Annotated in this window: 57 protein-coding genes (2 of these 57 cut by a window edge); 54 read left to right on the top strand and 3 right to left on the bottom strand. The window is 35.1% G+C overall.

From position 1 onward, the window contains the following. The 39 genes from flgK to prfB form a co-directional block, all read left to right on the top strand. Nucleotides 1-1099, top strand: the 3' portion of a protein-coding gene (gene flgK / locus BFM98_RS01315) for a flagellar hook-associated protein FlgK (protein ID WP_066036320.1). The gene continues 548 nt to the left of window position 1, outside the view; the window shows 1099 of its 1647 coding nt (coding positions 549-1647); the start codon falls outside the window, past its left edge; it ends in the stop codon at nucleotides 1097-1099. Between the two features lie 30 nt (nucleotides 1100-1129). Continuing rightward, nucleotides 1130-2047, top strand: coding sequence for a flagellar hook-associated protein FlgL (gene flgL / locus BFM98_RS01310; protein WP_066036319.1), 918 nt, complete (start codon nucleotides 1130-1132; stop codon nucleotides 2045-2047). 79 nt (nucleotides 2048-2126) lie between these two features. Continuing rightward, nucleotides 2127-2690, top strand: coding sequence for a DUF6470 family protein (locus tag BFM98_RS01305; RefSeq protein WP_066036318.1), 564 nt, complete (start codon nucleotides 2127-2129; stop codon nucleotides 2688-2690). 16 nt (nucleotides 2691-2706) lie between these two features. Continuing rightward, nucleotides 2707-3150, top strand: coding sequence for a flagellar assembly protein FliW (gene fliW / locus BFM98_RS01300; RefSeq protein ID WP_066036317.1), 444 nt, complete (start codon nucleotides 2707-2709; stop codon nucleotides 3148-3150). Continuing rightward, complete coding sequence (gene csrA / locus BFM98_RS01295) at nucleotides 3150-3368, top strand: carbon storage regulator CsrA (RefSeq protein ID WP_066036316.1); 219 nt, start codon at nucleotides 3150-3152, stop codon at nucleotides 3366-3368. The genes fliW and csrA overlap by 1 nt, the downstream gene beginning before the upstream one ends. Before the next feature lie 187 nt (nucleotides 3369-3555). Then, nucleotides 3556-4473, top strand: coding sequence for a flagellin Hag (hag, locus tag BFM98_RS01290; protein WP_066036315.1), 918 nt, complete (start codon nucleotides 3556-3558; stop codon nucleotides 4471-4473). Between the two features lie 86 nt (nucleotides 4474-4559). Further along, on the top strand, nucleotides 4560-6266 hold the full coding sequence (locus tag BFM98_RS01285; RefSeq protein ID WP_066036314.1) for a motility associated factor glycosyltransferase family protein: 1707 nt from the start codon (nucleotides 4560-4562) through the stop codon (nucleotides 6264-6266). After that, nucleotides 6259-6606, top strand: coding sequence for a hypothetical protein (locus BFM98_RS01280; RefSeq protein WP_066036313.1), 348 nt, complete (start codon nucleotides 6259-6261; stop codon nucleotides 6604-6606). Before BFM98_RS01285 ends, BFM98_RS01280 begins: the two co-directional genes overlap by 8 nt. Continuing rightward, on the top strand, nucleotides 6606-7769 hold the full coding sequence (locus BFM98_RS01275; RefSeq protein ID WP_066036312.1) for a motility associated factor glycosyltransferase family protein: 1164 nt from the start codon (nucleotides 6606-6608) through the stop codon (nucleotides 7767-7769). Before BFM98_RS01280 ends, BFM98_RS01275 begins: the two co-directional genes overlap by 1 nt. 90 nt (nucleotides 7770-7859) lie before the next feature. Beyond that, nucleotides 7860-8831, top strand: coding sequence for a UDP-N-acetylglucosamine 4,6-dehydratase (inverting) (gene pseB / locus BFM98_RS01270; protein ID WP_175400692.1), 972 nt, complete (start codon nucleotides 7860-7862; stop codon nucleotides 8829-8831). 128 nt (nucleotides 8832-8959) lie between these two features. Further along, on the top strand, nucleotides 8960-9940 hold the full coding sequence (locus BFM98_RS01265) for a class I SAM-dependent methyltransferase (protein ID WP_066036311.1): 981 nt from the start codon (nucleotides 8960-8962) through the stop codon (nucleotides 9938-9940). 15 nt (nucleotides 9941-9955) lie between these two features. Further along, nucleotides 9956-10510, top strand: a complete 555-nt coding sequence (locus BFM98_RS24495) for an acyltransferase (protein ID WP_066036310.1) — start codon at nucleotides 9956-9958, stop codon at nucleotides 10508-10510. 8 nt (nucleotides 10511-10518) lie between these two features. After that, on the top strand, nucleotides 10519-11382 hold the full coding sequence (locus tag BFM98_RS01255; RefSeq protein WP_066036309.1) for an N-acetylneuraminate synthase family protein: 864 nt from the start codon (nucleotides 10519-10521) through the stop codon (nucleotides 11380-11382). Further along, nucleotides 11382-12536, top strand: coding sequence for an acylneuraminate cytidylyltransferase (locus tag BFM98_RS01250; RefSeq protein WP_217492432.1), 1155 nt, complete (start codon nucleotides 11382-11384; stop codon nucleotides 12534-12536). The genes BFM98_RS01255 and BFM98_RS01250 overlap by 1 nt, the downstream gene beginning before the upstream one ends. A 7-nt stretch (nucleotides 12537-12543) precedes the next feature. Further along, nucleotides 12544-13290 carry a CBS domain-containing protein gene (locus BFM98_RS23230; RefSeq protein ID WP_083225191.1) on the top strand — a complete coding sequence of 249 codons (747 nt, stop codon included), beginning with the start codon at nucleotides 12544-12546 and terminating at the stop codon, nucleotides 13288-13290. A gap of 41 nt (nucleotides 13291-13331) precedes the next feature. Further along, a complete protein-coding gene (locus BFM98_RS01240; RefSeq protein WP_066036307.1) occupies nucleotides 13332-14198 on the top strand; it encodes a class I SAM-dependent methyltransferase in 867 nt (288 codons plus the stop codon). Nucleotides 14199-14280: 82 nt separating this feature from the next. After that, complete coding sequence (locus BFM98_RS01235; RefSeq protein ID WP_066036306.1) at nucleotides 14281-15702, top strand: polysialyltransferase family glycosyltransferase; 1422 nt, start codon at nucleotides 14281-14283, stop codon at nucleotides 15700-15702. Nucleotides 15703-15762: 60 nt separating this feature from the next. Then, nucleotides 15763-16632, top strand: a complete 870-nt coding sequence (locus BFM98_RS01230) for a LicD family protein (protein ID WP_066036305.1) — start codon at nucleotides 15763-15765, stop codon at nucleotides 16630-16632. A 116-nt stretch (nucleotides 16633-16748) separates the two neighbouring features. Further along, on the top strand, nucleotides 16749-18044 hold the full coding sequence (locus BFM98_RS01225) for an SDR family NAD(P)-dependent oxidoreductase (RefSeq protein ID WP_066036304.1): 1296 nt from the start codon (nucleotides 16749-16751) through the stop codon (nucleotides 18042-18044). Between the two features lie 2 nt (nucleotides 18045-18046). Continuing rightward, a complete protein-coding gene (locus BFM98_RS01220; protein WP_083225189.1) occupies nucleotides 18047-18748 on the top strand; it encodes an HAD-IIB family hydrolase in 702 nt (233 codons plus the stop codon). Nucleotides 18749-18777: 29 nt separating this feature from the next. Further along, nucleotides 18778-19509 carry an SDR family NAD(P)-dependent oxidoreductase gene (locus tag BFM98_RS01215; RefSeq protein WP_066036302.1) on the top strand — a complete coding sequence of 244 codons (732 nt, stop codon included), beginning with the start codon at nucleotides 18778-18780 and terminating at the stop codon, nucleotides 19507-19509. 87 nt (nucleotides 19510-19596) lie between these two features. After that, nucleotides 19597-19836, top strand: a complete 240-nt coding sequence (locus BFM98_RS01210) for an acyl carrier protein (protein WP_066036301.1) — start codon at nucleotides 19597-19599, stop codon at nucleotides 19834-19836. Nucleotides 19837-20354: 518 nt separating this feature from the next. Continuing rightward, nucleotides 20355-21689 (top strand): AMP-binding protein, encoded by a 1335-nt coding sequence (locus BFM98_RS01205; protein ID WP_066036300.1) that lies wholly within the window; start codon nucleotides 20355-20357, stop codon nucleotides 21687-21689. Then, nucleotides 21686-22747 carry a LuxE/PaaK family acyltransferase gene (locus tag BFM98_RS01200; RefSeq protein ID WP_066036299.1) on the top strand — a complete coding sequence of 354 codons (1062 nt, stop codon included), beginning with the start codon at nucleotides 21686-21688 and terminating at the stop codon, nucleotides 22745-22747. Before BFM98_RS01205 ends, BFM98_RS01200 begins: the two co-directional genes overlap by 4 nt. Beyond that, nucleotides 22744-23940, top strand: a complete 1197-nt coding sequence (locus tag BFM98_RS01195) for an acyl-CoA reductase (protein WP_066036298.1) — start codon at nucleotides 22744-22746, stop codon at nucleotides 23938-23940. Before BFM98_RS01200 ends, BFM98_RS01195 begins: the two co-directional genes overlap by 4 nt. Beyond that, nucleotides 23937-24473, top strand: coding sequence for a UDP-4-amino-4,6-dideoxy-N-acetyl-beta-L-altrosamine N-acetyltransferase (gene pseH / locus BFM98_RS01190; RefSeq protein WP_066036297.1), 537 nt, complete (start codon nucleotides 23937-23939; stop codon nucleotides 24471-24473). Before BFM98_RS01195 ends, pseH begins: the two co-directional genes overlap by 4 nt. Beyond that, nucleotides 24470-25192, top strand: coding sequence for a cytidylyltransferase domain-containing protein (locus BFM98_RS01185; protein WP_066036296.1), 723 nt, complete (start codon nucleotides 24470-24472; stop codon nucleotides 25190-25192). Before pseH ends, BFM98_RS01185 begins: the two co-directional genes overlap by 4 nt. Continuing rightward, on the top strand, nucleotides 25193-26149 hold the full coding sequence (gene pseG / locus BFM98_RS01180; RefSeq protein WP_066036295.1) for a UDP-2,4-diacetamido-2,4,6-trideoxy-beta-L-altropyranose hydrolase: 957 nt from the start codon (nucleotides 25193-25195) through the stop codon (nucleotides 26147-26149). It begins immediately after the preceding gene. Further along, nucleotides 26146-27192 carry a pseudaminic acid synthase gene (gene pseI / locus BFM98_RS01175; RefSeq protein ID WP_066036294.1) on the top strand — a complete coding sequence of 349 codons (1047 nt, stop codon included), beginning with the start codon at nucleotides 26146-26148 and terminating at the stop codon, nucleotides 27190-27192. Before pseG ends, pseI begins: the two co-directional genes overlap by 4 nt. After that, entirely contained in the window at nucleotides 27189-28328 is a 1140-nt protein-coding gene (gene pseC, locus BFM98_RS01170; protein ID WP_066036293.1) for a UDP-4-amino-4,6-dideoxy-N-acetyl-beta-L-altrosamine transaminase, read from the top strand. Before pseI ends, pseC begins: the two co-directional genes overlap by 4 nt. A 372-nt stretch (nucleotides 28329-28700) precedes the next feature. Next, entirely contained in the window at nucleotides 28701-29087 is a 387-nt protein-coding gene (locus BFM98_RS01165) for a flagellar protein FlaG (RefSeq protein ID WP_066036292.1), read from the top strand. Nucleotides 29088-29108: 21 nt separating this feature from the next. After that, nucleotides 29109-31436, top strand: coding sequence for a flagellar filament capping protein FliD (fliD, locus tag BFM98_RS01160; protein WP_066036291.1), 2328 nt, complete (start codon nucleotides 29109-29111; stop codon nucleotides 31434-31436). A gap of 18 nt (nucleotides 31437-31454) precedes the next feature. Continuing rightward, nucleotides 31455-31814: a flagellar protein FliT gene (gene fliT, locus BFM98_RS01155; protein WP_066036290.1), complete on the top strand. Its 360-nt coding sequence runs from the start codon at nucleotides 31455-31457 to the stop codon at nucleotides 31812-31814. Nucleotides 31815-32014: 200 nt separating this feature from the next. Continuing rightward, the gene (gene fliS / locus BFM98_RS01150; RefSeq protein ID WP_048392059.1) at nucleotides 32015-32425 is read left to right on the top strand and encodes a flagellar export chaperone FliS; all 411 of its coding nucleotides are present in this window, start codon (nucleotides 32015-32017) and stop codon (nucleotides 32423-32425) included. Nucleotides 32426-32606: 181 nt separating this feature from the next. Beyond that, nucleotides 32607-32990, top strand: coding sequence for a PilZ domain-containing protein (locus BFM98_RS01145; RefSeq protein WP_066036289.1), 384 nt, complete (start codon nucleotides 32607-32609; stop codon nucleotides 32988-32990). Between the two features lie 90 nt (nucleotides 32991-33080). Then, nucleotides 33081-33632, top strand: coding sequence for a ribosome hibernation-promoting factor, HPF/YfiA family (gene hpf, locus BFM98_RS01140; protein ID WP_004227537.1), 552 nt, complete (start codon nucleotides 33081-33083; stop codon nucleotides 33630-33632). Between the two features lie 144 nt (nucleotides 33633-33776). Next, the gene (gene secA, locus BFM98_RS01135; RefSeq protein ID WP_066036288.1) at nucleotides 33777-36287 is read left to right on the top strand and encodes a preprotein translocase subunit SecA; all 2511 of its coding nucleotides are present in this window, start codon (nucleotides 33777-33779) and stop codon (nucleotides 36285-36287) included. A gap of 327 nt (nucleotides 36288-36614) precedes the next feature. Beyond that, a complete protein-coding gene (locus BFM98_RS01130; protein WP_048392056.1) occupies nucleotides 36615-37157 on the top strand; it encodes a competence protein ComK in 543 nt (180 codons plus the stop codon). 122 nt (nucleotides 37158-37279) lie between these two features. After that, nucleotides 37280-38384, top strand: a protein-coding gene (gene prfB / locus BFM98_RS01125) for a peptide chain release factor 2 (RefSeq protein ID WP_237497242.1) whose coding sequence is annotated in 2 segments (ribosomal slippage) — nucleotides 37280-37354 and nucleotides 37356-38384 — 1104 coding nt in all. Because the reading frame shifts where the segments join, the coding sequence is not laid out codon by codon here. 43 nt (nucleotides 38385-38427) lie between these two features. Here prfB and BFM98_RS01120 read toward each other — a convergent pair. Then, on the bottom strand, nucleotides 38428-38937 hold the full coding sequence (locus BFM98_RS01120) for a competence protein ComK (protein WP_066036287.1): 510 nt from the start codon (nucleotides 38935-38937) through the stop codon (nucleotides 38428-38430). Between the two features lie 227 nt (nucleotides 38938-39164). On the opposite strand from BFM98_RS01120, the gene BFM98_RS01115 reads away from it, so the two are divergent. From BFM98_RS01115 to BFM98_RS01055, 12 genes are all read left to right on the top strand, one after another. Beyond that, on the top strand, nucleotides 39165-39413 hold the full coding sequence (locus BFM98_RS01115; RefSeq protein ID WP_054549770.1) for an IDEAL domain-containing protein: 249 nt from the start codon (nucleotides 39165-39167) through the stop codon (nucleotides 39411-39413). A gap of 471 nt (nucleotides 39414-39884) precedes the next feature. After that, entirely contained in the window at nucleotides 39885-41864 is a 1980-nt protein-coding gene (gene uvrB / locus BFM98_RS01110) for an excinuclease ABC subunit UvrB (RefSeq protein WP_066036286.1), read from the top strand. Between the two features lie 7 nt (nucleotides 41865-41871). Continuing rightward, nucleotides 41872-44739, top strand: a complete 2868-nt coding sequence (uvrA, locus tag BFM98_RS01105; protein WP_066036285.1) for an excinuclease ABC subunit UvrA — start codon at nucleotides 41872-41874, stop codon at nucleotides 44737-44739. A 283-nt stretch (nucleotides 44740-45022) separates the two neighbouring features. Further along, nucleotides 45023-46210 carry a DUF4097 family beta strand repeat-containing protein gene (locus BFM98_RS01100; RefSeq protein ID WP_066036284.1) on the top strand — a complete coding sequence of 396 codons (1188 nt, stop codon included), beginning with the start codon at nucleotides 45023-45025 and terminating at the stop codon, nucleotides 46208-46210. Between the two features lie 241 nt (nucleotides 46211-46451). Then, a complete protein-coding gene (ftsE, locus tag BFM98_RS01095; RefSeq protein WP_016991524.1) occupies nucleotides 46452-47138 on the top strand; it encodes a cell division ATP-binding protein FtsE in 687 nt (228 codons plus the stop codon). After that, the gene (gene ftsX / locus BFM98_RS01090; RefSeq protein WP_004227513.1) at nucleotides 47128-48012 is read left to right on the top strand and encodes a permease-like cell division protein FtsX; all 885 of its coding nucleotides are present in this window, start codon (nucleotides 47128-47130) and stop codon (nucleotides 48010-48012) included. The genes ftsE and ftsX overlap by 11 nt, the downstream gene beginning before the upstream one ends. A gap of 53 nt (nucleotides 48013-48065) precedes the next feature. Then, nucleotides 48066-49373, top strand: a complete 1308-nt coding sequence (locus BFM98_RS01085; RefSeq protein ID WP_048392050.1) for a murein hydrolase activator EnvC family protein — start codon at nucleotides 48066-48068, stop codon at nucleotides 49371-49373. 653 nt (nucleotides 49374-50026) lie between these two features. Next, the gene (locus BFM98_RS01075; protein WP_066036283.1) at nucleotides 50027-50659 is read left to right on the top strand and encodes a hypothetical protein; all 633 of its coding nucleotides are present in this window, start codon (nucleotides 50027-50029) and stop codon (nucleotides 50657-50659) included. Further along, entirely contained in the window at nucleotides 50656-51243 is a 588-nt protein-coding gene (locus tag BFM98_RS01070) for a redoxin domain-containing protein (RefSeq protein WP_048392048.1), read from the top strand. Before BFM98_RS01075 ends, BFM98_RS01070 begins: the two co-directional genes overlap by 4 nt. 221 nt (nucleotides 51244-51464) lie before the next feature. Further along, nucleotides 51465-52907 (top strand): S41 family peptidase, encoded by a 1443-nt coding sequence (locus BFM98_RS01065; RefSeq protein ID WP_048392047.1) that lies wholly within the window; start codon nucleotides 51465-51467, stop codon nucleotides 52905-52907. A gap of 122 nt (nucleotides 52908-53029) precedes the next feature. Continuing rightward, nucleotides 53030-54211, top strand: coding sequence for a PDZ domain-containing protein (locus BFM98_RS01060; protein WP_066036282.1), 1182 nt, complete (start codon nucleotides 53030-53032; stop codon nucleotides 54209-54211). Then, the gene (locus BFM98_RS01055; protein ID WP_004227503.1) at nucleotides 54211-54432 is read left to right on the top strand and encodes a DUF2198 family protein; all 222 of its coding nucleotides are present in this window, start codon (nucleotides 54211-54213) and stop codon (nucleotides 54430-54432) included. Before BFM98_RS01060 ends, BFM98_RS01055 begins: the two co-directional genes overlap by 1 nt. A 34-nt stretch (nucleotides 54433-54466) precedes the next feature. Here BFM98_RS01055 and BFM98_RS01050 read toward each other — a convergent pair whose 3' ends face one another. Next, nucleotides 54467-54793, bottom strand: a complete 327-nt coding sequence (locus BFM98_RS01050; protein WP_048392045.1) for an AzlD domain-containing protein — start codon at nucleotides 54791-54793, stop codon at nucleotides 54467-54469. Continuing rightward, nucleotides 54790-55524, bottom strand: a complete 735-nt coding sequence (locus BFM98_RS01045) for an AzlC family ABC transporter permease (protein WP_066036281.1) — start codon at nucleotides 55522-55524, stop codon at nucleotides 54790-54792. Before BFM98_RS01045 ends, BFM98_RS01050 begins: the two co-directional genes overlap by 4 nt. 124 nt (nucleotides 55525-55648) lie before the next feature. Between BFM98_RS01045 and BFM98_RS01040 the strand changes: the two genes are divergently transcribed. The 3 genes from BFM98_RS01040 to addB form a co-directional block, all read left to right on the top strand. Next, the gene (locus tag BFM98_RS01040) at nucleotides 55649-56200 is read left to right on the top strand and encodes a helix-turn-helix domain-containing protein (RefSeq protein ID WP_048392043.1); all 552 of its coding nucleotides are present in this window, start codon (nucleotides 55649-55651) and stop codon (nucleotides 56198-56200) included. Between the two features lie 11 nt (nucleotides 56201-56211). Continuing rightward, complete coding sequence (locus tag BFM98_RS01035; RefSeq protein WP_004227497.1) at nucleotides 56212-56850, top strand: TVP38/TMEM64 family protein; 639 nt, start codon at nucleotides 56212-56214, stop codon at nucleotides 56848-56850. Between the two features lie 326 nt (nucleotides 56851-57176). Beyond that, nucleotides 57177-57671, top strand: partial view of a helicase-exonuclease AddAB subunit AddB gene (addB, locus tag BFM98_RS01030; protein WP_066036280.1) — the start only. Its footprint extends 3015 nt past the window's final position; the window shows 495 of its 3510 coding nt (coding positions 1-495); it begins with the start codon at nucleotides 57177-57179; the stop codon falls past the right edge of the window.

Raw genomic sequence — 57671 nt, 5'->3', positions numbered from 1 at the left:
ATTAAAGCAGATTGCAGCTATTAATAAACAAGTACAGGAAGTTGAACCAAATGGACTAGTACCAAATGATTTATATGATGCACGTGATGTGTTAATTGATGAGTTAAATAGTTATATGCCTGTATCAGTTGAACGTGTACCTTCTGGTGGAAATGCAAGTCAAGTAGCTGAGGGAAGTATAACAATTACCTTTAAACCGTATCCATCGGGTACACCAATTGAACTTGTGAATGGTAAAGACTATGTTGCAATGAATACAACAGGTACAAATGCAAGCAGTATCGATGGAAATGACTTGACAAATGTATTTAAACAAATCGATATTTCTGACTTAGGAGATCCACCAACAAAACCAGTCGCGGGTGGAGGGGTTAATAAAATTGAACATAATGAACTTGAACCAGGAAAAGGAAAGTTATTATCTTTAATTAATACGTACGGATATGAGTATAATGATGGCGGTACTATGCTCGTAAAAGGATATTACCCAGAAACTCTTGCAGATCTAAATAAATTAGCAAGTATTTTTGCTAATACATTTAATGCTGTACATAAAGGTGGCTATGATTTAACAGGTGTTCAAAATGGTTTAGACTTTTTTGAATCAGCTGATGGAACTGGCACAATCACTGCTAGTAATATTAAAGTGAACCAAGCCTTTACTGATGATTCTTCAAAGTTAGCTGCTTCTTCCGCAGCAAATGAAGAGGGAAATGGTAAGTGGGCTATTGAGTTAGCAAATTTACAATCAAAGGCGATTGGTGCAAGCGGATTGACGATTACAGTTGGTTCAAATACTGTAGTAGTTCCAGCAACAACCGAACATCTTGATGGAGCAACTTTCAACTCTTATTATCAAGGGATGATTGGGAAGTTAGGTACTGATGGTGAAGAGGCTTATCGATTAAATAAAACGTCTGAAACTTTATTATTATCCATCTCTAACAATCGAGATTCAATTAGTTCAGTATCTTTGGATGAAGAAATGACAAATATGATAACGTTCCAACAAGCTTATAATGCAAATGCTCGTATGATTACAGTTGTTGATGAAACTTTAGATAAAATCATTAATGGTATGGGCCGAGTAGGATTATAAAAAATTTAAAAGAAAGGGGACTTTACTGACATGCGCGTAACACAATCTATGTTATCCAATAACATGCTTCTAAACTTAAACCGTAGCTTTGGAAAAATGTCCAAGTTACAAGACCAAATTAACTCTGGTTCAAAAATTACTAGACCTTCAGATGACCCTGTAATTGCAGTTAAAGGAATGGGCTATCGTCGAGATTTAGGTAGAGTTGAACAATATACACGTAATATGAATGAAGTGAACAATTGGTTAGATACAACAGATGAATCTCTGAATCAAGTAGGAGAACAGATGAAGCGAGTTCGAGAACTAGTTATTCAGGCAGCGAACGATACAAATACTCCAGAGGAACGCGAAAAAATTAAAATGGAGATTGATCAAATCCGCAATCAAATTCAGGATGTGGGCAATACAAAAATTGCAGACCGTTATATTTTCAGTGGTACAAATACGCAACAGCCTTTATTTGAAAATGGTGTTATTGATCCGTCTAAAGTAAATTCAGAATCAGTTGGTATTGAGGTCTATGACGGAATTCAAATGAAAGTAAATACTCCAGGTGTAGATCTCTTCCAAAATGTTGATAAGATGATGGAGAAAATTTCGAATCTATTAGATCCCAATCGTGCTGGTGGCCCAGCTACAGGTGAAGAAATAGGTAATGCCCTCGGAGGAGTAGCCGAACATAGTACAGGGGACGACATTACAGCAATGCATAATAAAATATTAGAGGCTCAAGCAGATGTTGGTGCACGCCAAAATCGCGTAGAGTTAATGGAAAATCGTCTATCTATTCGCGAAATTAGTGTTACGAAGCAACTATCCAATAATGAGGATGTTGATTATGCGAAAGCAATTACAGAAATGGTGACAAGTGAATCGATTCACCAAGCTGCATTATCAGTCGGTGCTAAGATCATTCAACAAACACTAGTAGATTTTATAAGATAGTAATGTATGTAAAAATATCTAATTTTCAAAAGCGTTTGGACACTTTGTTCAGACGCTTTTCTTGAAAGGAGAGATACCAATGAGATTCCCACAAATTCAAATTAGGACAACAGATGCAAAATTAGACCTTAATATAGCAAAACCACAGCAAAATATTAAACAGCCAAAAGCTACGCAGCATATAGAACAACCAGCAGCCATTTTAGAAATCCATACTACAAGAGGTGTTTTGAAAATTGATTCATCACAGGCGAGGCGAGATATAGGAATGATAGGACCTCTTGAAGCCACAAAAAATGCTGCCGCAGAAGGGAAGCAAGCTGCCTTTAAAGGAACTGCGAGACGTGCGAGTGAGGGGCGCCAAATGATGATGTCTGCAGGAAAAGGGCAGGGACGTGCAACCATCCAAAACATTGCAAAGCAAAATCATGGTCCGCATCGTACTCCCTTTAACATTAAATTTGTTCCATCGATAGGTTCTGTAAAAATTGACTATACACCTGGCACGACAGACGTCAATATTCAGCGTAGGGCACCAATAATTGACGCTAAAGTGAACAAACCTATTCACGAATACACACCAGGAAAAGTAACTGGTACAATGGTACAAAGACCGAATGTTGATATTGATGTCATCATATAAAGGAGTGCAAGAGAGAATGAAAATAGATACAAAGTTTTTAGGGGAAATAGAAATAGAACAAACTGAAATTCTAACTTTTGAACAAGGATTATTAGGATTGGAAGAGGAAAGAAAATTTGTATTATTACCAATTGATGCTGATCTCCCTTTAGCAATACTTCAATCCATTGAGAAAAAGGATATAGGATTTGTTGTGGCTTTTCCCTTTGCCTTCAAAAAAGATTATAGTTTTGATATAAGTGAAGATGATCTTGAGAAACTAGAATTTGAAAAAGCAGAAGACGTACTAACATACGCTATTGTAACTATGAAGGAAACGCTCCAAGAATCGACAATGAATTTACTCGCACCATTAATTATTAATATGGATAAAAAAATCGGTAAGCAAATCGTTCTTCAAGATAATAAATCTCACCCACTCCGTTTCCCAATGAAGTCATTTGAAGGAAGTGCGAAATAATGCTAGTACTATCACGTAAAAAAGATGAGTCCATTATGATTGGTGATCAAATAGAAATAAAAATATTAGCTGTTGAGGGCGAACAAATAAAAATTGGAATAGTTGCACCAAAATCAGTAAAAGTCCACCGTTCAGAGGTATTTGAAGCTATTCAAGCACAGAACCGAGAGGCCCTTTCAACTACATCCAATTTTTTAAAGCAGATAAAGAAAAAATAAAATATTACTTAGATTTTCAAACTACAAAATAAGTACATAAAAAATAAAAAACTTTCTAAAAAACTATTAAACATTTCAAACAAGAAACGATATATAGATTGTAAGGGGCAGGAAGTATACATACTACCTAATCCGAAATTCCACAAGGATGTGGAATACAAAACAAACATTCAAGGAGGAATTCCAAATGAGAATTCAACACAACATTTCAGCTTTAAACACACACCGTAACCTTACTTTCAACAACACTCAAGCTTCTAAAAACCTTGAGAAATTATCTTCAGGTTACAAAATCAACCGCGCTGGTGACGATGCTGCTGGTTTAGCAATCTCTGAAAAAATGCGCGGACAAATCCGTGGTCTTGATATGGCTACTAAAAACGCTCAAGATTCAGTATCTTTAATCCAAACAGCTGAGGGCGCACTAAACGAAACGCACTCAATCCTTCAACGTATGCGTGAATTAGCAGTACAATCTGCTAATGACACTAACGTATCATCAGACCGTGAAGCATTACAATTAGAAATAAACTCTTTAGCTGAAGAAATTACACGTATTTCTACTGACACTGAGTTCAATACTCAAAAATTATTAACTGGTTCATTTGGTGGATTTGGAACTGGCCAAGATTTCAACGCTAAGTCTGCAACAACAAAAGTAGGCGGTAAAATCTTCCATATCGGTGCTAACTCTGGTCAATCAATTAAGTTATCTATCGGTAATATGTCTGCTACTGCTTTAGGTGTAAATGCAATTACAACTAAACCAGGTGAAGTTGCTAAAACTGCTAGCTATGGTACTGGTATTAACATCTCAACACAATCAGGTGCAGATAACTCTATTTCAATCATTGACAAAGCGCTTAGCCGTGTATCATTAACTCGTGCATCTTTAGGTGCTGTTCAAAACCGTTTAGAGCATACTATTAACAACTTAGGTGCAACTTCTGAAAACTTAACAGCTGCTGAATCTCGTATTCGTGATACAGATATGGCTAAAGAAATGATGGGCTTCACTAAGAACAATATCTTAATGCAAGCTGCTCAATCTATGTTAGCTCAAGCTAACCAACAGCCACAAGGTGTTCTTCAATTACTAGGCTAATTTAGCTTTAAACCTCTAGCGGAAGCTAGAGGTTTTTTTATTAATAAAAAATATTAAATACCGATATAAAAAAAGAGGTGAGAAAAGTGCACTATGATTTAGAAATATTAGAAACTAAAACTAGGGAAAGTACTTTAAAAATTAATAATTATTTTATACATAGTAAATATGACCCTATTAAAGAGGCAAATCAGCTAGCGGATAGATTATACAAACCACATCAAGCACATATATTGTTTGGGTATGGTTGTGGACACCTTTTACGAGCTATAGCTAAAGTCAGAAAATTTGATGAGATTATAATTTTAATAGAACCACTTTTGGAACATGAAAAAATAAAAATTGAAAATATACCATCAAATACTTTGATTTTTGGGAAAGATGTATTGGAAAATTTCGAGTTCTTTTTAGGCGAATTTACAGCAGATTATCGCGTTTCGTATAATGTTATTTGCTTGGCTAATTACGATAAATTGTTTGTATCAGAATATAAATTATTATTATCGAAGGTTAAAGATGTACAAATGAAAAATCAAGTGAATGATTATACTTCTATTTATTTTTCGAAAATGTGGCAGAAAAACTTTATAGAAAATATTTTTCATCTTTCTAAAGATCATAGTCTTAATGTTCTAGAGAATGCTTATAATCATCCAGTAGTAATTGCATCGGGTGGACCTTCTTTAAATAAACAACTAACAATACTTAAAGAAAATCGTGAGAAAATGATTTTAATAGCTGCAGGATCTACAATTAACTCCTTATTAAAGGAAGGAATTGAACCAGATTATGTTGTGTCAATTGATGGTGGAGTTCCTAATTATAATCATTTTAAGAACTTGAATTTGGAATCTGCAAAAATTATCTATACAATGCAAAGTCATCCAGGAGTTAGAAAAGCTTTTAGGAATAAAGGTTACGTAGTTGATTTAAAAGGGCACCCATTGTTATCAAAATATATGAAGGAACAACTAAATGTAAACCTCCCTCTATTTGAAGGTGGTGGTACCGTTGCCCACATTGCATTTTCTATTGCACAATATATATCAAGCGGTCCTATTGCTTTAATTGGCCAAGATTTAGCTTATACAAATAATGTTACACATGCTACTGCTAATTTACATACAAAAGAAATAAATGATCAGTATTTAAAACAAAAGAATGCATTTAAAACATTAGGCTTTGATGATAAAGAAGTTTGGACTTCTCCTGTTTTTTATTCAATGAAACTAGAATTCGAAGATTTAATTAAAATAAACTATCCTAAAAACAAGTTTTTCAATTGTACAGAAGGTGGATTAGTATTGAATGGATATGAGCAACTTGGATTTAAAGAATTCTGTGTTACATATTTACATGAACAAATTACTATCATACCTCCTACATCTAAGAAAGAACATTCTTTTAAAGCGATAAACTTTTTAAAAAAGGAAATAAAGTTATATGATGAATTGCAGTCTATTTTATTAACTGCCATAGGAACAGTAAAAAGTAATCCTTCTAACACAATATTTACACAAGGTGTTTTGAAAAAGTTAGATAAGCTTGATGCGAATATACATGACATAATTTATAAGTTACCAATTGAGAGTTTATTATCACCTATTACATTAAAAGTTATGAAAAATTACCTTCCGAAACTTAATGAAACAAAGGACGAAGAATTTCTACGTGTGAAAAATCAATCAATGGATTTTTATAAACATTTGATAGAGGCTACAAAATTAGCAAAACAATATACAACAGAAATAATAGATAAATATGTAGATAATGAGGAGACTTCAGATGAATAATATAGTAATTGAGGCAGTTGAAAGTTATAATGAATATCTTTCTAAAGTAGCAAATGGTTGCAATATTATCGCAGAATATTTGCGAGAAGATAATTTACAAATAGCATTAAAGTCCATTTTACAATTTTCGGAAGGTATGACATGGTTAACGGAAATTAGTGAGTTATTGAAGAAGAATGATATTCAAGTAGAATTGAATATCGAACAAATTCATGGATTTTTACATGAAATTAATAATGGATTAGAGATGCAGGACTATATTTTAGTAGCTGATATGTTTGAATATGAAATTGCTCCATTTTTTGACCATTTATCTCCTATTCAAGGAATAAATAATTAATGCAATGGGAAATTGAAGTGGCTAAAAATGGGGAGCAGACACTGAAACTGAACAATACATACATTTATAGTCGTTACAAGCCACGTGAGGATGCTTACCGTTGGATCGATGCAGAGTTTGATTTTACCAAAAAAAAATACTTACTGATCGGATTAGGATTAGGATACCATGTTGAACGTTTGAAAATGTTGGCAGGGGATAAAGAAATATACGTATTTTATTTTGAGGAAATAGAGAAATCATTTTTCAAATTTGAATCATTGGTTACTGATATTTCTGACTTGAAAATTGATGAAGAATGGCAAGTATTAATACCAAAGTGCTGGATAACAGCTTTGAATGGGCATCCATTAGAGCCATTTTTGGATGATATCAAAATGAAGCAACTAAGTTATAGAAATATGTCATTTTTATTAAGAGAAAACTTTGAAAAGAATATCGAACTTGGGGATTTAAAGAGATATAGTCCTGAAAAGAAAAAAAATGCAGCTATTGTTTCATCTGGTCCATCTTTAAATGAAACTATTTATTGGTTAAAACAAATAAAACAGGAAGTAGATATTTATTGTGTAGGATCAGCACTTAAAATACTAATGAAGCATGATATAGTACCGAAAGCTGTCGTTATATCGGATCCTAAAAAATCTATTTATGGTCAAATAGCTGGGAGTAAGTACAATGGTGTTTTGTTATATTTAAGTACTGCAAGTCATAATGCTGTTTTAGCTCATACAGGAGAACGTTTTTTGTTGTGTCAAAATGGATATATACCAGCAGAAAAAATTGCTAGAGAAAATAACCTTCAAATGTTTGATACTGGGGGATCTGTTGCTACGCTTGCTTTTAGCTTAGTAGAGAGCCTTCACTATGAATGTCTGGTATTTTTTGGACAAGATTTAGGGTTTAAAGGTAATAGAACACATGCTAATGAATCTACATCTGGAAGAAATGTTATAGAAAAATCATATTTCAAAACTGTAGTTTCAAATTCAAACCTTGATATATTTTCTACACCAAATTTGTTATCATATTTACGTTGGTTTCAAAAAAAAATCAAATACTCTGATTTGAAGGTTTACAATACTGCTTTAAATGGCGCAAAAATTGACGGTGCAACTTTAATAACAGAAAAAGAACTATATAATTTAGTAGGGAACCTATGATTTTCATAGGTTTTTCTTAATTTATCGTGTGAAATGTCGATACATTCAATATAATACATATAAGAAAGCCTAGATAGGAGTTATAGTAGTATGAGCATACTAAAAGATAAAACAGTGTTAGTTACAGGTGGAACGGGTTCATTTGGTAAAAAATTTACTAAAAAAGCACTAGAGCTTGGAGTTAAAAAAATTATTGTTTTTAGCCGGGATGAGCTTAAACAGTATGAAATGAAACAGGAGTTTCATGATAAACGTCTTCGCTTTTTTATAGGAGATGTGCGTGATAAAGAACGTCTGCATCGTGCATTTGATGGTGTTAATATAGTAATTCATGCCGCAGCAATGAAACATGTCGATGCATGTGAATACAATCCTTTCGAAGCAGTAAAAACGAATATTCACGGTGCTCAAAATATTATTGAAGCTGCAATAGATTGTGGAGTAGAAAAAGTAATTGCATTATCCACTGATAAAGCGTGTGCTCCAGTCAATTTATATGGTGCAACAAAGCTAGCATCTGACAAATTATTTGTAGCTGCAAACTCATATGTAGGAGATAAACCTACTAGATTTGCTGTTGTACGCTATGGCAATGTTGCTGGTAGTCGTGGAAGTGTCGTACCTTTCTTTAAAAAAGTTAAGGATACAGGTGTACTACCAATTACTGATGAGAGAATGACTCGCTTTTGGATTACATTGGAGCAAGGTGTGCAGTTCGTATTAGATAATTTAGAGCGTATGCATGGCGGAGAAATTTTTGTTCCGAAAATTCCAAGTATGAAAGTAACTGATCTAGCGAAAGCAATAGCACCTGAGTGTAAAATAGAAATTATCGGAATTCGCCCGGGTGAGAAACTTCACGAGGCGATGATTATGGAAGATGATGCAAGACATACAGTTGAGTATGATACATACTATGTTATTCAACCGGAATTTCCTTTCTGGTCATCGGAATTCTCAGAGAATAGTGAGGAACTACATGAGGGGTTTGAATATACAAGTGATAAGAATGAGGAATGGTTGTCAGTAGAGGAATTAAAGGTATTATCTGAAGAAATATAATGACTATTCTATATTTCCCTAGGTTTTAAAATTACTCTAAGGTAGTAAATTAGATTTTCAAATTCGTAAAAGTTGAATCTTTATTTCGATTTGGCGAAATTTAGAATTAATAATGGAGGAAATATTAAATGGGATACAAAAAAGCGACGGAAGACTTTATTACTATGGATTTAAGTGAAATGAGACCGAAAGGTTTTTTAAAGGTAGTTTTGGAAAGACAAATTAACAATATTAAGGCAGTTAATGAAAAAAGTGGTTGGAAAGAAAGGGTTAATTGCCCCATTTGTGGAAAAGACGATAGCAGTTTTCAATTTATGAAAAATGATTTTTCATTGCTGCAATGTAATAATTGTAAAACAGCCTTTTTTGATAAAATCCCTGTTAATACAGATGATTTGTACTCAGCCGAACACGCATTGAGTGATGCACAAAAAGCATATTTAGTAAACAAAGATTATCGTAAAGTACGATTTGCAAGTGAAAGAATTACTTTAATTGAATCGCTTTTACAAAAAAGTGTCTTGAATAAAAATATATTAGACGTTGGCTGTGGAACAGGTTGGTTTTTAGAATATGCAAAAGAGCAGGGAGCAAATTGTTTTGGTTTAGAGTTGGGCAAAGAGCTATCGAAATTTACTGAAGAGAGATTAAATATCCCTATTTGGAATTGCGAGTTGCCAGATTTAGAAACGGATGTTCGCTTTGATGTGATTACAATGTTTGATTTGATAGAACATGTAGTAGAGCCATTAAAATTAATTGAAAGTGCTAAAAAATTGCTAAATGACTCTGGTATTATCCTGATTTTCACACCACATTTTGATTCAGTTGCCATTCAGACAATGAAGGATAAATCAAATTTAATCATGCCAGCGGAACATTTATCGTATTTTACTAAAAATACACTTAATTTTATTGCAGAAAAAACAAACATGAAGGTAGAATATTTCGCAACTAAAGGTATAGATATAGGAGATTTAAAAAGTTTCTATGAATATGAAGGGCAACATCAAATAGCAGAAACAATGGAAAAGATGTATGATGTTTTACAACCTACAATTGATCATGCTGAGAATGGAAACCATTTAAGAGCAGTATTATCTAAATAGGCATGGTGAAATATAATGTTAGGTAATATTATTTCTTTGATTAAACGTTGGAATTGGACTAAAAAGGCAAATCGATTGGGACCTGATGTATTAGCCACTTACGTGCTGATGTATATACCAAGATTGCATAAAAAAATATGTAAAGAAAAATTTTCTTATTACGGAGAAGGAGCAGACTTTAGAATAGGTGCATATGCAATTAATTGTTCAAATATTAAACTAGGAAAAAATGTAGTAATTCGACCAAACTGTATGCTAATTGCTGGATCTTCAGGTCGTATAGTAATTGAGAATGATGTATTAATAGCTCCTGGGGTAAATATATTTGTTTCTAATCATTTATATGGGGATATAAATTTGCCTATTAATCAACAAGGATTCACAAAAGAGAAAGATGTTATTGTTAAAGAAGGAAGTTGGATAGGTGCAAACGCAATTATATTACCAGGTATTACTATCGGAAAGAATGCTGTAGTAGCAGCTGGTAGTGTAGTAAATAAAGATGTACCTGATTATACTGTTGTTGCTGGTGTACCAGCAAAAAAAATTAAAAAATATAATGAAGATTGAGGTGTATTATGTCTGTTAAAGTTATAGCTGAGATTGGTTGTAATCATAAAGGTGATATTAAAGTTGCAAAACAATTAATTAAAGAGGCAAAAAGATGTGGTGCAAATGTGGCGAAGTTTCAAAAAAGAAATAATAAAGAATTACTTTCTAAAGAACAATACAATGCGCCTCACCCAAATCCTTCCAATTCATATGGTATAACTTATGGTGAACATCGTGAATTTTTGGAGTTTACATTAGAACAACATATGGAATTGAAAGAATATTGCCATAAAATAGGAATTATATATAGTACATCTGTTTGGGATATAACATCTGCCAAAGAAATAAGTTCTTTAAATCCAGAATTTATTAAGATTCCATCAGCAATGAATAATCATTATGAATTATTAGCATGGCTTTGTGACAATTATAAAGGTGAGATTCATGTTTCTACTGGAATGACGAATTATCAAGAAATAGAATCTCTAATTAACTTTTTTATAGAAAAGAAACGAAATAAAAGTCTAGTTGTGTACAATTGTACATCGGGGTATCCAGTGCCGTTCGAAGATATTCGATTAAAGGAAATTTCCCGATTAAGAGAGAAATATTGTGAAGTTGTAAAAGCAATCGGCTTTTCAGGACATCATTTAGGTATTGCAGTAGATATAGCTGCTGTTACAATGGGGGCAGAATGGATTGAACGACATTTTACTCTTGATCGAACATGGAAAGGCACTGATCACGGTGCATCTTTAGAACCTAGAGATTTTAAGCAACTTGTTCAAGATATAAAAAATGTAGAACTTGCATTACAATACAAAAAAGAAGAAATTCTTGAAATAGAGCATGTCCAAAGAACTAAATTGAAATATAGAGGAGAGAAATAGTGAAAACTGTTGCTATTATTCCAGTTCGTGGTGGTAGTAAGTCGATACCTTTAAAAAATATTAAATTAATTAATGGACGACCTTTAGTTTACTGGACTATTGATGTAGCTGTAAATTGTAAATGGATTGATGAAGTGTATATTTCAACTGATAATGAAGAAATTCGAAACATAGTTTTAAATTATAATCAAGATAATTATGAGAAATTGAATATAATTGATCGCTCAGTAGAAACAGCTTCAGACACTGCTTCAACTGAATCAGTCATGATAGAATTTGCAAAGAATGTATCTAGTGATACAGTTGTTCTTTTACAAGCAACGAGTCCGTTGACAAAAACGCAACATTTAGATGAGGCATTTCAGAAATATTTTGATGAGAAACTAGATAGTTTATTGACAGTAGTAAACCAAAAGCGCTTTATATGGACGAAAGATGGGCAACCAATTAATTATAGTCCGACTTCTCGTCCAAGACGTCAAGACTTTGAAGGATATTTGGTTGAAAATGGTGCGTTTTATATTACAAAAACAGACCTGTTACTTGAATCACAAAGTAGATTATCAGGTAATATAGGTGTTTATGAAATGCCTGAAGAAACTTATTTTGAACTAGATGAGCCTTCAGATTGGCTAATTGTTGAAAAATTACTACAAGTGAGTAAGAAAAAAACAAGTAAGTCTAATAAAATTAAACTATTTGCAACAGATTGTGATGGTGTGCTAACGGATGCTGGTATGTATTATACAGATGCTGGCGATGTTATGAAAAAATTTAATACAAAAGATGGTATGGGTTTTTTTTTATTAAAAGAACAAGGAATTATTACAGTTATTTTAACAGGAGAAAACTCAAAAATCGTTGCAAAAAGAGCAGAAAAATTACAAATAGATGAAGTTTATTTAGGATGTAAAGATAAATTGACTGCAATGGAAGAGCTACTAAAAAAATATCATTTGAAAATGGATGAAGTTGCCTATATTGGGGATGATTTAAATGATTTAGCACTCTTAAAACAAGTAGGTTATAGTTTTTCTGTTGCGGATGCTATAGAACGAGTAAAAAAAGAAGTACATTATGTGACTGAACGAAGAGGTGGACAAGGGGCTGTTAGAGAAGCTATCGAGCATCTACTAAATCGGGAGAAAGAGTAAATTAACTATGGATAGATATATAATACAAGTTAATCAAAGTTTATTAGAGGCAATGAAGAAAATTGAAGAAAATAAACAGGGATTTATTATCATATTAGAAGAACAAGTAGTAGTTGGGACAATTACTGATGGAGATATACGTAGAGCACTAATAGAAGGGAAAGACTTGACATCTAAAATTAAAGAAATTGTCAAGCCAACTTTTGAATACTTATCTATCACATCAACCTTTAATGAAGTTATAGAAAAATTTAAATCAGAAAGAATTGATTTTTTACCGATTGTTTGTGAGGGGTTTACTTTAAAAAATATTTTAACGAAAAATCAATTGCATGAATTATTGCTAGAAGGTAAAAAGTTAAATATTGCAGATGATTTCTTACGTTATGAGGGATTAGGGATGCATTCTTTTGAAATATTTAACCGTCCATGGGGATTTTATAAAACAGTTTTTTTAAGTGAATTTGTACAAGCAAAAATAATACAAGTATTCCCAAAACAACAACTGAGTTTACAATACCATAAAAAGCGTGAAGAACACTGGGTTATAATAAAAGGTCAAGGTATGATGACTATAGGCGAAAGTACAAGAGAAGTAATGGAAGGAGGATATATTTTTATTCCAAAAGGATGTAAACATAGGATAAAAAATACATCTGAAAAGAACCCGTTAATTATTTCAGAAGTACAACTGGGAACTTATTTTGGAGAGGATGATATTATAAGAATTGAAGATGATTATAATAGGGTGTAATAAATAGGGGATATAAGGAAAAATATTATGAGGTGGCTTTTATGCGAAATCATCAAATAAATGGTGAGTGTTATTTATGTAAAAATAAAAATCTTAAATTACGACATCCTAGAGTACGTGATAATAAAGATTTATCAGTCCTTGAATGTATGGATTGTGGGTTAGTTTTTCTAGAGTCATTTAGTCACATTTCTGATGAATTTTATGAGGAGTCAGGTATGCTAGACGGCAAAGTAAATTTAAGCATCTATCGAAAAAAGTCATATAAGGATGATTTACGAAGATGTGAGGATTTACGTGATAAAATGATAGGGAAAACTATTTTAGATTTTGGATGTGGGGCTGGAGGTTTTTTAAACCTCATGAAGCAATATGCTGATAAATGCGTTGGGATTGAATTAGATAATACTATAAGAAATTCTTTGAATGAAGAGGGAATAATTTGTTTTAAAAGTACCAAAGAAATCAAGGATAAATTTGATTTTATTACATTGTTCCATGTAGTTGAGCATTTAACGGATCCTATTGAAACACTAAAGGAACTAAGAGAATATTTAAATCCGAATGGAGTAATTATTATTGAGGTGCCAAATGCAGATGATGCTTTATTGACATTGTATAATTGTGAAGAATTCAAAGATTTTACATATTGGAGTTGCCATACTATTTTGTATAATAGTGCTACATTAAAGCTATTGTTAAATAAAAGTGGCTACAGTAATATTACTGTTAAACAATTTCAAAGATATCCCCTTTCAAATCATTTATATTGGTTAAGTCAGGGAATGCCTGGTGGTCACAACATTTACAGTTTATTGAATAATCAACTGTTAGAGAAAAATTATGAAGGTGTTTTAGCATCATTAGGAAAATGCGATACCATAATAGCAGAAATTATGATTAATTAAAGCAAATGAATAATTAACATTATTTAAATGGATTTAGAGAAAACTATATTTATCTTTGTGTAAATATTTTAAGGGGAAATAGATGAAGAAAAGACTATTTTTGTGTAATGGACCAACACAGGTACTAAATGTGTTAACAATAATAGAGGAAAGTAAATATCAAGATAAATATATTGACATCTTATGTATACATAGTACTTTTGTTAAGAGTGATTTACAACATCCCATTTCTAAAGCTATTTTAAACTTAGCCTCGTTACATTCATGGGAGAAGGTTATATATTTAGATAGTAATTATAATTTTAGTTACACAGAAGAATTTTGGTATAATTTATTTGGTGTAGATGAACTTCACGAAATATTTGTAGTAAGAAATCATGGTTTTATAAATAGCATCACAATTAACTTATATTCTAATGCAAAAATAATTGTTTACGGAGACTCGCTAGGAATATTCGATTCAATAATAATTGATGAATCTTTTTCTAATGTAAGGATAGATGAAGTCAGATTAATAATCCCGATGTTTTCTACTACACGATTACCTGTTATCCTAAACAAACTATCTATACATATAATACCAATTGAATATTTAAAAGAGGTTATTAAAAAAGTTGCTAATAATTTAAAGGAATTAGAATCTTTAGATTATTCATTGGAGTATAATTTTTATCTAACCTCATATTTTTCACAACTGGGCTGGTCTTCTTTTGAAGAAGAGATAGCTATATATAGTTCACACATAGAACAAATGTATTCTAAAAGCGATGTTATTTATCTAAAGCCTCATCCCAGAGATCATACTAAAATCGCTGACACGTTATATTTAGATTTAAAAGATAAAAATTATAATGTATTTTTCTTAAAGAGCGAATTACAAGGTTACCCTTTAGAGATATTTCCGGAAATATTAAAAGTAAATACAATTTCTATGGCGGCAAGTACTGCAAATATTGGAATTAAAGTATTATATCCTGATATAGCATTAAATTCTATAAATACAGAGGAAGTAAAAATTAATAGTGAATTAAAATATGTTTTAGATAATAATCTGCTGTATGCTATAACTGAATTACCTAAAGACAATTACCTTGTGAATACTACAAATACTTTTCAAGAAAGATATGAAAGACATAGTATGAAAGTAGATAAGATATTAAAAGAATTTTATCAAAAATATAATTTAAATAAGAGAGATGTTTATTTTTATGGTTCAGGTAGCTATTTATATGAACATCAGTTTGTGGAAAAAATAAACAAACTTGGAGTTAAACTTTTAAAAGGCATACTAGATAGTTCAAAAGAAAAAGAAGGAACTCCATTTTTTGAATATAAAGTATACCATAGATCAATCATAGAGAAATTTATAATAGAAAATAAAAAACCATATATATTAATTACCTCAAGCTATTATGAAGAAATAGCTAATTATCTAACGTCTATAGGTTTAGTTGAAAATGAAGATTATTTTAATTTATATTTTTCTATACATCGTATAAATTAACACTTTTCTATTCAAAAGCATGGGGTTTTTAAGATATCACGGTGAAAGAAGAGAGAAAATATGAAAATCATATTATTCGGTGCAAGTCTTGGCGGTCAAAACTTCATAAAAAATTATGGGAATCAGTATCAAATTTTAGCTATTGCAGACAATAACGAGGCGATACAAGGGGAATTTCTAGAGGATATTCTTATTATTAGCCCAAGTCAAATTATTGAATATGATTTTGAAAAAGTTATTGTAGCAAGTATGTACGTAAATTCAATTTCAAAACAGCTTTTAAATTTAGGGATTTCAAAAGACAAAATAGAATATGCTTCAAAAATTTCAATGAAGCATGTAGGAGCCCCTTTTGAAAATCAGGATATTTTAAAGAAAGCTAACCAATTTATCGTTTCATTGACAGAAATATTAGATGGGATTCCTCATTATTTTACTTTCGGAACTTTGCTTGGGATTGCTCGTGATGGGCGTTTGATTCCTTGGGACGATGATATAGATCTTGCAATTTTTGAAGAAGACATCGAAAAAATAAAAGAACGATTATTAGAAAATGTTGAGAAGCTTGAGGATATTTTAACAATCGAAATGTATTCAAGAGAACATCATAATGGAGATGTAATCGCCATCATGATAGATTGCTATAATAATGATGAAAAACTATTTAATATTAGTTTAGATACGATATTTATAGAAGGCGATAACGCAAGACAAGATTTAAACGACACGCCGCTACATTATTTTATTGGAAAAGATGAAATCTTGTTTGAAAATATTAAAATTAATGTACCTAAAAATTATTTGGACTATTTAACTTACACATATGGAGATTGGCGTACAGTAAGGAAAGATACAAGCTTTGCAGATAATACACTCTCTTTTAAAGAGCCTGAATTAAGAAGCTCAAATGTGTATTTTTATAAAAAATAGTTCTTGAAAGAGCATTGAATTTAGTGTCCATGCTCTTTTTATTATACTAAAAATTATGCTCCTAGTAGTCGATAATAATTACATTAGTATTCATTCATCTTTAAGTGGAGGAAAATATGAGAAATATAGGAATATTATTAGCTGGTGGAATTGGTAGTCGTTTTAAAAGTAATATACCGAAACAGTATATGAAGTTGAATGGGCAAGAAATAATTTCATATTCTATTAATGCTTTTAAGCAGTCTCAGAAATTAAATAAATTTATAGTGGTTGTTGGTGAAAGAGAGTATGAAGAAGGACTAATTGAAAATAAATATGACGTTGAGTGTATTACTGGTGGGGATACAAGAAATGCCTCGTTAAATAAGGCGTTAGCGCATATTCAAAAACATTATCCAAAATGTGAAAAAGTTTTTATTCATGAGGCAGCAAGACCTTTTATTACTTCAGAAAATATTGATACATATATAGATTTATTAGATGATGGGGATGCAGTTATTACTGCTTCTCCGATTACAGATAGCCTTGGGTTTGGAAACAATTCTTATGTAAATAGAGAAGACTATTGTTTAATACAGGCTCCTGAATGCTTTTGGTTTAAAACTTTAAAGGAGCATTTTGATCCTAAAAGTATTATTACAGGTACAGTGCATCAATTACCAGAAACAGCTAGAGTGATTAAATTTGAAGGACTAAGATATAATTTGAAAATAACTTATCCGGAAGATTTATTTATGGCGGAACAATTCATTAAAATTAAGTATTATCAAGATGTGAAAAATTTGAATATTGGTAATGGAGATGGAAAAAAATATTTTATTTTTGGTGGCAATGGAGGAATAGGTAGAGCATTTATTCAACATTTAAAAGAAAAAAATATTCCGTATAAAGCACCATCAAGTCAAGAATTAAATTTAGTCGATATTACTATTGAAAAGTTAGATAGTTATTTAGGGGACTATGTACCAGATGTAATTATTAATACTGCTGGGGCATATGCAAACGACAGTGAAGGAATTTTAGAAAACTATGATTTAATTATGGATGTCAACTTAAAATCAAATTTAGTGTTATTAGAATATGCAAAACGAATCCAAAAAAGAGTGAACATTGTTTTAATTTCATCATCTTCTTCTACAAAGGGTAGAAAAAATTTAACGGTTTATTCCGCATCAAAAGTTGCTTTAAATTCTATTGTAGAAAGTTTAGCTGAAGAATTGAAAAAGCAAGGAATAATAGTAAATGTTTTAATTCCAGAAAAGGTAAATACACCACTAATTGGTCGTTTACATAACGGAAATATAAATAAAGAGGAATTACTAAATGCTGAAGATGTAGCCAAAGCTATTTTACACTATTCAACTTGTGAGGAATATGGTCAATTAGTACATTTAAGAAAAGGAATGTGTTGAATATGTATGAATTAATTGCTTTTGACTTAGATGGTACGTTAACAGAGCACAGAACACAAATAAGCGAAATAAATTACGAACTACTTGAAAGGATTAAAGAAAAATATAAAATAGTCATAGTTGGGGCAGGTACATGCGATAGAATTATCAAACAATTAAGAGAGTTCCCGATTGATGTAATAGGTAATTACGGAATGCAAACATCTATTATAGTTAATAAAGAGCGTATCAATAAAAAGGCTTGTATTGAAATTGATAAAGCTGATATTAAAGAAAGAATAAAAATAATTAGAAGTAGTACGGGATATGTAGATATTGTAGGGGAATCTATTGAATTTCATGAATCAGGAGTCATTACATTTCCTTTATTAGGGACGAAAGCAAATATTAAAGATAAGGTTGCTTTCGATCCCCAAAGAAAGAAAAGAAAAAAAATATATGCCTTTGTTAAAGACTATTTCCCAGAGTATACAGTTGTAATTGGAGGAAGCTCATCTTTTGATATAATGCCAAAAGAATATGATAAATATAAAGCATTGGTTAAGTATGCTAGTGATCTTAATATTAGCACTGATAAAATACTGTATGTAGGCGATGATTTTTCAGAGGGCGGAAATGATGAACCAATTTATAAGTCTGAAATAGAATGTATTGAGATTGAGAGTTATCAAATATTAAAAGAGAAACTGCATTTTTTATTATAAAATAAGATAAGATAAGTGAAGTGAAGTGAATGAATAAAGTTATTTTTATCACAGGTGCCACTCGTGGCATAGGCTATGCAACAGCTAAACAAGCAGCAATGCAACAATGGACAATATTATTAAACGGACGTGATGAATCTCTTCTAGCAAAATTGAAAGAAGAGTTTGAGGTTTATGGATCAACTGTTCATACACTAAACTATGATGTAAGTGATGTAGATGCAATAAAAAAAGCATTTATATGGATTAAAAAAAACATAGGGAAGCTAGATGCAGTTGTAAATAATGCTGGAATTATGGAAGATTCATTACTAGGTATGATGTTACCAGAACAACTTCAAAAAACATTAGATGTTAACACTAGCGCTGCAATATATCATATGCAATATGCGTCAAGATTAATGGCTAAACAAAAAAGTGGCTCTATTATAAATGTTAGCTCTATAATGGGGCGCTTTGGTAATGCTGGGCAAGTAGCTTATAGTGCGAGTAAGGCAGCACTAAATGGTGCTACATATGCCGCAGCAAAAGAGTTAGCACCATTAAATATTCGTGTCAATGCAGTTGCTCCTGGATTTATTGAAACTGACTTAATAAGTAATTATTCTAAACAAGTAAAAGAAGAAACCATTTCTCAAATTAAAATGGGGCGTCCTGGAAAAGCTGAAGAGGTGGCAAATGTCATACTTTTTTTAGCTTCATCTGCTTCTTCTTATGTAACAGGACAAGTAATTGGAGTTGATGGAGGCATGGTGATTTAGCCATGTCTTTTTCTTTTACGAGGAATCAATTAAAAAAAAGCGGAAATTGACGATATAATCTATATAAAAAATTAGGTAGGGATAAACATGGATAATGAACAAAGATTACGTGCAATTTTCTCAGAATGTTTAGGTATTAACGAAGCTCAAATAAATGATGAGCTAACATATAGCTCTATTCCAGAGTGGGACTCTATTGCCCATATGGCGTTAGTTTCAGAAATTGATGATCAATTTGATACAATGCTTGATACCGATGATGTACTTGATATGAGTACATTTGCAAAGGCAAAGGAAATTTTAATGAAATATGATGTGAAATTTTAGTTTAAAAGAGATTGCCTTTCCAAGCTAGATACAGCGGGTTTATAATATTTTGTTGAAAAAATATTACTAACACACATGAGAAATAGTTCTAAATTAGAGGTCTACAATTCTATGAGGATTGTGGGCTTCTTTATTATATTAACTGCTTTCTATCGTATAATTAATATGAATTATGTTTCCTAACCTTCGAATAATAAAAAAATATTAAAGGTTTACGGTACAATTACTATAAGAAAGGGTTCTGACGAACAAATGAAAATGTTTCCTTAGTCTAAGCTTATTCTTTAAAACTTTTTAAATTTTTTATTAGCTTCTATGGATATGATGATTTGCATTATCCATTTAGATGTTTAGAGTAGCGGCTAAAAAAATCAAGAGTTACATAAATGTGAGAGTACATTTCTATTACTTTGAGAATTTTTTATTAGTAAGGATGCTATACAAACGCCGCTGTGAGATTCAAAAAATGGAATAGGATTATATAAAAAAACTATAAATATTGTTTAGGAGTGAGTGAAATGTCTTTCTTTCATTTAGAAAGAAATCAACTAGCTGTTATAACAGAAAAAAAGCAATACAATTACAATGAAATACCATTGATTGAATTTACTCATTCAAAAAAGCAACTAATTTTAATTTTATGTCGCAACACTATTGATATATTAGCTGCCTACATTTCGGGTCTTAATAGTGGACATACTGTCATGTTATTAGCTGCAGATATTCATGAGAAATTATTTGAGGATATTATAAATAAATATAAACCTTATTGGATTGTAGGCTTAGAAGAGTATGAAGGGTATACATTTAATTCAAATAAATTAGTTAGAGAAGGTGATTTTGATGTAACAATTAATACAGAATTAGCCATATTATTAAGTACATCTGGTACAACAGGAAGCCAAAAATTTGTTAGATTGTCCTATGATAATATTCGTTCGAATGCACATGCCATTATTGATTATTTAGAGATTAGTAATCATGATTGTGCAGTAATGAACTTACCTTTATCATACTCTTATGGTATGTCGATTGTGAATAGTCATTTGTTAGCAGGATCCTCTATTCTATTAACTGATACCAGTGTGATGGAAAAGTCATTTTGGGAGCTTGTAAAGGAGCATAAAGTGACCTCACTAGCTGGCGTCCCGTTTACCTATCAAATGTTACATCGTATTGGTTTTATGAAAATGGACCTGCCATATTTAAAGGTGTTAACACAGGCTGGTGGTCGATTGAGTGAAAAATTGGTTAAAGCATTTGGTGAGTATGCACGGCAGCATGATAAACGCTTTTACATTATGTATGGGCAAACAGAAGCAGCACCAAGAATTAGCTACATTCCCTATGATAAAGTGCTCGATAAGACAGGCACTATTGGTATTGCAATCCCTGGTGGTCAACTTTCAATTGAAGGAGAATTAAATGAATTAGTGTATCGTGGGGCCAATGTAATGATGGGTTATGCAGAAAGTTTAGAGGATTTGGCAAAGGGTGATGAGATGCATGGGGTGCTTCATACAGGTGATACAGTCACAAAAGATGAGGAGGGTTTTTTTACGATTACAGGGCGTATTAAACGCTTTATAAAACTATTTGGACTACGCATCAATTTAGATGAGGTGGAGAAAAAATTAGAATCCGTAATCCATATACCTTTAGCTTGTACAGGTTCTGACGATAAATTAATTGTAGCCATTGAGCAACCGGATAAGGTGGAGAAGGTGAGGTCGGCGATTGAACTTCTTTTTAAGTTGCATAAATCAGCCTTTACAGTCATCATCATGGAAGAAATTCCTCGGCTTGCTAATGGCAAGATAGACTATACAACATTGAAGGAGCGCTGTTTATGACGGTCCCTTATCATTTAGCACAGGCTATTAAAGAGCAGCAATTATTAGGGAAATTAAATGAGTTAACGGCATGGCATGTGGAAAATTGTGAACCATATAAAGAGATGCTAAGAAAAGGTAGCATGCCTTTGGAAGTAAGGCAAATAGATGAAGTTCCATACTTACCTGTACAATTATTCAAGCTCATGGATTTAAAATCGATCCCACAAGAGGATATTATAAAAATATTAAAATCAAGTGGTACTACAGGACAACAGGTGTCAAAAATTTATTTAGATAAGGACACATCTATTGCTCAAACTAAAGCATTAGTGGAAGTAATGAAGCCAATATTAGGTAATAAGCGTTTGCCGATGATTATTTTAGACACTAAATCTGTGTTAAAGGATAGAAAATCATTTAGTGCACGTGGTGCTGGAATATTAGGGTTTTCAAATTTTGGACGTAAGCATTTTTATGCATTAAATGATGATATGTCTTTAGATGTAGAAGGATTACAAGCGTATTTGAAAGAATATGAAGGACAGTGTATTTTGTTGTTTGGTTTTACATTTATGATTTGGCAGTATATATATAAAGAAACACGTGATAAAGGAATAAAGCTTGATTTTGGTGATAGTATTTTGATACATGGCGGTGGCTGGAAAAAGCTCAAAGATGAGATGGTTGATGCAAAAACTTTTAATCGTTTATTAAAGGAACAGCTCAGTATTCAAAATGTACATAATTATTACGGAATGGTGGAACAGGTTGGTTCGATTTTTTTAGAATGTAGTGAAGGGCATTTACATGCACCTAGCTATGCCGATGTAATTATTCGGAATCCAATTACCTTTGAAACTTTAAAGAACGGTCAACAAGGATTAATCCAAGTTGTGAGTGAACTGCCTAAAAGCTATCCAGGACATTCTCTCTTGACAGAGGATTTAGGGACAATTCATGGGATTGATGATTGCAGTTGTGGATGGAAAGGAAAATACTTTTCAGTAGCAGGAAGGATACCAAAGGCTGAATTAAGGGGCTGTAGCGATACATATCAAGGAGGTGTGCAAAAATGAAAATGTTTTGGCCTCCTCATAAACAATTTACGAGAGCATTGTCAGAATTAGTTGAAGTACCGACAAATGTTCCATTTTGCGAGCAGGTATTTTTATTCACTCAAGTGTTATCAAAACGCTTTGTGCGTATACGAAAGCAACCAGAAATAGTTGCATTAGGCTATTGGTTACGCAAAGCGAATATTAAACAAATGAAAGTTGATTTTGATACAAAACGTGGAGATTCAATTGTACTTGCAAGAGGTACAGTCTTTCATATTGCCCCTTCAAATGTAGATACAATATTTGTCTATTCATGGATGCTTTCAATGCTTGCAGGAAATCGTAACATTATACGTATTTCTAGTAAAGACCAAAATGGATTAAATACATTGTTGCAAATTATTTTAGATGAGTTAACCAAACCAGAGTTTGAAGCAATCGCAAATCAAACAATTATTTGCACTTATGGGCATGAAGAAAAGGCAACTGAGCAAATTAGTTCTGTTTGTCATACGCGTGTTATTTGGGGTGGCGATTTGACAGTAAAGGAAATTCGTCAAGTACCGTTAGCTCCTCTAGCAAATGAATTAACATTCCCAGATCGTTTTTCATTATCCGCAATGAATAGTGAGGCAATTGTTTCTTTAAATGAAAGTGCATTAGTAGCATTGGCAAATCAGTTTTATAATGATGTATTTTGGTTTGACCAAATGGCTTGTTCTTCGCCCCGCCTTATTATTTGGACAGGAAATCAACAGGATGAGGCTAAAGCTTGTTTTTGGTCAGCGTTTGAAACAGTTATTCAAAGTAAACAATATGAGCTACTTGCTGCAACACAAGTTTTGAAATATACAACTGCGTTGCAACTGGCAGCTGAAGAGCAGGTTAAGTATATAAAAAATGATATATATTATTCACGTGTACAGTTACAGCAAATTGAAGCAAATGTACGTGAAGTGCATTGTGGCGGAGGCTTATTTTATGAGTATGATGTTACTAAGTTAATTGAGGCTAGTCCGATTATTCATGATAAAGACCAAACACTTGCATATTTCGGAATAGAACAACAAGAATTACAAACTTTTATTAAAGCAATTTCATCCCGTGGATTGGATCGAATTGTCCCAATAGGACAAGCACTTGATTTTGATGGTACTTGGGATGGTCAAAGCTTTTTAACTTCATTCACGAGGAAAGTGGTGATGAAATGAAGTGGATTAATATTGAAGAAAAACATTTACAGAAAATTTTGGAGTGGCGTACGACTGAGGAAATTACTCGCTTTATGTATACTGATATTGAATATAATCTAGATAATCAAAAGAAATGGTTCAAAAGAATTCAAGCGGATGAAAACGGTCGATACTGGTTAATAGAATATAAAAGCGAAATAATAGGTTTTGTTTCAATTACCGATATTCAATGGGTACATAAGCGAGGTACGTGGAATTTTTATATTGGTAATATGAAATATGCAATGCTTGCAGGCTTCTTAGGGGCGTATGTATATAATTATGCTTTTTTAGAGTTAGGTTTAGAAAAATTATCTGGAGAGGTCATGGATATAAATGAGGGTGTAAAAAAGATACATATTAAGCAAGGAGCAAGAGAGGTAGGGGTACTGGAGCATCATATTTATAAAAATGGAACTTGGCATGATGTGTTTTTGTTTGAAATGACGAAAAGAAATTGGGAAGTAGTAGGAGCTAAATATCATAAATATATAGCTGAGGTGCAAAAATGAAAATAATTGCAATTATCCAAGCAAGAATGGGCTCATCCCGTCTACCAGGAAAAGTTTTGAAACCATTAGGGAATGTTGATGTTTTAACATATAACATTGAGCGTTGTAGAGCTATAAAAGGTATTGATGAAGTAATTGTGGCTACATCAACATTATCTCAAGATGATTCCATTGTAACTTGGTGTGAAGAGCATCAAGTTGCATATTTCCGAGGATCAGAGGGTGATGTGTTAGATCGTTATGTTCAGTGTGCTAAATTCTATAAACCAGATTATGTGATGCGGGTTACATCAGATTGCCCTTTTGTTGATTATGAAATGGCTTCTGAAATGGTAGAATTAATGATTAAAGAGAGAAAAGACATTGTATTTATTAAGGGGCAATTACCACGTGGATTAGCTGTTGAAATTATCTCTTATGAAGCATTATTACACATTAACGAGGTAGGACAAGAACCTCGTCATCGTGAACATGTGACCTATTATGCATATGAGTTTATAGAAGAATTTACTTATGCTACATATGATGTACCTGAAAATCGAAATGTACCAAACCTTCGTATTACATTGGATACAAAGGAGGATCTGATTATGATCACTGAGGTTGTTAAATATTTTAATGATCCACTTGTTTCAAGTGTAGATGTCATTAAATTTTTGAAAGAACATCCGGAAATTTCTGAAATCAATGCTCATATTGAGCAAAAGCCGGTGATTTAGATGAATATTATTATCCGAACAGATGCTTCAATATCCATTGGCAGTGGTCATGTAATGCGGTGTTTGACAATTGCTAAAAATCTTCAAAGAATAGGTTGTCAGATTTCATTTTGGATGGAGCCTTTAGAGGGAAATTTAATTTCATTTGTACAAAAGCAAGGCTTCAATAATATTGCAGGACCTAAAATGGCTGATATATATATTATAGATCATTATGAGTTAGGGTTAGAATGGGAACAATCTATTAGACAATTTACGAAGAAAATAGTGGTTATTGATGATTTAGCCCGACAACATGATTGTGATTTATTATTAGATCAAAATATTATCCCTAATTTTCCCATTCGGTATAATGGGAAAGTGCCCGAGCAATGCAAAAAATTACTTGGACCCCAGTACTTAATTATTCGAGATGAATTTATAAAGCAACGCCAACAATTAAGACAGCGAAATAATGAGATTAATCGTTTGTTAATTTTTATGGGTGGTAGCGATCCCACAAATGAAATGATGAAGATTTTTAGTGCACTAGATGCCTTTAATTTTAAACATATTGATGTAGTTGTAGGGAATAGCAATCCATTAAAAAAACAAATTGAGCAAATATGTGTTGAGCGAAAGTATTATTTCCATTGTCAAATTGAATATATGGCATTGTTAATGCAATTGGCAGATTTTGCGATTGGAGCAGGAGGTAGTACTCTTTGGGAGCGCTGTTATGTTGGACTTCCTTCAAGTTCAACAATTGTTGCAGGCAATCAAAGAGAGACGACTTCATACGCTGAACAATTAGGTGTTACGATTAATTTAGGCTGGCACGAGACAGTAACTGCTGAAACATATCGACAATTATTAGCGAATGTCCAAGTAGAAAATATGAGTCGAAAAGGGTTAGAGCTTACAGCCAACAAGCAACCAAATGAATGGTTACAAGAAATATTGGAGTTGATATCATGATAAAAATAGGACATAAAGAAATCAGCAGAAATGCAAAACCATTTATTATCGCAGAAATGTCTGGCAATCATAATCAATCATTAGAACGAGCATTGCATTTAGTAGATTTAGCGGCAGAGGCAGGTGTAGATGCATTAAAGCTTCAAACGTATACACCAGATACAATTACATTGGATGTACATACTGGAGAGTTTTATATTCAAGATGATGAAAACCTTTGGAAGGGAAATTCTCTCTATAATTTATACAAAGAAGCTTACACTCCATGGGAATGGCATGATGCTATTTTTAATCGTGCCAAAGAACATGGCCTACTAGCTTTTAGTTCACCTTTTGATGAAACAGCTGTTGATTTTTTAGAAACTTTAAACGTACCTGCTTATAAAATTGCTTCCTTTGAAAATGTGGATATACCTTTGATACGAAAAGTTGCTCGCACTGGAAAACCTATGATTATTTCAACTGGCATGGCCACAGCAGGAGAGCTTGACGAAGCAGTTCGTGCTGCGAGAAATGAAGGAAATCAACAAATTGTACTTTTAAAATGTACAAGTACTTACCCTGCTACTCCAGTAAACTCAAATATAGCTACCATTCCTCATATGCGAGAATTGTTTGGAACTGAGATCGGTTTATCAGATCATACGATGGGAGTTGGGGTATCTGTAGCAGCTGTAACACTTGGTGCAACTGTAATTGAAAAGCACTTTACAACTTCTCGTGCAGACGGCGGTGTCGATTCTGCTTTTTCAATGGAGCCCCATGAGCTAAAAATGCTAGTTAAAGAAACAGAGCGTGCTTGGCAAAGCATAGGACAAGTACAATATGGGCCAACTGATGCTGAAAAAGATTCTACAAAATTTAGACGCTCTTTGTATATAGGGGAAGACTTAAAAGCAGGGGACCGATTAACCAATGAAAATGTGAGGAATGTACGACCTGGCTTAGGATTGCCGCCAAAATACTATGATTTAATCATTGGCAAGCGCATTAAGCACGATGTAAAAAAAGGAACGCCTTTAAGTTGGGAGTTATTACTATGATTAAGCGCAATGAATTCCTGTCCTACGGTCGCCAATCTATAGATGAAGAAGATATCCGAACGGTAATTGAAACATTGCGTTCACCATTTTTAACACAAGGACCTAAAATAAAAGAGTTTGAACAAGCGATCGCTGATTATGTTGGTGCTCAATATGCAGTTGCTTTTTGTAATGGAACTGCAGCACTCCATGCAGCCTGTTATACAGCTGGAATAGGAGAAGGAGATGAAGTCATTACATCGCCTATTACCTTTGCGGCTAGTGCGAATTGTGTACGTTATATGGGAGGAACTGTTGTTTTTGCTGATATTGATGCCAAAACATACAATATTGACCCAGCCGAGATAAGAAAAAAAATAACACACAATACTAAAGCTATCATTCCAGTTGATTTTACAGGCCAACCTGCCGATATGGACGCTATCATGGAGATTGCACATGCACATAACTTAGTTGTTATTGAGGATGGTGCTCATTCTTTAGGTGCTGAATATAAAGGAAAAAAAGTTGGCACACAAGCAGACATGACCATGTTTAGTTTTCATCCAGTTAAACCGATTACAACAGCCGAGGGCGGTATAATTGTTACAAACAATGAAGATTATTATCACAAATTGAAATTATTCCGTAGCCATGGTATCGAACATACTGAATATTCAACTGAACAAGGGGATTGGTATTATGAAATGACGGACCTTGGCTATAATTATCGAATGACAGATTTACAAGCAGCGCTTGGCCTATCCCAAATTACAAAAATTGATTCGTTTATTCAACAACGCCGCGAAATCGCAGCATTTTATACTGAGGCATTTCAAAGCATGGATGGTATTGTTGTTCCGCACCAATTACAAGAAACAAATTCAGGCTGGCATTTGTATATGATTCAGCTTGAAAAAGGGTCTCGTAAGCAAATTTTTGAACAAATGAGAGCATTAAATATAGGGGTACATGTACATTATATTCCTGTTTATTGGCATCCTTATTACCAACAACTGGGCTATGAACGAGGATTATGTCCAATTGCTGAAAAGTGGTATGAAAATGTATTGACTTTACCTATTCACCCTACTATGAAAACAGAAGATTTAGCAATTATTGTGAAAAATATAAAAGAGTTAGTAAAAAATATTTAATTAAATAGTCATGCTAAAAGAAGAAAGTGTACACTTATTGATGGCTATTCTATTTTTAATAATTTTATTAATGTTTTTAACAATAAGGAATCAAATTATTTATAGCGGGAGCTAAAGGTATGAAATATTTAAATTTATGTATATGAGAAGAAGAGTAACTTTTAGTAAAAGTGATAGTTGTGGAACTTATCAAATCTAGAAAACGCTTTAAGATTAAAAAAATATAGTTTATTACTCCTGAATCTATTCTAATAGTCCAGGAGTTTTTTATTAAACAAGGAGCTTGCTCATTGTTTTGTCAAAAAACATGAAACATTAGAAAAACCTTCCGATAATAAAGTTAAGAAATGAAAGTTTAGGAGGTTGAATTACATGCGTATCGCATCGCAAGGGCAGTCGGTTGACATAGTTACTGTACCAATAAATTCAAAAGCAATGAGTGTGCAGGAAAATATGACGCCTAATGTTTCAATGGAAACAATCTCTAAATCTAAGATTGAAAAGTCAAATAATACTGGGGAAGAACAGGAAATTTCAAAAGATATATTACAACAGGCGGTAGATGTTGTGAATGAATTTTTGGAAATTAATCATAGTTCCTCCAAATTTGTTTATCATGAGGGTTTGGAACGTTATTATGTAACAATCGTAAATCGTGATACTGATGAAGTAGTAAAAGAAATTCCACCCAAAAGATTATTAGATGCATTTTATGAGATGCAAAAAATGGTAGGAATGATAGTAGACGAAAAAATTTAAAGGAAAATAGGAGGATAAAAAATGGTTTCAAGGATTGGTGGATTAGCATCAGGGATGGATATTGATAGTCTAGTAGAGAAATTGATGCAAGCAGAAAGAATGCCATTGAATAAAGCATTTCAAAGAAAACAAACATTAGAATGGCAACGTGACGCGTATCGAAATGTGAATGTAGCTACACAGAAACTTAATAAATTTTTAGAGGAAAAGATGTGGTTACAGAGTCAAATGATGAAAAAAACCGCTACATCTTCTAATGAAAACCTAGCAACTGTTAAAGCTACAAATACAGCGACTGGTTCTCTCAATATTGAAAGTGTTTCACAATTAGCAACTTCAACTCAGATGATTGGTGAGCAAAAAGGTTATACAGGTACAACGAAATTATCAGCTTTGGTGGGGGAATCTGTTAAGTCAATAGAGATAAAATCAATCGATAAGAACGGTAATTTAGCAGAAAAGGCAAGTACAATTACCTTCGATCCTTCTAAAGATACAATTAATGATTTAGTAAAAAAAATCAATCAGAGTAATGCCGGTGTTACTGCATTATTTGAAAATGGACAACTTTCATTAACTGCAAATAATACAGGTAGTGTAAAAAGTGGTAGCGGGGAGATTGTCTTTGGACAAGGAAAAGAACTATTTGATGCATTAGGGATGGATAACGCAACTCTTATATCTGGTAAAAATGCGATTCTAAAAGTTAATGGTATTTCGATGGAGCGTTCATCAAATACAATTACGATTTCTGGCTATGAGGTATCACTTAAGTCAACATTCAATGCTAAAGCAGGAGCAGCTGATCGTGTAGCAGCAACACTTATAGAATTGAATAATGCGAAAGATGCACAGCCAATTTTAGAAGCTGATAGAGATAAAAAGCTTGGAGAATACAATACTTATTATAATGATACGTATAAAATAGAGCACGAGCGTATTTTTGGGAAAAATAATTTAACAGTAGATCAACAAGGGAAATTTGATAAGTTTTCAGATGTAGGAAAGGTTGCTCTCCTAAATTCTACTGATTTGAATGATTTACAATCTTTGAGCATCGATTATACAGATGCAGACAGTATTAAAACATCGATTAACAATTCAAGCTTAACAGATGAACAAAAGGCAAAACTATTAAGACTATCTGCAGATGACTTAAAATCTTTACAAAGTACAGATGGAGGGGCATTACTCGACCGAGCACATCAAATAGATTTTGAAAACTCCTATAAATCTTTAGATAAGACTTTTTTGAGTAACCTGTCTGCAGACGATATAACATTTTTATCTGAAATCAAAGGTAAGGATAATAGTGAAATAGATCAAATTTTAGCAGGAAAAGATGATGCTATTAAGAATAAATTCGAAAAGATGGATAGAGTTGATTTAGCCCGTTTAGCGGATTTAAGTGGATCCTTAGAAGATTTTAAACAATTTAGTGTAGTTGAGAAAACTAATAATGACAATCTAGCAGCATATAAAACAGCAGAAAATGATGTTCAGTCTGGTCTGAAACGTATTGCGGAGGCTCAAAAATCTTATGATAATGCAAAGGCTGCAGAGAGTAGCACAGCAGGTGATACTTCTCCTACTGTAGCTCCAGTTAATTTAACCTCTACTACTGATACTAAAAGCATAAAAGATAGTATTCAAGAGTTTGTAAAAACTTATAATGAAATGCTCGATACGCTGAATGGTCTATTAAAAGAGAAGAAATATCGTGATTATCCACCATTGACAAAAGAACAACGTGAAGATATGTCTGAAAGCGAGCAAAAGTTGTGGGATGAAAAAGCTAAAAGCGGTTTATTACGTAGCGATTCTTTAATTCGCGATGGTTTAGCGAAGATGCGCTCGCAATTCGTATCGTCTGTCAAAGGATTGGGTGATGATACAATTGATTCTTTAGCTGAAATTGGGATTACAACATCTAAGATACTATCAGATGGTGGAAAGCTAGTAATAGATGACAAGAAACTTGATGCTGCATTGGAAAAAGATCCTGATCAAGTTATTCAAATGTTTACTAATCAAGGTAGCCTAACTACTATAACTGATGAAAAAGGTAGAAAAGTAACTCAAGATTCACGGGGTATTACGAAACGTCTAAGAGATGAAATAGCTGCTTTAACAAAAAGTATTGAGAAGAAGGCTGGTAAGGAAGGAAAAACAGATCAAACTTATAGTTTAGGTAAATTAATTATACAATCTGATGATCGTATTTCTAAATTACAAGCTAAACTAGTAGATATAGAAGCACGTTATTGGAGACAATTCACAGCCATGGAACAAGCCATTAATAAAGCAAATCAGCAATCAGGTATGTTCATGCAAGGTGGGGGCTTTTAATAAAGGTAGGGGAATAATATGCAGCCAATAGATCAACTATTACAGGCGTCAGCTAGTTTATTTAAGCATTTGGGTGAAATTCCTAAAGGTGAAGATCGTGATGAATATATCGACACAATCAATAGCATGTTGGACAAACGTGGATTGATTGTTGATGGGTTAATGAAAGATGGATTTCAATTCGATGAACAAAATCGCATTCATCGTACGTTGTTTGAACTAGATAGTGGCATTAAAGAACGATTGGCTGCCGTAATGAGCGCAGTTAAACAAGACATGGCAAACCTACAAAAAACGAAAAAAAGTGAAGAGCAATATTTCAATCCTTACTCGAATGTTCGTGTGATGGATGGCATGTATTATGACAAAAAAAATTAATCGTTTATCTTCATTCATCGTGGCAGTAGTTGCTAGCTGATGTAGATAATGCTTTGGCAGATGTCATGGATTTTAAAAGGAGTGAATTGTGATCTTACAATTCAAAAACCAGACAAAATTACGTTGAGACGTAAATAGCTTTTCTTCGGAAAATGGTTTAAACTAGTAAATAAGTAACCTTTCAAAGGAGTTGTCCTTTATTGGCAGCAAATTTAACAGCACAAAACGCGTATAAACAAAATAGTGTGACTACAGCTTCACCTGGCGAATTGACATTAATGCTTTATAATGGATGCTTAAAATTCTTGCATAAGGCGAAACAAGCTATCCAAGATAAAAATATTCAAGAGAAAAATACAAACATTCAAAAAGCTCAGGCGATTATTAGTGAACTGATGTCTACACTCAATATGGATATTGAGATTTCGAAACAAATGCTACCTCTTTATGAATATATGAATCATCGTTTAGTAGAAGCCAACATTCAAAATGATGTAGCCATTATTGAGGAAGTGGAAGGATTTGTGACGGAATTTCGCGATACGTGGAAGGAAGTAATTCGCATTAATCGACAACAGCAATTTGGTCAGGGAAACAGCGGACAAATTTAGACACAATTAGAGATCATCGAAAGAGATGGTCTCTTTTTTGTTAAACCGTTATGATCATGAAATAGTCATAAATTAGGCTATTCAACGGTAAAATATGTTACTTATTCCCTGTGGCTGTTAGTTGGGCATCATGGCATAATCAAAGCAATAAACATGTTTAAAAGAGTACTGGGGTGGGAATATGATCTTTAAGCGTCAAGAAGGTTTCCGATTTAAATTTAAGGAGCCTATTCAAATAACTTTTGCTATTTATGAGAATGGGAAGGTCAATCATGGACAAACGGCTATGGCTGACTTGTTGGATATAAGCCCACGTGGATTAAAGATGTTTACGGAAGTGGATTTAGGTATAAACCCTCCTCCATTAGATATCTATTTTGTGCTTGATACACAAGAAGTTCGCGCTTATGGAGAAGTGATTTGGAGTCGTCCATTTGGGAGCGGCAAGCAATACGGCATCTATTTCAATAATCAAGGACCTGTGGAAGATTTGATTGTTGAAGAACTAAAGCTTCGACGAAAAAAGGAAGCAGCAGAAGCGAAAAAACAAAATAATAATTTATAAAAATTTTTGTAAAAAAAAGAATGATTTTAGAGGAATTTCACACACTTGTGTAGAAATAGATAGTATAGCAGTTATAAAGGAGGAGTTTACATGTTAAACTTTAACATTCGTGGTGAAAATATTGAGGTAACTCCAGCTATTCGAGAGTATGTTGAGAACAAAATCGATAAAGTTGAACGCTATTTTAACGAAGATGTTAATGCCAACGCTAATGTCAATTTAAAGGTTTACAATGACAAACAAACTAAAGTGGAAGTTACTATTCCAATGAAGAATCTAACTCTTCGTGCTGAAGAGCGTCATAATGATATGTATGCTGCTGTTGATCTAATTGTTGATAAATTAGAGCGTCAGATCCGCAAGCATAAAACAAAAGTAAACCGTAAATTCCGCGAGCGTGAAGGTGCAGGCCTTTATTTTGCTACTACTCAAGCAGCCGCTGATGCTGTGTCAGAGGAAGAAGAATACTCAATTGTTCGTACAAAGCAATTTGATTTAAAACCTATGGATCAAGAAGAGGCAGTTCTACAAATGAATATGCTTGGACATGATTTCTATGTCTTTACAGATGCTGAATCGAACGGCACAAATATTGTATATAAACGTAAAGATGGAAAATATGGCTTAATTGAAACAACTTAAAACTTCATGATGACGAAGGCTCTCGCGATGGCGAGGGCCTTTTTTTGGTATGACAATCATATGTAGCCGGGGTGACAGTTTGCATGAAACTGTTACACAATGGTAAAATGAAAGTTGAATCTATATAGGAAGTGAAAAACATTCATGGCAAACCTATTAAATAAATTATTTGATTTCAATAAACGTGAGCTAAAAAAATTAGAAAAAATCGCTGACCAAGTTGAGCGTTTCGCTTCTCAAATGGAACAGCTTTCAGATGATCAACTACAAGCGAAAACAGATGAATTTAAAAAGCGCTATGCTGAGGGTGAGCATTTAGAGTCGATTCGTGCCGAAGCGTTTGCTGTTTGTCGAGAAGCGGCAAAACGTGTATTAGAGATGTACCCATTCCGCGTTCAAATCATGGGGGCAGCCGCTCTTGATGAGGGGAATATTGCGGAGATGAAAACCGGGGAAGGTAAAACTTTAACAGCGACAATGGCTGTTTATTTAAATGCCATCACTGGTAAAGGTGTACATGTTGTAACAGTCAACGAATACCTAGCGAGTCGTGATGCTGCTGAAATGGGACAACTTTATAATTTCTTAGGCTTATCTGTTGGGCTTAATTTAAATAGCCTTTCAAAAGATGAAAAACGTACTGCTTATGAGGCAGATATTACGTATAGTACAAACAATGAGCTAGGATTTGACTACTTACGTGATAACATGGTGCTTTACAAAGAGGAACGTGTACAACGTCCATTGCACTATGCTGTCATTGATGAGGTGGACTCGATCTTAATTGATGAAGCTCGTACGCCATTAATTATTTCGGGTCAAGCTGGGAAATCAGCACAGCTTTATAAACAGTCTAATGCGTTTGTGCGTATGTTAAATGCGGAAACGGATTATACGTATGAAGAATCCACAAAAGGTGTTACGTTAACAGATGCAGGTGTGGAAAAGGCAGAAAAAGCATTTGGCATCGATAATCTATTTGATTTGACACATGTTCGTTTAAATCATGCGATCAATCAATCATTAAAGGCGCATGTAAGTATGCATAACGATGTCGATTATGTTGTGCAGGATGGCGAAATTGTGATCGTTGATGGCTTTACTGGTCGTTTGATGAAGGGTCGTCGTTATTCTGATGGCTTACACCAAGCAATTGAAGCTAAAGAAGGCGTTGAGATTCAAAATGAATCGATGACTATGGCGACAATTACCTTCCAAAACTACTTCCGTATGTATCAAAAGCTTGCAGGGATGACAGGTACAGCGAAAACAGAGGAAGAGGAATTCCGTAATATTTACAATATGAATGTTGTAGCTATTCCGACGAATAAACCGATTGCTCGTGATGATCGTGCTGACTTGATTTTTGCAACGATGGAAGGGAAATATAAAGCAGTTGCTGCTGATATCGCAGAGCGTCATAGAGCTGGTCAACCTGTTCTTGTTGGTACAGTTGCTATTGAAACGTCTGAGATTATTTCTAAACTATTGGATAAACATAAAATTCCTCATAATGTATTAAATGCGAAAAATCATGAACGTGAAGCTGAAATCATTGCGAACGCTGGTACAAAGGGTGCAGTGACAATTGCAACTAACATGGCTGGACGAGGTACAGATATTAAACCTGGCGAAGGAGTACTCGAAATTGGCGGTTTAGCGGTAATCGGTACAGAGCGACATGAATCACGTCGTATTGATAATCAGCTTCGTGGACGTTCTGGTCGTCAAGGGAATCCTGGGGTTACACAATTCTACCTATCCTTAGAGGATGATTTAATGCGTCGTTTTGGCTCTGATAATATGAAGTCGATGATGATGCGCTTAGGTATGGATGATTCTCAGCCATTGCAATCTAAAGTTGTGTCGAGAGCTGTAGAATCAGCGCAGAAACGTGTCGAGGGTAATAACTTTGATGCGCGTAAACGCTTATTACAATATGACGATGTACTACGTCAGCAGCGTGAGATTATTTATAAAGAGCGTTATGATGTACTAGAAACAGAAAATATGCGTGTACTTGTTGAGTCTATGATTCAAGAAACAATTGATAATGTTGTTAGCCTGTATACTCAAGGTGAACAGAAGGATTGGAACCTAAAGGCTATTGAAGACTTTGTAGCGGCTAATCTTTTAGAGGAAGGTCAACTTAAAGTATCTGATTTCCAAGGCAAGTCTGCTGAAGATATTAATCAGCTAATCTCTGATGCTGTTCATGTTCGTTATGATGAAAAAGAGGCAGAACTGACACCAGAGCGTATGCGTGAGTTTGAAAAGGTTATTTTATTACGATCAATCGATACAAAATGGATTGATCATATTGATGCAATGGATCAACTACGTCAAGGTATCCATCTGCGTGCTTATGGTCAAAACGATCCACTTCGTGAATATCAACAAGAAGGCTTTGCGATGTTTGAGGATATGGTAGCCTCTATTCGCGAGGATGTTGCGAAATATGCGATGAAAGCAGAAATCCGCAATAATCTGGAGCGTGAAGAGGTGGCAAAGGGGCAGGCTGTTAATCCAAAAGAAGAAGGTGGCTCTGCGCCGAAAAAGCAACCAGTACGTAAAGCTGAAAACATTGGCCGTAATGATTTATGTCCATGTGGTAGCGGCAAGAAATTTAAAAACTGTCATGGCACAGCTCAATAATATCTAGGTGAAAAAATCATTTTAACTACGTGTTAAAATGATTTTTTCTTTTTAAATTTCTCAAAAATGAAGAAATTTTAGTATAAAAAGTCAGAATTTATAGACAATTGAAAAATATGGGTATACAATAGCTGTAATAATAGGTATATAGTACAAGTCATTTATCCTATTATTATCCTGAATTTTTGATGGTGATACTAAGTCTTAAGGAGGATCGGAATTTTCAAGCAATCTTACTCATTGAAAATAGCGGGAATGTACGCATAATTGTATATTCCTTTTTATTTTGACTGGAAGCAACATAAAATGTATAAAGGGGGACTATAGATGCATAAAAAAGATATTATGAATAGTGAAACAATGATGTATATGCCTGTGTATGATTCCTTTGGAAATTTATGTACGCAGGTGTATGAGAAAAATAATGAGTATATATCTACGTTACCACCAACGAAATTATTGGACTTTAATCTGCGTTATTTTGGTTCTAGTTTAAGAGGAGCGTTCGATGGTTCGAAAATGATCCTAGGCAAGCTTAATAAAAATCCTATCGTCGTGCACGAACGTTGTAATATTTTATGGTTCCCTAGTAGGTCTCCTTTACATCCTGACTGTATCTGGTTCGCTGTTCATCATATAGATGACTATGTCGCTGTGGATAAAAAGAGGACCAAGGTTACTTTTATGAATGGCAAGGAATTTATTGTGGATGTCAGTGTCAACGCGCTAGAGTCTCGGATTCAAAGAGCTTTTTTATTAAAATATAGACTAGAGAAACGAACAAAATATTTACTTGTTCAGTATGACCGTGTGAAAGTATTTCAACGTCTTGCCAAGAATATGTTTGAGGACGAGACGCAGGATAGTTGACTTAATTCCACAAAACATCTGCTAGATAGTATGTTTTCGTTTCTAAAAACGTTATAATAAAAAGATACGGAGCTTTATGATTAAAGTGTTAGCTCCATGACTAATGTTCGGAGGATTTAACGATGATTGAATTAGCAGATGTACGCAATGTGTTAGACACTACAGCCAAAAAATTGGCGGACTTTAGGGGGTCTCTTTGACTTAGAGAACAAAGAGGCACGTATTCAGGAGCTAGATGAAATGATGCTAGAGCCAGGCTTTTGGGATGATCAGCAAGGTGCTCAGGTGATTATCAATGAAGGAAATGGCTTAAAAGCTATTGTCAATGAATATAAAGATTTAGTGGAAACACATGAAAATTTAGATATGACACTGGAACTTTTGCGTGAAGAACCAGACGAAGAATTACAAGAAGAACTAGGCAAAGAACTAGCAGAATTCCAACAAAAGATGGCTGATTTTGAGCTTCAATTACTGCTAAGTGGCCCATACGATCAAAACAATGCCATTTTAGAGCTGCATCCTGGTGCTGGTGGTACGGAGTCACAGGACTGGGGTTCAATGCTATTACGTATGTATACACGATGGGCTGAGAAGCGTGGATTTAAAGTGGAAACAGTGGACTATCTACCAGGAGATGAAGCTGGGATTAAATCTGTAACATTGTCGATTAAAGGTCACAATGCTTTCGGTTATTTACAAGCGGAAAAGGGTGTGCATCGTCTAGTACGTATTTCTCCATTTGATTCGTCTGGCCGCCGTCATACGTCCTTCGTTTCCTGTGATGTTATGCCAGAGTTTGACGACAATATAGAAATCGATATTCGTACAGAGGATTTAAAAATTGATACGTATCGTGCAACAGGTGCAGGTGGTCAGCATATTAATACGACAGATTCTGCAGTCCGTATTACGCATATTCCTACTGGTACGATCGTACAATGTCAAGCTGAGCGCTCCCAGATTAAAAACCGTGAAAAAGCGATGACGATGTTAAAAGGGAAGCTATATCAATTAGAACTTGATAAACAGCAGGCACAATTAGATGAAATACGCGGTGAGCAAAAAGAAATAGGCTGGGGCTCCCAAATTCGTTCGTATGTCTTCCACCCATACTCGATGGTGAAAGATCATCGTACAAATGAAGAAACAGGTAATGTGGGTGCTGTGATGGATGGCGACTTAGATCCATTTATTAATGCCTATTTACGTTCAAAAATAAATTAATACCCAGATTCCCCAAGAGTGAGATGCTCTTGGGGAATTTTTGTTAAAAGGGTGGATGATAGGGTGCATCTTGGCTCAGCTGTTTTCGTTCATTCATGTAATATTTATACAGCATAGATGCGTTAAGAAATTGTTTACTAATGGAAGCATAACGAATAGGTATTTCGATTTGTTTATCATTTTTTAACGTTACAATACACCCCAATTCACTAGGTGTAATATTAATAATTGCATGAAGCCCTATCCATATATTGTGAATGGAGCTGGGTGAATAAGTTGGCAGAAAAATACAGGGATAACCATAATCAAAGGCCACGACGATTGGTAGCTTGTGTTGATTGCCGAAAAAACGTTTAGCCGATTGTTTTGCGGCTTCATAAGTTGATCCTAATGAGAGACAGGATTTTCGAAGGACATGCATCGGTTTGCGTGTAACAATCAGCTCATTATGCTTATCAATCACATGCGTGAAGACTTTGGAGTCATGCTGAATAGGTTGCAGCAAATAAGTATTGAATGAAATTAAGTAGCCGTTTACAAAGTTAGTTGTCATATAGGGAGTGCCTCCTTTTTTCTAGTGATAACGGTAGTGTAAAACAGAATATGACTTTCTTAAATTAAATGAAATAGTTGAAAATCGTTCAGAAAAGCACGAAATGCCTAGAGAATTTGCTCTAAATATCAATTGATTAATAGCTAATCCAAGATATTTTCGAATCGTAAGCATTGCTTTTTAAATTCAATTTTCATATAATTTAGAAAAGGATCGAGGTGAGATCGTTGGATAAATATTATTCGTATACAGATTTTCTGAAAGCCGTTGGTCAGTCGAAAAAAGTTGATGAGGCAGAGAAATTATTAAACGAGATTTATTTAGATTTATTTTTAAATCGTATCCAGCGTATGCATCGGCAAGAGCAGCTCATGGTTCTGATAGATAGAGCACTCGATGAAAAAGATGAAAACGCATTTTATCAATACGCATCCGAACTAACTTCCTTACACCAAACAGAAGATGAATCATATTGACGAACCCGCTCTCCATATCTATTGGAGAGTGGGATTTTTTTGCTTTTGAAAATAGTTGCAGAGGATGTGAAGATTGTATGTTTTGGTTAGAAGAAGTGATCTTGCTTATAGAATGGGGAAAGTCATTTAAAAAGTTTGAGACGCTGTTTATTAAAAAGTGAGAGTCGCTCCAAAGGAAAGTGACCCTGCTCATAAAAGAAGGAGAGACGCTCTAAAAGTACAGACCCCGGCTCCTGAGAGAGTGTGAGCTGCACATAAAGCAAAACAGGAAATCCCATCCATCGATGAAGCTTGAAAACCTAATAAAACGGCTATTATAAGAGTAACAAGTTAAATTGACTGTATTGTTATGTAATAAAAATTTTAGAGATGAAAAAAAATTTTACAAACATTCGTTCGTTAAATGTTCGAAATTTTAATATTGCTATGCTAAAATATATGTACAAATTGGAAGAAAGGACGGGGACATGAGTGCAAACATTTGATTTACAAGCGCCATATCAGCCTAACGGGGATCAGCCACAGGCCATTGCGGAATTAGTGGAGGGTGTGAAAGCAGGCAAACGTCATCAAACATTGCTTGGTGCTACTGGAACAGGTAAGACGTTTACCATTTCGAATGTCATCCAGCAAGTCAAAAAACCAACACTAATTATGGCACACAATAAAACACTAGCTGGCCAGTTGTATAGTGAATTTAAAGAGTTCTTCCCAAATAACGCCGTTGAATATTTTGTCAGCTACTATGATTACTACCAACCAGAAGCTTATGTACCGCAGACAGATACCTATATAGAAAAAGACTCTAGCATTAACGATGAAATTGATAAGCTGCGTCACTCTGCTACTTCTGCATTGTTTGAGCGTGAGGATGTCATTATTATTGCATCTGTGTCCTGTATCTATGGTTTAGGTTCTCCCGAAGAATATCGAGAAATGGTTGTTTCCATTCGTACGGGTATGGAAATTGAACGTAATCAGCTACTGCGCAAGCTTGTAGACGTTCAGTATGAGCGAAATGATGTTAGTTTTACTCGCGGAACATTTCGGGTACGTGGAGATGTAGTGGAAATCTTCCCAGCCTCTCGTGATGAGCATTGTATTCGTGTGGAATTTTTTGGGGATGAAATCGATCGCATTCGTGAGGTAGATGCACTAACGGGAGAGATTTTATCGGATCGAGAGCATGTTGCTATTTTCCCTGCATCTCACTTCGTTACACGAGAAGAGAAAATGCGTAAAGCGATTGAAAACATTGAAAAAGAATTAGAGGAACGACTTGCATTATTACGTGCAGAAGATAAATTACTAGAGGCACAGCGTTTAGAACAGCGTACACGCTATGATTTAGAGATGATGCGTGAAATGGGCTTTTGCTCTGGGATTGAAAACTATTCACGTCATTTAACATTGCGTGAAGCAGGTGCTACTCCATATACTTTGTTAGATTATTTCCCCGAAGACTTTTTACTTGTGGTTGATGAAAGTCACGTAACACTTCCACAGGTTCGAGGAATGTACAATGGTGACCAAGCACGTAAAGGAGTGCTCGTAGAACATGGCTTCCGATTGCCATCTGCTCTAGATAACCGTCCATTACGTTTTGAAGAGTATGAAAACCGCGTACATCAAGCGATTTATGTATCAGCCACACCAGGTCCTTATGAACTGGAGCATACACCAGAAATGGTAGAGCAAATTATCCGACCAACTGGATTATTAGATCCATTAATTGATGTACGTCCTATCGAAGGGCAAATCGATAATTTAATTGATGAAATACAAGATCGAATTGCGCGTGATGAGCGAGTTTTAGTGACAACGCTAACGAAGAAAATGTCTGAGGATTTATCGGCCTACTTGAAGGAAATGGGCTTAAAAGTAGAATACCTACATTCAGAAATTAAGACACTAGAGCGTATTGAAATTATCCGTGAGCTACGCAAAGGAACGTATGATGTGCTAATTGGTATTAATTTATTGCGTGAAGGTCTTGATATTCCTGAAGTGTCCCTTGTGGCCATTTTAGATGCTGATAAAGAAGGATTTTTACGTTCAGAGCGTTCATTGATTCAAACCATTGGTCGTGCTGCTCGTAACGCGAATGGTCATGTCATTATGTATGCAGACCATGTAACAGACTCGATGAAAAAGGCAATTGATGAAACGAAACGTCGTCGTGCGTTACAAATGGCTTATAACGAGGAGCATGGCATAACACCTCAAACGATCATTAAGAAAATCCCAGATGTGATTCGCGCAACACAAGTAGCAGAAGAAGAGGAATCCTATGTAACAAAGGCCACGAAAGGCAAAAAGCTGACAAAGGCGGAAAGAGAACAGCTCTTGACTTCTCTAGAAGTCGAAATGAAGGAAGCAGCAAAAGCGCTTGACTTTGAACGTGCGGCTGAATTACGAGATACAATATTTGAATTGAAGGTAGAAGGGTGAATGACTTGTGAAAAATACTGAAATCGTCGTGCAAGGTGCACGTGCTCATAATTTAAAAAATATTAATGTCACAATTCCGCGTGACCAATTAGTCGTTTTAACAGGATTATCGGGCTCCGGAAAGTCTTCTTTAGCATTTGACACAATTTATGCGGAGGGCCAGCGTCGTTACGTTGAGTCCCTTTCCGCCTATGCCCGTCAATTTCTTGGACAAATGGATAAGCCAGATGTCGATGCGATAGAAGGTTTATCGCCTGCTATTTCCATTGATCAAAAAACGACAAGTCGTAACCCACGATCTACTGTCGGTACGGTAACGGAAATCTATGATTACCTACGTTTACTTTATGCCCGCATTGGTAAACCTATCTGTCCAAATCATGGTATAGAAATCACTTCCCAAACAATTGAGCAAATGGTGGATCGTTTATTAACCTATTCTGAGAGAACTAAGATGCAGCTCCTTGCACCAATGGTTTCTGGACGTAAGGGTACCCATGTTAAACTGCTAGAAGATTTAAAAAAGCAGGGGTTTGTTCGTGTACGAATTGATGGAGAATTGCGTGATTTAGATGATGCTATCGAACTTGATAAAAATAAAAAGCATTCCATCGAAGTAGTAGTGGACCGTGTTGTTATGAAGGAAGGGATTGCTGCTCGTCTGAGTGATTCTTTAGAAACGGCTTTACGTCTAGCAGATGGACGTGTGCTTGTCGATGTGATGGAACATGAAGAGTTACTATTTAGTGAGCATCATGCCTGCCCATTATGTGGTTTTTCTATTGGTGAGTTAGAGCCTCGTATGTTTTCATTTAATAGTCCGTTTGGTGCTTGTCCAAGTTGTGATGGCTTAGGTTCAACACAAGAGGTGGATTTAGATTTAGTGGTGCCTGATTGGGATCGTTCCTTGTTAGAGCATGCCATTGCACCATGGGAGCCAACTAGTTCGCAGTACTACCCACAATTACTAAAAGCTGTATGTGATCATTACGATATTCCAATGGACGTGCCTGTGAAGGATTTGCCAAAGGAAAAGATGGATAAGGTTTTATATGGCTCTGGAAAAGACAAGATACACTTCCATTATGAAAATGAGTTTGGCAATGTGCGAGATCAAATGATTGAATTTGAAGGTGTAGTGCGCAATGTTGAGCGTCGTTTTAAAGAGACGACATCCGATTATGTTCGTGAGCAGATGGAAAAATATATGGCACAGCAGGCTTGTCCTTCATGTAAAGGGTATCGTTTAAAGCCTGAAACGCTAGCAGTGAAAGTAGCAGATAAACATATCGGTGAGGTTACACAATATTCGATTCAGGAAGCAGACACATTCTTCAAAGAGCTTGACCTCACTGAAAAGGATATGCAAATTGCTCGATTAGTTTTACGAGAAATCGAAGAACGATTGGGCTTCCTTGTGAATGTTGGTTTAGACTATTTAACATTGAGTCGTGCAGCAGGTACATTATCTGGTGGAGAGGCACAACGTATTCGCCTTGCTACGCAAATTGGTTCACGATTAACAGGAGTCCTCTATATTTTAGATGAGCCTTCGATTGGTTTGCACCAGCGTGATAATGATCGGCTGATAAGCACGTTACAAAATATGCGTGACATTGGGAATACGCTGATTGTGGTAGAGCATGATGAAGATACGATGCTTGCAGCAGATTATCTCATCGATGTAGGACCTGGAGCAGGCGTCCATGGCGGTCAAATTGTGGCAGCAGGTACACCAAAGGAAGTTATGAATAATGAAAAATCCTTAACTGGACAATATTTAAGTGGTAGAAAGTTTATTCCTTTACCAATTGAAAGACGCCAACCAAATGGCCGAAAGCTCTCCATTAAAGGTGCCAAGGAAAATAATTTACGCAATGTTAAAGTAGATGTTCCATTAGGCTTATTTGTAGCAGTGACAGGTGTGTCTGGTTCAGGGAAATCTACACTGATTAATGAAATTTTATATAAATCTTTGGCACAGAAGCTGAATCGTTCAAAGGTTAAGCCTGGCGAGCATAAAGAAGTGACAGGTATCGATGAGCTTGAAAAAGTAATCGATATTGATCAATCGCCAATTGGTCGTACACCTCGTTCAAACCCAGCAACTTATACAGGTGTTTTTGATGATATTCGCGATGTTTTCGCAGCAACAAATGAAGCAAAGGTACGAGGCTATAAAAAAGGACGCTTTAGCTTTAATGTCAAGGGCGGTCGTTGTGAAGCATGTCGTGGTGACGGCATTATTAAAATTGAAATGCATTTCCTTCCAGATGTTTATGTACCATGTGAAGTATGTCACGGCAAACGTTATAACCGTGAAACACTTGAAGTGAAGTATAAAGATAAGAGTATTGCAGATATTCTCGATATGACAATTGAAAATGCAGTAGTGTTCTTTGAAAATATTCCAAAGATCCAGCGTAAGCTACAAACGATTGTTGATGTGGGGTTGGGTTATATGAAATTAGGGCAACCAGCCACAACCTTATCGGGCGGTGAGGCACAGCGTGTAAAACTAGCCTCTGAATTACATCGACGCTCCACAGGGAAATCTTTCTATATTTTAGATGAACCTACGACAGGATTACATGCCGATGATATTGCTCGTTTACTTGTTGTATTGCAGCGTCTTGTTGAAAACGGTGATTCGGTATTAGTTATTGAGCATAACTTGGATGTGATTAAAACAGCTGATTATATCATTGACTTAGGTCCAGAAGGCGGAGACAAAGGTGGTACTATTGTTGCAACTGGTACACCTGAAGAGGTAGTAGAAGTAGCAGGCTCCTATACAGGCAAATACTTAAAACCAATTCTGGAACGTGATCGTATGAGAATGGATGCATTGCTAGCAGAAGCTACTAAGTCTTAAGGGTTTTACATTCGAACGGAAATGATTAATCTGGATTGAAAGGTGATCTTAAATTGGGGAAAGTCGCTCAATCCAGATTGAAAATGATTCGAAATGTGAAGAACCCACTCAAACAGAGGCCGGAAGTGATCCAACTAATCTAAAAAACGAGCAATAAAATCTTCACAGGTAAAAGCCTGTCGATGTTGAAATGAAAAGACCCAATTTATTCAATTTTGCAGTGAAACTTTTCACATGATGAATCGTATAAATAGTATAACGAACTGAGGGAGGCTATTTATTTATGCAAAATGAACGTCAACGAATTTTAGAACTTGTAGAAAAAGGAACAATTTCGGCACAAGAGGCGATTACATTATTAGAAGCATTAGAGCAACCTGGCAAGTCTACTCAACATGTTATGAATGATGTGTCGAAAGAGACGCAATCCTTTTCAAATGAAAAAGAGCCATTATTTGAAGAAAAATCAAAAGATGGTGACAAGAAAAAAGATGATTTTATGAAATACTTCCAAGATGAAATGCAGGATTTTCGTAAGGATTTAACGCAAATCGGTTCTCTTTTTATGGATATGATGAATACGGCTGTTAAAAAGGTAAAGGAATTTGATGTAGCTTCTCCATTTGGAGATAAAATTGAATTTACCCATACAGAAGAAGTGGCTGCTGCCAATGTGGACAATATTATTGTTGAATTACCGAATGGTAACTTCTCATTGGAATCCAGTGAAGGAGAAACTATTCAGGTGATTTGCAAGGTAAAGGCACCTTTGATGAACGAAAGTGAAGAAGAAACTCGTAATCACTTCTTAGAGCAATTTGTTGTGAAAGAGGAAGCGCAATCACTTCGTATTTTGAGCCAATTAAAGCTTGTTCAAGTCAATGTGAAGGTGCTAGTACCAAAGGATAAACTTGAAAAATTATCTGTTCGTCTAATGAATGGTAGTGTTTCATTACAGGATACAGAATTTGAAGAATTAAAAGTGAAAACGTTAAACGGTGCCATTAAAGGTACGAAATTTAATTTTGGAAAAGCTGAAGTGGATTCTTCTAATGGTTCCATTGAATTAACGAATGTTCGAGGTAAGGATTTAGAGGCTGAAACATTGAATGGGCGTGTTTATTTGGATGGTGCATTGGATGAAGTTGAAGCTAAGTCTGTCAATGGACATGTAGTCGTAACAACATGCTCGACAAATTCTTCTAAAATTAAAGCTCAAACAGTTGCTGGAGCAGTGGAATTATATGTCCCACGAACAATTTCATTGAGCGGTAAAGTCGTAACGAATTTCGGTAAAGTGGATGTGGGTATCCAGGATGTTTCTAAAATGGAGTCACAAGATCAATTCTTATCCAAAGTAGTCCGTTTCGACAAAGAAGTTGAAAATGCGAATCGCCTATTTATAGAAGGTGAATCGAAAACTGGTGCTGTTTTAGTGCGCTACACAACAACAGATGAACAACAAATTTAACAGTAGAAGCATTCAAGGTAAAGCTTGAATGCTTTTTCTTTTCAAACAGGATTCGACCTAGCACATAGAGGCAAATCTTGTTTTATTTTTGTCATATTTTTAAGGATAATGGCAAGGAAAGAATGAAATAGAAGGAACTGCCACGGATTGAAATGAAACTGTAATAAAAAAACAGAAATAGAGTGCTATAATAGTAAAAGAAATACCTCTTACATAGATGAGAGTTTTAGGTGGTTTAATCATGATAGAAATGAAAAATGTGACAAAGAAATACCCAAACGGTGTTGTTGCGACAAATGGTATTTCCGTTAATATAAAGCAAGGCGAATTTGTGTATGTAGTTGGCCCAAGTGGGGCAGGGAAATCCACATTTATTAAATTGATGTACCGTGAAGAAAAAGCAACATCAGGACAAATAATTGTAAATGGTATTGATTTAGCAACTTTAAAGAATAAGAAGGTCCCTTTTTTGCGCCGTCAACTTGGTGTAGTTTTCCAAGATTTCAAATTGCTACCTCGTTTGAATGTCTATGAGAATGTAGCGTTTGCGCTTGAAGTAATAGAGGAAAAGCCAGATGAAATCCGACGTCGGGTTATGGAAGTGCTAGAACTAGTTGGATTGAAGCATAAAGCAAGAATGTTTCCAAATGAACTTTCAGGAGGAGAGCAGCAACGAGTATCGATTGCTCGTTCAATCGTCAATGTCCCAAAAGTGGTGATTGCAGATGAACCTACAGGGAATCTTGACCCTGAAACATCATGGGAAATTATGAATTTATTTGAGGAAATTAATGCACGTGGGACAACGATTGTAATGGCAACCCACAACCGTGAAATTGTAAATACGATTCGACGTCGTGTTATTGCAATTGAAGGCGGCTTAATTGTCCGTGATGAACACGGAGGTGAATACGGCTATGAAATTTAGTACAGTAAAGCGCCACTTCCGGGAAAGTATCAAATCACTTGGTCGAAATAGCTGGATGACCATTGCCTCTGTCAGTGCCGTTACCGTTACGCTCATTCTAGTAGGTGTTTTTGCGCTTATTATGATGAATTTAAATAAAGTAGCAACGGATTTAGAAAATGATGTCGAAATTAAAGTGTTAATTGATGAAACAGCAGATGAAGCTGCTGAAAAAGCACTCATCGAAAAAGTCAAAAAATTGCCTGGTGTCTCCGAGATGACGTATTCCACTAAGGAAGATGAGTTAACCAAGCTAGTAAAAGACTTCGGTGATGATTTTAAACTATTTGAACAAAGTAACCCTTTACGTAACGTTATTTATGTAAAAGCTGCTGATCCACAGCAAACAGCAAAAGTTGCGAAAACCATTGATAAATATGAGTATACATATGATGTAATGTATGGCGAAGGAAAAGTTGAAAAACTATTTAACTTCTTAAATATTAGTCGTAATGTAGGAATCGTACTTATTTTAGGGTTATTATTTACGGCAATTTTCTTAATTTCGAATACAATTCGTATAACGATTATAGCTCGACGTGATGAAATAGAAATTATGAAACTTGTAGGGGCTACAAATTCATTCGTGCGTATCCCATTCTTATTAGAAGGTATGTGGCTTGGAATTTTAGGTTCAATTATTCCGATTGCGGTTGTCACGACCCTTTACCACAATATATATAAAATTATTGCACCACGTTTACAAGGAGAGCTTGTTCAATTACTAGATTTTTCTCCACTTGTGTATCAGGTAAGCGGTCTTCTGTTACTCATTGGTGTACTGATCGGTATTTGGGGAAGTTTCATGTCAGTACGTAAGTTTTTAAAAATTTAGTCACAACGGATATTTGTGAAAAAGAAAAGAATAGTCGAAGGGGAGTTCAATCGGTGAAAAGTAAGGCGAAAAACATATTAAAAACACTTGCAGCAGCATCTGCTCTAATTCTTTTTATCCAAACTCCATCAGCATATGCAACAAGTTTATCGGATTTAAAAGAAGAAAAGAAACAAGTTGAAACAAAGAAGAATCAGTTAAATTCATCTATCAGCAATAAATCAAATGCAATTACAGCTAATCAAGAAAAGCAACAACAAATCTTAGATCAAATTCAAGCATTGAACGCTGAAATCGACAAAACTAATAGTAATATTAAAAAAGTACAAGCAGATATTCGGGCAACAAATGAGGAAATTAAAAAGTTAGAAGCTTCTATTGAAGAGCTTTTGCATAAAATTGAAGAGCGCGATTTATTGTTACAAGAACGTGCACGTGCCATTCAAGCTGGGGGCTCTGTAAGTTATTTAGATGTTTTGCTAGGCTCTAATAGTTTTGTAGACTTTATTGATCGTTTCTCTGCAGTTAATGCATTATTGGAAGCGGATCGTCAAATTATTCAAGATCAAAAAGATGATAAACAAAAATTAGAAGAGCAAAAGCAAAGTGTAGAAGAGAAACGTAAAAACCTAGAAGGTAAAAAAGCTGAGCTTGAACGATTAAAAGCATCATTAGACAGTCAAAAAACTGAGAAAAATAAACTAGTAGACCAATTAGAAAAAGAGCAAGAAAAGCTGAAATCAGAAAAGGTATTACTTGAAAAAGAATACTCAGAGGCTTTGGAAGTAAGTCAGGAATTGCAAGATCAAATTATTGCTGAACAAAATCGTTTGGCTGAAATTGCACGTCAGCAAGAGGCAAAACGTAAAGCAGCCGCCGCGGCCGCGGCAGCAGCTGCTGCTAACAATGGTGGCGGATCATCTGGTGGTACAGTCCATGCGCCTCAATCAAACGGAACTTGGATAAAACCAACGAATGGTCGCTTAACATCACCATATGGTTGGCGAAATCTTGGAGCAGGTCCTGAATTCCATTATGGTGTCGACCTTGCAAATGCAACGGGAACACCAATATGGGCAGCAGCAGATGGCGTTGTTTCTTACGCAGCACCACTTAGTTCGTATGGTAATGTTGTCATTGTAACGCACTCTATCGATGGACAAATTTACACAACCGTTTATGCACATTTAAGTGCATTTAATGTTAGTGTAGGACAAGAAGTAACACAAGGTCAGCAAATTGCAGCCATGGGTAGTACAGGTCGCTCTACTGGCCCACACTTACACTTTGAAGTGCATATTGGTCCTTGGAAAGGACAAGCAGTCGGCAGTGTAAATCCACTGAAATATATTCCATTGTAAACATAAAAGCTATACACTAGCGTTTTCTAGTGTATAGCTTTTAATATTTCATCGAATGTTTCACCATTCACCAACTTATAGGTTTGCCCATTAATAGCCAATAAGCCATTTTTGCAGAACAGTATTTTTAATGTATGGTCAAAATAAGTAAGATCCAATTGAAAGACAACATCAGCTTTTTTGTTATTTAATAAGGTTCTTTTTAATTCCAAAGTACTTAAGTCTAAACGCAAACATCTAATCGTGGATTTTCACGATTGATAATGGCAAAGCTTTTATTGGTACCATTGTCAACTTCCTAAATCGTTATCTTATTTACTATTTCTAGAAGATCTTTATTAAGTAAAAAATCTTGTAGTAAATTCTTTGTTCGATACTCTGAGTACAGCATCAGAACACTAATACTAAGACAAATAGCAGCAATCCATAGTATAAGTCGCTTTGAAAGCATAACTCCTCCCCTTTTCTCATTTTACGAAATATTCCATTGAAAGTTTCATCGCTATTATAAGATTCTAAATAATGTTATGATGAATATATACTTAGTGGGGTATTTTTATTGTTGTTATTTCTGAAGATTTTCTTAAAACAGTGTGAAATAGTCTTTTTTTAAAAAGGTTCTATGCTATGCTTTCGGAGGAGGATTCGTTGAATTGATAAATACAGAGTGGTACTCAATCCGAACATTAACTTTACCAGCTACTGCAGTCGCTTTACTTATTACTTTTTTTATTGTGTGGCTTATCTTGCGCTTACAATTTTCTAAAAAGTGGTCTGAGCTATATAGTGATGCCATTTTCACCTTTATTATTGTTTGGAAGTTAAGTTTGCTTGTAACAGATTTCAAAACGGTAGTAAACAATCCAATTACATTGCTTTATTTTAATGGCGGAACAATGGGTGTTCTTCTCGGTGTCATTGTAGCATCTTTGCAAATATGGAGAAAGCGACAGAGTCTACAGCTTGAGGAACAAGAGATGATAGCTGGTAACTGGGCTATTATTCTCACGCAATCCATTTATCAAATGCTTGCTGTGCTATTTAATGACAACAACACATCGAGTGAAGTTATAACATTAGCTGTGCTAAGTGTAGTCACGCTCGTCATATTATGGAGATTAATAGCGGTGAAACAAGCTCTCATACTCTATACAATTAGCTATTTGATAGTGGCTATCTTCCAGCCGCTTGGTATAGGGCAAACAGCTGTGGCTGTCAGTGTAATACTACTTTGTTTGGGCTTAACTATTCAGCATGAACGAATCAATGAGGGAGGTAAGAAATGAAAAAAAATATTGGACTGCTGATCGTTGTGCTATTAGTGGTTGCGATGATTGGTACATATGTAAAACAACAAATTGACGAAGAACGTGCTATTGATAAATCGGCCCTAGGTAAGGATATGGAGGAGCTAGAAACCGGCTTAAGCAAAGGGGATATACCGCCTGATTTCACCTTAACAAGCTTAGACGGGGAAGATATCACGTTAAGCGATCTTCGTGGAAAAAAAGTCGTTTTAAATTTCTGGGCGACATGGTGCCCACCTTGTAAGGCGGAAATGCCTCATATGCAAAGCTTCTATGATGAGTATGCAAAAGAGAAAAACGTTGAAATTATAGCGGTCAATTTAACAGAAGCCGAACGTGATGTGACCGCTGATGCCAAAGTGGACACAGTGATGACATTTAGAGATAGCTTTGAGCTAACGTTCCCTATTTTATTGGACCCTGACAATGAAGCTGGCTTGAATTATCAAGTCATCACGATTCCAACCACTTATTTTATTGATTCCAAGGGCCTCATTCAACGCGCCATCAGAGGACCAATGGACGTGGATATGTTAAATGATTATGTAGATGCACTAGATTGATTTATAAAAAATCTGCTCGTTTTCTATAGTGGAAACAAGCAGATTTTTTTATTTTTCATGAAATCAAGATGAATACTCGCGGGAACCAAGGTATATCCGTGCGAATCAACAGCCAACATCCATGTGTAAAGTGAAATATTCTCTCTTAACAAATTTGAAAGGTAATTTTGTATGTTTGAAAAAATAGAGTCATACAGTAAAAGAGACGGAGGAGGGAAGATTTGCGCAAATTAACAGCCGGTGTCGGAGTCCTACTTAGTAGTTTGGTGGTGGGCAGTGGTATTTACTTTGATTGGTTTAATATTGGCGATAAAAAGGAGCCTGTTACGGAGGTTGATACTATTGGTGAGGCTATGACAATCATTGAAGAAAAATCAGTATACAGTACAAAAAAGGATGAATTAGTGGAAGGGGCTCTTCGTGGGATGGCTGATGCCATTAAAGACCCTTATAGTACGTATTACTCCAAGGAAGAGGCTGAGCAACATCGGCAAATGCTAGCTGAGGAACGAGTAGGCATCGGTATTGAACTAACCGAAAATAAAGGGAAGTTTATTGTTGTGTCACCTGTTCGCTCATCACCAGCAGAGAAAGCAGGCATGCGTTCACTCGATGAAATTGTACAAGTTGATGGGGTACGGATTGATGGGAAAACGATGAGTGAATTAATGCATTTAATTCAAGGTGAAAAGGGAACGAAAGTAACCATTGTTGTCTATCGTCCAAGTGAAGATAAGCATATTAAGATGACGATGGAGCGAGCAGCAATTTCCAATAAAACGGTAACTAGTGAGGTAGTGAAGGTAGAAGATACAGCTATTGGCTATGTAGTGATCTCATTATTCGGTGAAAAAACCGCCAATGAATGGGTGGCAGAAACGAGTAAATTACTTCGTAAAGATGTGGAAGGAATTGTGATCGATGTACGGGATAATCCAGGTGGTTATTTACATAGCGTCGCAGCGCTACTGAGCACAGTATTGGACAATGGCAAAGTATTTGCATATATGCAAAATGCGGAAGGTGCTATGGAACCATTAAAAACGCAAACAAAAGGCTTTGATGAAAAATATATAGAAACGATGAATAAAATTCCAATTGTTGTTTTGCAAAATCAAGGTAGTGCATCTGCTAGTGAAGTATTGAGCGGAGCTTTAAAAGGCTGGGGACGCGCTTCACTTGTTGGGGTTAAGAGCTTTGGAAAAGGGACTGTACAAGAATCTTGGGAGCTTTCCAATGGCGGCGAGCTTAAATTATCAACCAACAAATGGCTAACACCAAAACGTGAATGGATTCATGGGCAGGGCATTGAAGCTAGTTTAATGATTGAGCAAAATGAATTATTTGCTTTTCAACTTCATCCACTAACAGGTAAGTTTAAAGTGGGTGATATGAGTGAAGAGATTTCCTATTCACAAAACGCCTTGCAGAAACTAGGCTATCAAATCGATCGTTTAGATGGCTATATGGATGAAACGACCGCAGAGGCCGTTAATCTTTATCGTAAACAGAAAAAATTAAAGCTAGCAGAAGATGAATTTTATATGGACACGACTTTCTTTAATAGTTTAAACGAAACGTTAAAGGATTTTAAAGCCGATCGTCAAAATGACCAACAATTCCAAATGGCCACTAGTTTTTTACTGCATACGATTGACCAATAAAACTCGCAGACAGAACAAAAATACCATAATACAAAGCTTTCTATGAGTTTGTACTACGCAAGCGTGTAGTCCTTTGATACAATAAATTCATAGTATTCAAGATAGAAATGGCGGGTGTTCGTATGGTTAGTGAGATATTAATAGAAATTGTAACAGCGATTGGCCGCTTTTTACTCAACCCATTACTATATATAGTCATAATATTTGCTATTATTTTAGGTTATCGTCGAGTAAAACAGGAGCGTAAATATTTTAATAGACGTATTATTTGGGGCTGGACGGAGCTAATCGGACAATGGAAAGATGGGTGGCTCTATGCACTAATTATTTCTATCATTAGTATTGGAGCAGGTCTAACTGTCCCAAAGGAATTTTTAATCATTTTAACGGCAGTTTCTATAGTAGCACTTATCTTGTTTGTCATGAATGCAATGTCGCCTATTTTGACAATGGGGATTGCCACACTTGCCATATGGGGTATGTCCTATTACAATTGGTCATTTTCCTGGTGGAAAATTTCAGTAGAGGATGTCCATTTAGAGAGTGGCGCAATTGTGACAATTACCATTCTTGCGGGCCTTTGTGTTATTGCAGAAGGGCTATTAATTCGACGTATGGCGATGAAGGTTACAACACCTTGTATTGAGAAAACGAAGCGGGGTATGCAGGCAATTGTCTATCGGTCAAAAAATGTATGGGTATTACCTATTTTCTTTGTTATTCCTGGTGATGCGATCTCGGCTATATTCCCATATTGGCCACAGTTTACGATAGGTCATAATAGCTTTGCACTTGTGTTATTTCCACTTGTCATTGGCTTTACTAAACTGACAAGAAAGGAATTACCAGCTTACATGTATCCAAAAATTGGCCGACCTGTCTTTTTACTAGGACAGCTTATTTTAATAGGAGGATTGGCTGCATATTTTGAGCCTGTGATTGGCTTCATTACACTTGCTGTTGGTGTAATTATCCGCATTATAATTGCTATCTACTTTGCACAACAGGAAAAAACAGATCATTATGCAGTTGCGCCAAGTACGAAGGGGGCTATTATTGCAGCCGTTCTTCCTGATTCACCTGCTGAGAAGATGGGCTTACTTGCAGGAGAATGTATCCGCAAAGTAAATGGTGTGTCAATTTTTACAGAAAATGAGTTATATGAAGCACTGCAATTAAATGCAGCTCATTGTCGTCTAGAGGTTTTAGACCGAAACAATGAATTACGTTTAACACAACATGTGATTTATAGCAATGATCATTACCGTATTGGATTATTATTAGCTGAGCCGAGGGAAGTATAATGGACGTTTTTGGGAAAATGATGCTAGCATTATTCATACCAGCTTTATTGGTATTACTATTCACTAGAATTACCTATAACCGCTATGTTGCATTATTATTAGCCATTGCACTTATTGCTGCCTCTGTATATGCAGGCTATACATCCCCACCTATTATTTTCGTTATCGATGCATTTTCATTAACAGTAGGCTTTTGGCTAGCAAGTAAAATGAATAAATAAGGAAAGGTCAGTCCAGGCAATAGGACTGACCTTTTTACATGAAAAATCGCACTGCTGCCATAATGATTACTCCTGCAACTACTGTAATCGATAAGCTTTTTGTGACAAGGGCAATAATAAGAGTAGGAACAAATGTAATAAAGACTGGCCAATCAAGTGTCACTACTTTGCCGCTTTCAGTATCTATTAAATTTTCAATGACAAGAGCACTTAATATACAAACAGGAATAAAACTAAGCCATTTTAGCACAACATCAGGTAGTGTTACACTACGCACAAAAATAAATGGAATGACACGCGGTAGCCATGTTACAAGTGCGCAGCCGATAATAAGCCAGACCATATAAGAAGTTGTTGTCATTTATCTGTCACCACCCCAATTGTTGCGACAATCACGGTTGCCAGTAGCACAGCCACATGTGAAGGGACTAAATAAGAAAGACCGTACATAATAACCGCCATATAGCCAATTAACTTGATATAATGCATGATTTTACTTTTACCAACACTGCTCAATTGCAAAACTAAAAGTGCAACAAACATGGCAACCAAGGCAAAATCTAAACCCCATTTTTCAGGATTTGCTACCCACTGTCCTAAAAAGGCACCCGTAACACAGGAAAGAATCCAGAAGATATAGGCTGTTATATTTAACCCATCCATCCATTTACCATATAATTTACCTGTTTGCATTTGCTTTGTGACTGCTACACCAAAGGTTTCATCCGTTAATAATGTACCAAAGCCAACATTTCTAAGCATGGAGTAGCGCGTAAAATGAGGTGCTAATGTTAAACTCATTAATAAATGGCGTAGATTCACTACGAAAATGGTTACAATGATAGCAGAGGCAGGGCTACTTGTTAAAAGAAGTGCACAAAAAATAAATTGTGCAGAACCTGCGTAAATCAGTATCGTTAATAGCGCGATTTCAAGGACAGATAACCCTGAAGCGGAACCTACAACCCCAAATGCAAGTCCTATACTAATATAACCGAGTAATGTAGGCACGCAATCTTTCACGCCTTGTAAAAAACTGTCATTGGAAGAGCTTGTTGTGTCATCATGTTGAAGCTCTGTTGTACTTGTCATAAATAGGTCATCCTTTCTTGATAATTTCCATGTATACTATTGATGGAATTGTTTGATAGTTCTTGATGTTTATTAAAGTATACATATGTCTGATAAAATAAACAATAGAAATTGGTGAGTAAAGATGGAACAAATGAGTCGAAATTTAGCATTTCAATTAAAGAAAATTAGACAGCAACGTCATTTAAGTCTCGATGATGTGGCCAAAGCGACAGGTGTCAGTAAAGCACAGCTTGCACAAATCGAAAAAGGAGAGGCCAATCCAACTGTTTCAACAATTTGGAAAATTGCAGCGGGTATGCGTATGTCATTCTCTTCATTATTACAGCCACCAACTGCCCATTACATGCGTTATAGCAGTAAAGATGTACCACATGTAGATGAGGATGAGGGACGCTATCGTGTTTACTCCATAATTCCGTATAATCCAGAGCGAGGCTGGGAGTTTTATAAGGTTGAAATGGAGCCAGGGGCAGTTAGTAGGAGTGAAGCCCATACAGAAGGGGTAGAGGAAACTGTAATGGTTATTAAAGGACAAGCAGTTATTTCTGCTGGAGACATGCATGAGTTACTAGATGAAGGGGATACACTAGTATTCTCAGGGCATCAACCCCATGAATATCGCAATACTTCAGAAGGGTTAACAATTTTTCATTTAATTTTACAGTATAAATAGAGGTGTCGATATTGAATGAATGGTTTACTGTAGAAAATATTGAACAGGTTGCGGCACAGTATCGAACGTTCGGCCCAATCATTGGTTTACTGCTCCCGTTTTTAGAGGCGTTTTTACCATTCCTACCATTAGTCGTATTCGTTGTGGCGAATGCCAGTGCATTCGGCTTATGGCTAGGATTTCTATTATCTTGGCTAGGCTCTGTAGCTGGCTCCTATGCGGTTTTCTTACTTGTGCGTCATTTTGGCAAACATCCAAGATTACAATTTTTAACAGGTAGTAAAAAAGTACAGAAGCTTATTAAATGGGTGGATATGAATGGCATCAGCCCTCTTTTTGTCCTCCTCTGCTTCCCTTTTACACCATCTGTGATTGTCAATATTGTAGCGGGATTGTCACATATCCATAAAAAATTTTACTTGATCGTTTTACTTGCAGGAAAGTTTGTCATGATTTTAGGTATGAGTGTATTGGGCTATGATCTAAAATCACTCTTGACAAGTCCAGTGAGATTGATAATTGCAGCTGTGGCCATTGTTATTTTGTGGTGGGTCGGTAAGTTGATAGAGAAGCGTTTGAATGCCCGTGTAGAAAGAGATTTAAAGCAAGCGCGAAATTTGACGAAAAAGCAGGACCACCATGCCAGTTAAGTAAATAAACTGTAGCCTCTTTCATTATGTGAAGAGGCTGCTTTTTTGTGTAATAAATAAACCTTTTTATAGGTAGGTGAAGGTTGATAGATAGTATTTACTAGTTTTTTTCGATAGAATTTAAGATGGATGATTTATGTTGTTTTTAGTAGGCTGGGAAAACTGCTCCACCATAGATGAGAAACGATCAATAGTCTGGAGAAGCCGCTCCAAAATAGATAAGAAGTAATCAATTCAGCGAAAGAATCGCTCAAATAAAAGTACAAATTTTTATTTCATTAAAAGAGACACCCGCAACAGCAAGTTAATGAGGAGGGGGAAAGTAAATGACATTGCGTATTGTTTCAGGACGTTCGGGAACAGGGAAATCAGCATTTATTCATCAGGAAATTGTTGAGCAATTAAAGACAGATCCATTGGGACATCCAATTTTCATTATAGTGCCTGACCAAATGTCTTATTCTACGGAATATGAGCTGACAAATAAGCATGGTTTACAAGGCTTGATTCGAGCACAGGTGATGACGTTTAAACGTTTAGCATGGTTGGTTTTACAGGAAACAGGAGGTATTGCTCGTAAAGAAGTGAATGGCTATGGGTATCGAATGCTTATACGTAAACTTTTGGAGGAACAAAAAAGCGAGTTTTCCTTATTTCGACAAGCAGCAGGAAAACGTGGCTTTACGGAGGAAATTGAAACCCTTTTAAGAGAATTTAGTCGCTATAGCGTCAATAGCTCAGTCTTGGCAGAGGTAACGGAATCGTTAAAGGCAATAGATGCACCTAATACATTGCAGGCGAAAGCGAATGATTTACATGTC

This window comes from Lysinibacillus sp. AR18-8 (genome assembly GCF_001705465.1).
Lineage (GTDB): Bacteria > Bacillota > Bacilli > Bacillales_A > Planococcaceae > Lysinibacillus > Lysinibacillus capsici.
This window is presented reverse-complemented; position numbering and strand designations above follow the sequence as displayed.

Excerpts from the sequence above, each read along its gene's own strand:
- ftsE (WP_016991524.1), top strand. The coding sequence starts at position 46,452 with ATGATAGAAATGAAAAATGTGACAAAGAAATACCCAAACGGTGTTGTT.
- pseH (WP_066036297.1), top strand. The coding sequence starts at position 23,937 with ATGAAGTGGATTAATATTGAAGAAAAACATTTACAGAAAATTTTGGAG.
- BFM98_RS01280 (WP_066036313.1), top strand. The coding sequence starts at position 6,259 with ATGAATAATATAGTAATTGAGGCAGTTGAAAGTTATAATGAATATCTT.
- flgL (WP_066036319.1), top strand. The coding sequence starts at position 1,130 with ATGCGCGTAACACAATCTATGTTATCCAATAACATGCTTCTAAACTTA.
- BFM98_RS01240 (WP_066036307.1), top strand. The coding sequence starts at position 13,332 with ATGCGAAATCATCAAATAAATGGTGAGTGTTATTTATGTAAAAATAAA.
- BFM98_RS01305 (WP_066036318.1), top strand. The coding sequence starts at position 2,127 with ATGAGATTCCCACAAATTCAAATTAGGACAACAGATGCAAAATTAGAC.
- pseG (WP_066036295.1), top strand. The coding sequence starts at position 25,193 with ATGAATATTATTATCCGAACAGATGCTTCAATATCCATTGGCAGTGGT.
- BFM98_RS01220 (WP_083225189.1), top strand. The coding sequence starts at position 18,047 with ATGTATGAATTAATTGCTTTTGACTTAGATGGTACGTTAACAGAGCAC.
- BFM98_RS01040 (WP_048392043.1), top strand. The coding sequence starts at position 55,649 with ATGGAACAAATGAGTCGAAATTTAGCATTTCAATTAAAGAAAATTAGA.
- BFM98_RS01145 (WP_066036289.1), top strand. The coding sequence starts at position 32,607 with ATGATCTTTAAGCGTCAAGAAGGTTTCCGATTTAAATTTAAGGAGCCT.
- BFM98_RS01195 (WP_066036298.1), top strand. The coding sequence starts at position 22,744 with ATGAAAATGTTTTGGCCTCCTCATAAACAATTTACGAGAGCATTGTCA.
- BFM98_RS01045 (WP_066036281.1), bottom strand. The coding sequence starts at position 55,524 with ATGACAAGTACAACAGAGCTTCAACATGATGACACAACAAGCTCTTCC.
- csrA (WP_066036316.1), top strand. The coding sequence starts at position 3,150 with ATGCTAGTACTATCACGTAAAAAAGATGAGTCCATTATGATTGGTGAT.
- BFM98_RS01275 (WP_066036312.1), top strand. The coding sequence starts at position 6,606 with ATGCAATGGGAAATTGAAGTGGCTAAAAATGGGGAGCAGACACTGAAA.
- hag (WP_066036315.1), top strand. The coding sequence starts at position 3,556 with ATGAGAATTCAACACAACATTTCAGCTTTAAACACACACCGTAACCTT.
- pseB (WP_175400692.1), top strand. The coding sequence starts at position 7,860 with ATGAGCATACTAAAAGATAAAACAGTGTTAGTTACAGGTGGAACGGGT.
- fliD (WP_066036291.1), top strand. The coding sequence starts at position 29,109 with ATGGTTTCAAGGATTGGTGGATTAGCATCAGGGATGGATATTGATAGT.
- BFM98_RS24495 (WP_066036310.1), top strand. The coding sequence starts at position 9,956 with ATGTTAGGTAATATTATTTCTTTGATTAAACGTTGGAATTGGACTAAA.
- BFM98_RS01210 (WP_066036301.1), top strand. The coding sequence starts at position 19,597 with ATGGATAATGAACAAAGATTACGTGCAATTTTCTCAGAATGTTTAGGT.
- BFM98_RS01055 (WP_004227503.1), top strand. The coding sequence starts at position 54,211 with ATGGACGTTTTTGGGAAAATGATGCTAGCATTATTCATACCAGCTTTA.
- BFM98_RS01225 (WP_066036304.1), top strand. The coding sequence starts at position 16,749 with ATGAGAAATATAGGAATATTATTAGCTGGTGGAATTGGTAGTCGTTTT.
- BFM98_RS01165 (WP_066036292.1), top strand. The coding sequence starts at position 28,701 with ATGCGTATCGCATCGCAAGGGCAGTCGGTTGACATAGTTACTGTACCA.
- BFM98_RS01235 (WP_066036306.1), top strand. The coding sequence starts at position 14,281 with ATGAAGAAAAGACTATTTTTGTGTAATGGACCAACACAGGTACTAAAT.
- BFM98_RS01215 (WP_066036302.1), top strand. The coding sequence starts at position 18,778 with ATGAATAAAGTTATTTTTATCACAGGTGCCACTCGTGGCATAGGCTAT.
- BFM98_RS01200 (WP_066036299.1), top strand. The coding sequence starts at position 21,686 with ATGACGGTCCCTTATCATTTAGCACAGGCTATTAAAGAGCAGCAATTA.
- BFM98_RS01100 (WP_066036284.1), top strand. The coding sequence starts at position 45,023 with ATGCAAAATGAACGTCAACGAATTTTAGAACTTGTAGAAAAAGGAACA.
- fliT (WP_066036290.1), top strand. The coding sequence starts at position 31,455 with ATGCAGCCAATAGATCAACTATTACAGGCGTCAGCTAGTTTATTTAAG.
- BFM98_RS01255 (WP_066036309.1), top strand. The coding sequence starts at position 10,519 with ATGTCTGTTAAAGTTATAGCTGAGATTGGTTGTAATCATAAAGGTGAT.
- secA (WP_066036288.1), top strand. The coding sequence starts at position 33,777 with ATGGCAAACCTATTAAATAAATTATTTGATTTCAATAAACGTGAGCTA.
- pseC (WP_066036293.1), top strand. The coding sequence starts at position 27,189 with ATGATTAAGCGCAATGAATTCCTGTCCTACGGTCGCCAATCTATAGAT.
- BFM98_RS23230 (WP_083225191.1), top strand. The coding sequence starts at position 12,544 with ATGGATAGATATATAATACAAGTTAATCAAAGTTTATTAGAGGCAATG.
- BFM98_RS01130 (WP_048392056.1), top strand. The coding sequence starts at position 36,615 with ATGCATAAAAAAGATATTATGAATAGTGAAACAATGATGTATATGCCT.
- BFM98_RS01205 (WP_066036300.1), top strand. The coding sequence starts at position 20,355 with ATGTCTTTCTTTCATTTAGAAAGAAATCAACTAGCTGTTATAACAGAA.
- BFM98_RS01265 (WP_066036311.1), top strand. The coding sequence starts at position 8,960 with ATGGGATACAAAAAAGCGACGGAAGACTTTATTACTATGGATTTAAGT.
- BFM98_RS01185 (WP_066036296.1), top strand. The coding sequence starts at position 24,470 with ATGAAAATAATTGCAATTATCCAAGCAAGAATGGGCTCATCCCGTCTA.
- BFM98_RS01120 (WP_066036287.1), bottom strand. The coding sequence starts at position 38,937 with ATGACAACTAACTTTGTAAACGGCTACTTAATTTCATTCAATACTTAT.
- ftsX (WP_004227513.1), top strand. The coding sequence starts at position 47,128 with ATGAAATTTAGTACAGTAAAGCGCCACTTCCGGGAAAGTATCAAATCA.
- fliW (WP_066036317.1), top strand. The coding sequence starts at position 2,707 with ATGAAAATAGATACAAAGTTTTTAGGGGAAATAGAAATAGAACAAACT.
- BFM98_RS01230 (WP_066036305.1), top strand. The coding sequence starts at position 15,763 with ATGAAAATCATATTATTCGGTGCAAGTCTTGGCGGTCAAAACTTCATA.
- BFM98_RS01050 (WP_048392045.1), bottom strand. The coding sequence starts at position 54,793 with ATGACAACAACTTCTTATATGGTCTGGCTTATTATCGGCTGCGCACTT.
- BFM98_RS01060 (WP_066036282.1), top strand. The coding sequence starts at position 53,030 with ATGGTTAGTGAGATATTAATAGAAATTGTAACAGCGATTGGCCGCTTT.
- hpf (WP_004227537.1), top strand. The coding sequence starts at position 33,081 with ATGTTAAACTTTAACATTCGTGGTGAAAATATTGAGGTAACTCCAGCT.
- BFM98_RS01070 (WP_048392048.1), top strand. The coding sequence starts at position 50,656 with ATGAAAAAAAATATTGGACTGCTGATCGTTGTGCTATTAGTGGTTGCG.
- pseI (WP_066036294.1), top strand. The coding sequence starts at position 26,146 with ATGATAAAAATAGGACATAAAGAAATCAGCAGAAATGCAAAACCATTT.